The organism is Pontimicrobium sp. MEBiC06410, assembly GCF_053601615.1.
Genome location: NZ_JBSHNT010000128.1, coordinates 1 through 57,671 on the forward strand (window position 1 = coordinate 1; position 57,671 = coordinate 57,671).

Below are 57,671 nucleotides of genomic sequence, written 5' to 3' on the forward strand. Positions count from 1 at the left end.
TTAGCCTTTAACTGCCAAAAAGAAGACGATACTTTACAAGTACAACAAACAGCATTAAAAAGTAATGTTAACATTTCTAGGCTTAACACTAAAGCCATTGAAAACGATAAAAACTTAATGCGCATAATAAATAAAGCCGAAACTAAACGTATAGAAAGCAAAGCCAATAAAACTGTTTACAATGCACAATACGACTTTACTATTAATACCAATTATGCTAAAGTAATAACACATAGTAACGGATTAAAAAACTACACCTTTGGCGTTTACAGAGCAGAGAATAATGGGGTATTAGAAAACCTATTATTACAAGAACAGGAAGACCACAGTTTTAAGGTCTCTTTAGTGCAATATAACATAACAGCAAACGAGCGTAATGCATTAGCAAGCCGAGAGATTGTAGATGTAGAGGATAAAATTACGTATATCACGCTAGAAGATATCTCAGACACTATTTTCGATAAAGTAAACTCCGATGCAGAAACCTGTACCGTGTACTCTTACGAATGGGAAGCAGGAAATTTGTGTGATAGCGGACAACATGATTACGCAGATGGAGCAGCTTGCGATTATTGGAATAACCCAGATAAAGCTGCAACTAGTGGGGGCTGGGTTTTAACCTCTAACGAAACCTCTTGTGGAGATGGTGGTGGTAGTACAGGTAATACAGACACAAACAGTAATTCTACAAACCCTAACCAAACCACTAGTAATGGTGGAGGTATAGAGCCAAGTACGACTCCTGTATTATGCCCAGGGTGTCCAGTTATTAGTGAAGAAGATGAAGTATGCTTAAACTCTTTACAAGAATTAACTAATTTTACACCAGAAATGTCTACTTGGTTACAATCTCAATCACAAAGTCTCGCTAATCAAATTGAATCCTTATTACAGGAAGATAGTTGTAGTGAAGAATCACAGCAACAAGCTATGAATGCTATTAGAGTATTAATTGCAAATCCAGACGCAAACCCTCTTTTAAGAGCAGATTGTAGAAGTTTTGAGTTTGCTAAACCACCAGGAGCACTTCAAAGAAGTTGTGCTGTAGCTAATTTCTATAATACTTATCATACTGCTGGGATTAGACCAAATGGAAGTCCATATTATGGAGAAATAGATGTAAATATAGATTTAATATATTTTACTATGCCTGCTTGGATGACAAATGGTCAAGCAGCTAACATTACAGCACAAGCTGTGAATAATGCAATGGATGCAACAGATTATCATTTTATTCAATACCCAGATATTACAGATATCCAATTAGAAATATATTTTTTTGAAGTGTTAGAATATCAATTATCAATTATTGGTGGGTCGTTTAGTTCTACAGCGCCTTTTAATATCTCTAGTCCTGCTCCATATTTGAGGTTTAAGTGATCCGTATGATTGTTAATTGTTTTATTATTACCTTTAACATAAATACAAATTATTTCATGATTAAATTATTATTAATACTATTAACTTTTAACACAAACAGTAATTTTATGAATAAGATAGAATTTGAAAAATTATTGGGAGAATCTATTTCAGTTTTTGAAAAAACTATAGGGAATGATTTTAAAAAAAATCCAGCAATGGATTTTAATTCTATTGAGGTAGAATTTTATTCTTTAAAAGATTGGAATATTACAAAGGATTTGTATGGTATGCCATACAGATCGTTACAGGTTAAAAAAGATAAAAACAATAAAATAGAAACAATATATATTAGCTTTAATAGTATAATCTCCAGAGATTTCTTCGATTTATTTAATGCACAATACGGGAAACCAAATAGCATACAAATAATAGCAAAAAGAACCCTTGAACAAGAATCTATTAATAAAAATGAAAATGGTGAGATTAGAAGTAACTCAAAAAAATACTCTTTAGATTTAAAAGAAGGAAGTTTCGATGAAAAACCTCTATATATTACATGGAAAAAAGATGACTATGAAATAAAGGCATTATTAATTCATAAAGAGGGTAGAAGTAAAATTATATTTAGTAAAGTTGATTAAAATCATAAGATTATGAAAAAAAGAATTTTAATTATCGGTATAATGCTAATAATTGGTTCTTTATTAAAAGACCAATATTTTACACTAAGTTTTTATGATACTTATGTTGTTGTAAGCTATGTTTACATAGCCTATTTAATATCGTTTATAGTGCTTGTAAATATTATTTATAATAAAGTGAAGAATACTTATATTATGGATTAGTAAACAAAATAAGTGAGTCGTCCTAAAATAGGTTGACAATTTTTAAATATTAAATTCATCCAGCGAAGTTAACTTCGCTGGCTTCTTTTGTTTAAAAGTTAACTACACTATCAAGTGCATTATCTGTAGACTTGTGTGTAAAATGAGTTTCTTGTTTCTTTTCTGCATCAATACTTTACCAATACTGTTTCATATACAAAAAAAACAACACAAGACCTAGCTTTTTAGCGTTAAATCATGCATTTTATCGAAAAATATAAATTTTAAGACTAGCAAATCTGTATATTTGCTAAAGTTTTGTTAAACCCCTCTACAATTTTTTTGTATTAACAGACTATTTTTGTCCATTGAATATTAAGGGTATGTACATGTTTTTTGTGTCTTCCCCTTAATGAATTGTATGTGTTTTTATAAGCACAACTACTTGTGTAAGATCTAATTTTATTAATGAATTAAATCTTTGCGATAACGTTGTGTTCAGTTTTTAGAATTATCAAACCTTAAACTATAAAAAAAACAAACAATTATGAAAACCTTCAAAATTACTTTACTAGGCATTCTAGCCGTAGGCTTATTAACTGCAGTATTACCTACATCAAATACAGAAACGGTAGTAGAAACATCTAACCATGATATAAAAGAAGTTAAAGTAGAATTGTCGAGTGTATTTAACAAAAAGGACAAAGCAAGCGTTCCAGAAAACGGATAATATTTATAACCCTACACCTACCAATTAATTAAAAACAAACAAACATGAAATACATTAAACTTACACTAATAGCGATACTATCAATAGGCTTATTAACCGCAGTATTACCTATATCAAATACAGAAACGGTAGTAAAAACATCAAACCATGATATAAAAGAAGTTAAAGTAGAATTATCGAGTGTATTTAACAAAAAGGACAAAGCAAGCGTTCCAGAAAACGGATAATATTATAAAATAACAACATAAAATAGAATTTATAACTTTATACAGTAATATGCTTGAATATAAATTGATTAGTTAGAAAACAAATTCTCAGTTATTTTCTATATTTAAAACATAAATTCGACATAACACTATAAATACAATTACATTGAGATTAATTTATATCATTTCTATATTATTCTTCTTTCCAAAACTTGTTATTTCTCAAAATCTATCTAAAACCAAAGATAGTATTGCCAAACTAAAAGAATTAACAGATAATAGCGATGATATAAAAGATAAATTTTATTATGCTAGGTTGGCAATAAAACTTTCAAAAGAAACAAAAAACGATAGCATTATTTTAGTAAGTAATAGAACCTTGTCTTCATTATTTTTAAGAAATGGATTTTATGATTCGATAAAAAGAATTAATAAAGAAAATTTAGAAATATCAAGAAAATTAAAGGATACATTGAAAATGGCATATGCATCCCATAATCTAGGGTTTTATTTTGAAAACAAAAACAAATTAGACAGCGCATACTATTTTTATTTTAAAACAAGGAAATTTTATAACTCTATTGGGGAAAAGAAGCTTGAGGCAGATATCCTAAAGAATATGGCAAATATTCAAGAAACAGAAAGAGATTATATAGGTTGTGAGATAAATGCAATTGAAGGGATTAAAATATTAAGTAAATTAAAGAAAACAGATAAAGTTTATAGCTTATTATGGTCGCTTAATAATTTAATAGGAATAGCATCCGAACAGATAGAAGGATACGATAAAGCGATACAATACCATACAAAGGCAATAAGTTTTAGCCGGAAAATTAAGGGGGATTATTTACGTGAAGTATACTCTAACATCAATATAGGGATACTCTACAGAAGAAAGAAAGATTATGAAAAATCTATATCTATTTTAAATCAGACCTTAAATAACGACAAAATAAAAGAAGACGATCCTACAACATATTCCTTAATACTATCTAGTTTGGCTTACAGTAAGTTCTTACACGGGTTATATTCTAATGAAGATATTGAAAAGTTATTTAGAAAATCAATTTCTGTAGCCGAAAAAAATGAAGATTTTTATGAAATAATGATAGCTGCAGATCAATTTTCAGAATATTTTTTTAAAAACAATAATAAAGATTCTGCTCTGTATTATTCAAATAAAAGTCATGACTTAGCAAATTTATTAAATAATAATAATTGGAAACTAAAATCACTTTTATTAAAATCTAAAATTGAAGAAGGAGAAATAGCAAAAAAATATTTATACGAGCATATCAAACTAAATGATAGTCTTGTGCTTGCAGAACGTTCCATTCGTAACAAATTTGCAAGAATAAACTTCGAAACCGATGAAATAAAACAAGAGAATAGACTTTTTGAGGAAGAAAACACTCGAATTTCCAAAAAAAACCAAATGCTTATTATTACCTCAATAGGTTTATTAATAACACTATTCTTTTTATACATAATAAAAACACAACGCGAAAAAAATAAAGAGTTACAATTAGCCCAACAACAGCAGGAGGCTAATGAAGAAATTTATAACCTAATGCTATCACAGCAGGATAAAATGGATGAAGCAAGAGCATTAGAGAAGCAACGTATTTCTCAGGAATTACATGATGGGATATTAGGAAGGCTCTTTGGAGCCCGTTTAAGCTTAGATAGTTTAAATTTAAGTAAAACAGAAGATGCAGTAGCAAACAGAGGAAATTACATTAATGAACTTAAAGTTATAGAGCAAGATATACGTAAGGTATCTCATGACCTAAATACAGATTTTATTGCACATTCGGGCTTTTTAGATATTATAGAAACATTAGTAGAAACACAAACCTTAGCCTACAATTTAGAAAGTACAATTACTGCAGATCAAGATATTAATTGGGATGCCATTTCTAATAAAACTAAAATTCATTTTTACAGAATAGTACAAGAGTCCTTACAAAATATATACAAACATGCAGAAGCAACAAGAGTTGATATCTCATTTAAACAAAAAAATAATTTAATATCTTTAGCCATAAAAGATGATGGATCTGGTTTTGACGAAAACAAGGCTAAAAAAGGAATAGGCCTTAAAAACATGCGTTCTCGAGTAAAAGAGATAAAAGGTGTTTTAAATATAAAAACCAAAGCAAACCTAGGTACAACAATTGAAATAAGAGTCCCAAATTAATTTAATACCCCCTTAAAATGCAACAAAAAAGCATTAAAATATTAATGACAGATGATCACCCTATGATTATAGAGGGCTATCAAAATACACTTTTAGCTACCAAAAAAGAAAATGAAAAACTCATTATAGATATAGCTACTAATTGTGACGAAGCTATAAAGGCAATTAACAAGTCTATAGCTATAGAGCAGCCCTACGATGTGTTCTTTTTTGATGTTAGTATTCCTGCATCTTCCGATAATAAATATAAATCTGGAATAGATTTAGCAGAGTTTGTACGGTTAAATTTACCATACTCTAAGGTTGTATTGCTTACCATGTTCGATGAACCTTATAGAATACACAGTGTTATTAAAAATATTAACCCAGATGGCTTTTTAATAAAAAGCGATTTAACATCAAGTGAATTAGCAAGCGCATTTAAAGCTGTATTAAATAACCCACCATTTTATAGTGGCACAGTAAATAATGTTATTAGAAATATTATTTCTAGTGCTATAGAATTAGATGAAATTAATCATCAAATACTTCATTTATTATCTAAAGGAATTAAAACAAAAGACATTAGAAACCATATAGATCTGTCTTTAAGTATGATTGAAAAGCGTAAAAAGCATTTAAAAGAGGTTTTTGAAATAGAAGACGGAAAAGATGAAACGCTTATACACGAAGCTAGAGATAAAGGTTTTGTAAATTAAAACCTACAAATTATAGTCTTAAATGTTAAAATTTATTTTTTTTAATTTTTTTTCACCTTCTCTTACAAGTAATTATAATTAAATACTACGGGAAAAACCGTAATCCTGTTACGGTAAAAGCCGTAACCGACAAGAGAAATAAGTTTTATCTTTGAATCATCAACAATCATTAACTCAATTCAGTCCCTCGATAGAATTTAGTTGGTAATAGCACATTTACACTAGCCTTATGGTTTTTCTTCTAAAGAAAACCATAAGGTTTCTTCTTTTATATAAGCTTATTAAAAGATAATGCTTTTATAATCCCAAAATATTTTTATAAATAACCCAAAATAAATAACAGCTACTATAAACTTTAAAAAGGTACCTGTAATAAAACCAAGAAAAGAACCAAATGCTGCTTTTAGAGCTGTAGTAGAGTCAGCATTATTAGTTAATTCTCCAATTAAAGCACCTACAAAAGGGCCAATTATAATTCCAAAAGGAATAGGGGCAATAATACCAACAATTAATCCAATAGAAGTGCCAATCATTCCAGCTTTACTACCTCCAAATTTTTTAGTACCAATAGCAGGAATAATATAATCTAGAGCAAAAACAATAAGCGCAATACTTAGCGTAATAGTTAAAAATAACCAATCGTTTGGTATGGCATCTGTTAAGTATAGTAATAAAAGCCCTATCCAACTTAATGGAGGCCCAGGAAGTATAGGAAGAATACTCCCAATTAAACCTAAGCAAACAAATAGGAAGCCAAAAACCGTTAAAAGAATATCCATATAAAAATTTATTAATAAGACGCACAAATAAATAAAATGTTACATTTAAACTAAAAAATTAGTTCAAACTAAATATTTAGTTATATTTGTAAAACACTTGAACTAAAAACTTAGTTGAAAAATGAAGCAATTAACAAAAGCAGAAGAAGATATAATGCATGTTTTATGGCAATTAAAAAAAGCCAATGTAAAACAAATAATAGAAGAATTGCCAGAACCTAAACCAGCCTATAATACCGTATCTACAATTGTTAGAATATTAGAAAGTAAAGGGTTTGTAGATTACGAAAAAAAAGGAAAAGGACATATTTATTTTCCTCTATTAGAAAAACATGAATATAGTAACCAATCTATAAATAAATTGGTAGATAACTACTTTCAAGGCTCGTTTAAAAGTATGGTCTCTTTTTTTATGAAAAAAAACGACATTAATTTAAATGAATTAGAATCTGTATTAAAAGAGATTAATAAAAAAGAATAGATATGCTGCATTATATTATACAAACTGTCGTATTTCAGTTATTCTTTTTAATACTTTACGATTTGTTTTTAAAACGAGAAACCTTTTTTAATTGGAACCGTGCCTATTTATTGGCCTCGGTAATGTTGTCTATTATTTTGCCATTTATAAAAGTAGATGCTTTTAAAACAGTAATTCCTGTAGACTACACTATTATGCTACCAGAAATTGTAATGGGTTATGAAGAAACTGTTACGCATAATACAAATAGACCGCTTATAGAGCTTTTAAACACCAATACAAACACGTTGCCATGGGGCTTTATATTAAGTGTCGGTTGTACTATTGCTGCTCTACTATTTGTGTATAAACTAATAGGCATTTTAATACTAGTATATAAAAATCCAAAAACTAAATATAAGGACTCTTTTTTAATAGAATTATTAAACAGTAAATCAGCCTTTTCATTCTTCAATTACATATTTATAGGAGAACAAATAAAAGAAACAGAGAAAACAGCTATAATAGCACATGAAGAAGTACACGTTAAACAAAAGCATAGTATAGATTTATTGTTATTCGAGGTTTTACGTATTTTATTTTGGTTTAACCCTTTAGTCTACATCTATCAAAGAAAGATTGCAAACTTACATGAGTTTTTAGCAGATTCAGAAGCAGTAAAAATTAATAAAACTGCATATTATGAGAATTTACTAGCTCAAGTTTTTCAAACCCAAAATATATCCTTCATCAATCCATTTTTTAAAAAATCATTAATCAAAAAACGAATCGTTATGTTAAACAAAACAAAATCAAAACAATTTAGTTTAATTAAATATGCTTTACTAATACCTATGGTAGTAGGGATGCTATTTTATACCTCATGCTCTAAGGATGTTATCGATGATAATACAGTAGTGTCTAGTAAAAACATTGCAGAATACACTTTTTCTGTAGAAAAAGAAGAAGATTTATCTACAGAAAAACAGGCCATTAAAGACAAGGGAGAATTATTTTTAAAGGCCAATAGCGAAGCATACGTTAGGTTAATTACCTATAATAAAAACACTAAAAAATCTACATATAACATTGTTGAAGCTACAAATGATTTGACAAAAAAACATGAAATTCATTTTATTGTAGATTTTAAAGATGGGAGTACATTTTCTACCTATGCAGATGAACATGCTGTATTATTAGAGTCAGAGAACATTAAAAGTATGAATGTTATTAAAACAGAAAAACAAAAATGGTCAAGAATAGCTAACAATGTCGTTACGTTTAATGAATTAGACAGAGTACCAGCATTTCCTGGATGCGAAACATTAAGATCTAATGCAGAATTGAAAGACTGTTTTAATAAAGAGTTAAAACAATTAGTGATTGAAAATTTTAACCAAAAGAAACTAGAATCTATAGGAGAAAAAGGACAACATAGAATATCTTTATTCTTTACTATTGGTAAAGATGGAAATGTAGAAACAGTTAAAGTTAGAGCTAAATATAGAGCGTTTGAAGCAGAAGGAGAACGTTTAGTGAGTTTAATACCAACATTAATACCAGGGGAATTTAACGGGAAAACAGCCAGTACAAATTATTATTTACCAATAAAATTTGAGATAAAATAGAAAGATAATATTATAAATGAGGGTGATTTTTTTAATTCTAGTATTACTTTTCTCATGTAAAACCGAGGCACAGTCTTCGGTTTTACATATTGCAGATAGTTTATATGCAAATGGAAACTATACAAAAGCCATAACAACGTATGAAGCACATGATGAGCCAGAAGCTGTTTATGTAAAATTAGCAAAAGCATACATGGCAATAGGTAATTACGATAGAGCCATATTAAATTACAAATTAGCAACAGAAGCTTATCCAGAGCAAACACTCATAAAATATGAATACGCAAAACTTTTAGCAAAAACTAAAAAAAGAAAAGAAGCTACAAAACTATTTAAAGAGTTAATAAATATAAACGCTCTAAACCCTAACTATCATTATGAGTTAGGACTAGTGTTAGAACAATTAAAAGATAGTAATGAAGCAAATAAGTTAGATACTATTACCAAAAAAGTTAAAAATAGAGATAAAGCACAACAACATTATTTAAAAGCCTACAAACTAGATAAAACCCATCAAAAAGCAATATTTAAATTATCTAAATATCAGTTAATAAAAAGAAACTATGAAGCATCTAGGAAATATATAGATGTAGGTTTAAATACTTACAAGAATAATGTTGCATTAATTAGTTTAAAAGCACAAGGCTATTACCTTCAACAAAAATATGAGAAAGCTATAGTGTTATTCGAAAAATTATTAAGCTTAGGCGAATCCTCTAAATTTATTTACGAAAAATTAAGCGATAGCTATAAAGAAGAATACGAATTTGATAAAGCTATAAGTAATCTAAAATTAGCATTAAAGTTTAATACAGAAGATACCAGAAACCTATATCTGTTAGGCTTGTTATATGAAAAAGTAAAAGATTATAAAAAAGCAGAAAAATATATTAATTTATCTATAAAACTAGAAGATTACCCACTAGATAGAGAGTATACAGACCTAGCACGAGTATATAACTATTTAAAACAACCAGAAAAGGCAATAAAAGCTTATAAGAAGGCCTTAAAAGAAAACCCCGACAATATGTATGCTAAATTTTTAATAGTGCATACAAGAGCAGATTATTATAAGGATACAGAGTCTAAAATAAAACTATACGAAGATTTTATTGAGCATAACCCTAAAAGCCCATTTGTACGAATGGCGAAACAAAAAGCATCTAAACTTAAAGAGGAGCAATTTTTAAATGCAGAAGAAAAGAAACAAGATTAAAAATTGAATAAAAAATTGTACTTTTCAATTTCAGATTAAGTTATGCGAAAGGTTGTTTTCTTTTTTATTCTATTAAGCGTTACATCGTGTAACTATTTCGATGCTAAAAAAATAGCAACAGAAGATATTTTAAAAGAAGAGTTAAAAACCTTTAATTGGAATGAAGTAGATGCCTACCCTGTATTTGCTTCTTGCGAAAACTCTATAGAAAAAAAGGATAGAAAGCAGTGTTTTGAAAACACTTTGTCGTCCTATATAACCAATAGTTTGGCTACCGAAACAATAATAGTTACTCAAGATATTAATGATACAATTCTATTAGAACTTCAAATTTCTGAAGTAGGAGCATTACATTTAAAAAGTATAAAAGTAGATTCCATAACTAGAGTAGAAATACCAAATATAGAAACGTTACTATATAATAGCTTACAATCACTTCCAAAAATATATCCAGCATTAAAGAGAGATAAACCCGTAAAAACAGAGTTTAAACTACCAATAGTAATTAATGTAAACTAATACAATTAAGAAGTATTGGGGATCTAGATAATACTGTAGTTTTAAAATCGAATAGAAAGCTTTTTCATTAACCTTAAAATTTCTACATAAAGCCATACAATGGTAACTAAAAGTCCCCATGTAGCTAACCATTCGTTATATTTTGGTGCACGGTTTTTTTGGCGTTCTATATAATCGAAATCCAAAAGCAATGATAAGGCTGCAAAAGTAGCAGCTATAATATTAAAAACAATAGCAATCCAAGAAGTCCCCCAAATAAATGATTTAATACCGAAAAAACTTAAAATCCATGACACAATATAAACAACAAAAATACTTGCACAAACAGTAATGATAACACTCTTTAGTTTTTTTGTAACTACAATAATACGTGTTTGGTATAACGTTAAAACCACAAAAAAAGTAATAATAGTAATGCCAATAGCTTGATAAGGCATATTAGGAAACATATCATGAGCATAAGCAGTTATACCACCTAACATAAACCCTTTAGCTACTGCATAAAGCGGAACTAAAATATGAGCCCAATGACGCCTAACAGAAATAATTATACTAATAATAATGGCACTAAGCATACCGCCAGTAGTATACCATTTTATATTGGTGCCAGTACTGTGTAGTTTCCAAATACCAACAACTATAGAGCTAATAATAATTAATGAAAATAAAGTTTTAATAAAAACACCTCTAACCGTTAATTTACGCTGTATATTTTCTGGATGATCCCAAAAATAACCAGTAAATACTGGGTTAGATGTTTTATTAAGTAAGCGCATTATAAATTAAATTTATAACCAACAGCAAAGTCTGTAGAGAAATTACCTTGATTATCTATAAAAATCGCAAATAACGAATCGTAGACAAAAGTTAAATAACCATTACTCAATTTTATATCTGCACCAACGCCAAAAACAAAAGGAGCATCAAAACTAGTACCAGTAGACTCCTCTGTAACGACATTGTTACTCGCATCTAGATAACTTAGTGTTGACTTAGCAGAGGTAAAAGTAACAGCTTTAGTTTGTGCATAAATATTAAACCCCGTTTTATTAATAAACCTATAACGGTATCCTAATGCAAATTGAGTCGCAGAATAATTAAAATCATCATTGTCTGTACTATGTCTAATATTTAAAAAAGCAGCTTGTTTTGGTAATGTAGCGTCAGAGACTAGCTCTAACTCAGTGCCAAAAAATGGTACAGTTTCATTATTTGGGTTATCAACAAAAGGATTATTAGTTATACCTCCAAAAATACCTAATCTAAATTTTAGCTTTGTTTTAGTTTCGTTACTTGTATAATTAGCATCTACAGAAGTATTATAATTGTTAAGAAAAGACTTTAAACTATATGTCGTTAATTTAACTTTAGAAGCATCTTGTTGCGTTAAATCTGTTAATACTGTTTTGTATTCTTCTTGATATTTATTGTTTGCACCTTTTGTGTTTTTTAACTCGGTAATACGACCATCATTATCTTTAATAAAGTAACGATATTGACCATTAAAAGTATTCCAAAGTAAATCTAAAGTACCATCAACCTCAGTTTTTAATTCAAGAGTTTCGTTATTAACAGAGTAGGTATTTTGCGAAAAAGCAAAGCAGCTAACCGCCATAAAAGTTAGTAAAATGACTAGTTTTTTCATTGTATTTGGGATTTGGATTTATTGTAAAAGTAAAAATTTTAAGCGAATAACTAGAATAGGTTACTTGTTAAACGTTCTTCCTTTCCACTTGTAGGTAGTAAATAAAGATATAAATGCAGTATAAACACTAAAAAAAGGATAGAGAATACTAGAAACAATAAAAGCAACTAAATAACGCTCTTGACTAAAAAAGCGGCTAGTTTTAGAAAGTAACAAAAAATCGATTCCAGATTTTATAATAAAAATGTATAAAAAAGTCCTTAAGTTAAGAGAACCAATTAATGTAAAAGTTAAAGCACAAATTAAAGCACCATTCATTGTTAAAACAATTAAGCCAGTTAACTTTCCAAATAAAGAATTATAACTAGACGTTTTAGCAGCCCAACGTTTACGTTGGGCTATTAAACTAACCCAATTAGGTTGCGGTTTGGTCTTTATAATGGCATGTTTAGACTTTAAATATCCTACTTTACTTTTATCTAATTTAAGTGCCTTTTCTAATAAAAAAATATCATCTCCACTGGCAATAGTGTTATTACCATTAAAACCATTTACAGTTTTAAATAAAGATTTACTGTAGGCTAAATTAGCTCCATTACATAAAAAAGGTTTCTTTATACCAAAACTACCAATAGTAGCGCCAATTAAACTTAAAAAATCAAGTAATTGAAATTGTTTTAAATTAGAGTTAATAGCCGTGTATGTAACAGGAGCAATTATAAAATCAGTATTTTTTTGCTGTATAAAAGCATCAAATGTATCTAACCAGTATTTAGGAAGTAAACAATCGGCATCAGTAGTAACAATCCAGTTGTATTTACTAATCTCTATTGCAGAAGTAATGGCATCTTTTTTAGGAGAATTAGAAGTTCTTATATTTTTAATAATAGAAATTTGAAAGCTTGGATGCTCTTCTAAAAATTTAGTAATTAATGAAACAGAGTTGTCATTGGAAGCATCATCAATACATAATATTTCAAACAAATGCTTCGGATAATTTAAATGCTCTATGGAAGCTAATAATTCAGGAAGATTTTCAGCTTCATTTCTAAATGGAATAATAACTGAAAATTTAGTAATAGGTTTTAAGTCTTTAGTAGTAAAAGATTCAACTTTATCAAAACCAATAAGGAAACTACCAATTAAAATTAAGTATACTAAAGTAGTGCCTATAAAAAGTAAAGTCATACAATATCCTTTTCTGGTAAATTAAAATTAAGTACGTAGTAACTTCCAAAAATACTTGGAATTACAAAATTAAGTAACCACATTAATGTAACAATACATAAAATAGTTAATTCATTAACACCAGCCATAGAAAATAAATAGACCGCCACACTACCTTTTATAATAATATCAAAAATAAATAATGAAGGTATTATAGATGCTAATAAGTACATAGAGGTAATTATTGTCATCGCTTCAAAGTAAGATAATTGTACTCCAAAAAGCTGTAACAAAAAATAAAATTGAAAAGAAAATACGAGATATCTAATTAAAGATAACACAGAAGCCATTCCTTTAATTTTTATAGATAACTTAAATATAAACTGTTTAATTTTTTCAAGAGAAAACCCTTTAATAGTGTATTTACTTTGTTTAATACCAATAATAGCAAAGCCAAAAACAACAACAATAATTATAAGGCCTCTGGATATTTTAAAATAATCAATTGCAATACTATAATTAGTAGAAAATACCCCAACACCAATACACCCAAAAATAATGGTAATACTCATTTGCATGAGATTACTAATTAAATTTAAAAGAAGTATGCGTTTTCTGTGGTTACTAGAAAAATAAATTGCTTTTGCTCCATATTCTCCAATCCTGTTAGGCGTAAAAAGTGATGCAGTTAGCGAACCTAAACTTTGTTCTAAGGCATTTTTAAAACTGATTTTTTTTATAGAAGAGACTAAAATTTTCCATTTTATAATTTCAAAAAACCAATTTAAACTACTTAAAAGTAGTAGTAGAAATACGTTTTTAGCAGAAAACACGTTGTTTTTAGACAAAATAGCAACAAATTCAGGAAAATCTAAAGCCCCATTATTTACCAACTTATTATATATAAAATAAAAAGCACCAACAACAATACTCAATTTAATGAGTATAAAAAAGAATTGTTTAGTTTTGTATGGTAACGTACTATTCATAAATTTAAACAGCAACACAATTTCATCAATTAAAAATGTAACGTGTTATGTGCTGCAAATTAAATCAAATATACTATAATGAAGACCTCAATGAAACACTATTGCCTTTTAGCCTTTTTTTTATTAGGATTAACCACTGCATTTGCTCAAGTAGAAACAAGTATTTGGAAAGCCCAAATAGCAGTTGGGTTAAATAGTCCAGCACAAGATGGATTAGTGAGACCATTTGTAGCAAAATCAACCAATTTCCCTACAATTAATTTAGGTATACAACGTATGTTTAAACCTCAAATAGGAGCTAAATTAGATTTTGGATATAACAGATTTGCAAACGATGATAATACACCAGAATTTAAAGTAAATTATACAAGAATAAATGCCCAGTTGGTATACGATGCAACAAGAGATGTAGGTTTTTTACCTGTAGATATGGCATTGGTAGGACATGTAGGTCCAGGATATTCTATAATTAAACCATTAGGAGACTTTAAAGATAACAACATTTCGTTTTTTAATGTTATGGGAGGTGTAGAGCTACATTATAAAGTAGCAAGAACAGTATCGGTATATTTTGATGCGTCTTATATTTTTGGGTTTGCAAAAGAATTCGATCCATTAACTAAAGGCTTTGGCTCTTTTAATGGAAATTTATTTACTGCAACAGTAGGCGTATCATTTTCTTTAAGCGGCTGTACATATTGTAATGATTAAATGGCAGAAGAAAAAATAATATTAGGCATAGATCCAGGAACAACTATTATGGGGTTTGGACTCATAAAAGTCGTTAATAAAAAAATGCAATTTTTACAATTGAATGAGTTGGACCTAAAAAAATATAATGACCATTACCTAAAATTAAAACTTATTTTTGAACGTACTATAGAATTAATTGATACACATCATCCAGACGAAATAGCCATAGAAGCACCATTTTTTGGTAAAAATGTACAAAGTATGCTAAAACTTGGTCGAGCCCAAGGAGTAGCAATGGCAGCTGGATTATCTAGAGAAGTCCCTATTACAGAATATGCTCCAAAAAAAATTAAAATGGCTATTACAGGAAATGGTAATGCCAGTAAAGAGCAAGTAGCAAAAATGCTACAAAGCATGTTAGGGATTAAAACATTACCTAAAAATCTAGACTCTATGGATGGTTTAGGCGCAGCCGTTTGCCATTTTTATAATCAAGGTCGTGTAGAGGTTGGTAAAAGCTATTCTGGTTGGAGTGCTTTTGTAAAACAAAATGAAAAACGAATAAAGAAGTGAAAAAGTTAATAATTTTTAGTTTATTCTGCTGCGTCATCTTTGCCTGTGGCGGAAAGAATGAGTCAAGTATAAAAGAAAACGCTTATAAAAATATTACGATAAAAACACTATATCGTGATTATAAAAGCAAAAAGAAATCTGCCTTATATAAAAAATATAAGGATAGCACTAACATGGTTTATGAATATAAAACAGAAGATAGTAATAATGCTTTTCATTATATTATAACTAAAAATATGACAAATGATAGCTCTATTTACTTTAGGGGTCTAGTTTGTAAGTTAGTAGACTCTAAAACATTTAGTTTTAAAGGAAAACCTATAAAAGTCTTTAAGTATTTTTATGATGATAAAGAGGCTATGGATGAGGAACATAACTACTTCTTTACTAACGAATATGGTCTTGTGTTTTCAAAAAGTTATGCTTGGAGTTTTCCTTTAGATTATTACAATGTAGAAGAATTAAAGCCTTTACAAGATTCAATTGTGAATAATTTAGAGACCTTTAAAAGGAGTTCCTATTAATAAATTTTAATCTAAAAAAGTGCTTTTAACTTATTGTTATATAAGTTTAATTAAAAAACTAAAACTATCGCAGGAATATACATCCATATCCCGTTTTGTAAACAAGCCTGTCATTATTGCGATTTTCATTTTTCGACATCCTTAAAAAAGAAAAATGAATTAATAATAGCTTTAATAACAGAACTAGAGTTGCGTAAACATGAGTTTAAAACAACAACAGTAGAAACTATTTATTTTGGAGGCGGTACACCAAGTCTATTATCTCTCGAAGAATTACAGCAAATTATTAATGTAGTTTATAATAATTATCAAGTTTCAGAACACCCAGAAATTACGTTAGAAGCTAACCCAGATGATTTAACAGAAACAATTATTCTTCAATTATCTCAAAGCCCTGTAAACCGCTTAAGTATTGGCGTTCAGTCTTTTTTTGAAGCCGATTTAAAACTTATGAATCGGGCGCATGATGCAGTAGAAGCAAAAAAATGCTTAGAAATAGCAACGCAATATTTCAATAACATTTCTTTAGATTTAATTTACGGTATACCAGGAAGTACTAATGCTCAATGGAGGGAAAATATTGAAACCGCTTTGTCTTTTGGTATTAATCATATTTCGAGTTATGCACTAACCGTAGAACCAAAAACAGCATTAGCCTCTTTTATAAAAAAAGGAATTATAGATAATGTAGATGATGATAAAGCAGAAAAGCAATTTCATATTTTAATAGAAACATTAAAAGCATCAAACTTTATTCATTACGAGTTGTCAAACTTCGGTAAAGCAGGTTTTTTTAGTAAAAATAATTCGGCCTATTGGCAAGGAAAACCATACATAGGTATTGGCCCATCGGCACACTCATTTAATGGAGAAGAACGCAGTTGGAATGTGCGGAATAACTCAAAATACATTAAGGCATTAGAAAGTAAAACACTACCATCAGAAATAGAGACATTAACTATAACAGATAAATATAACGAATACGTAATGACGGGACTGCGAACCATATGGGGCGTGTCATTACAAAAAGTTAGGCACGATTTTGGTGAAGAGTACGAAGAATACCTTTTAAAAGTCTCTAAAAAGTATATAACAAAACAATTGTTGTATATTGAAGACAGTAGACTGTTAGTAACAGCAAAAGGAAAATTTTTAAGCGATGGCATCGCATCAGATTTATTTAAAATTAACGACTATTGAATACAGTAATTACCATAGACAATAAAAAATATAGTATAGACTTATCGAAACCATTAGATATTTCCATAACACTAAAAGCCTCAAAAAAAAATGCAAATGCGTGGTATATAGATGAGCCTAAAATAGAACCCGTAAAAATGGGAGAATGGGTTGCTAGCGTAAAAGAAGGCGCTTCAATAAACTTTAATAATATAGCATTTAATCCACATGCCCATGGAACACATACCGAGTGTGTAGGCCATATTACAGAAGATTTTTACAGCATTAACAAATGCTTAAAACAATTTATGTTTCTAGCCGAAGTTGTATCTGTAGCACCAGAATTAATAGGAGAAGATTATGTAATATCTAAAAAACAACTTCAGTTTTTAATTAAAAATAAAACAGCAGAAGCATTAGTAATTCGTACAATGCCTAATACAAAAGATAAAAAATCAAGACAATACTCTAATACAAACTGGCCCTATTTGGCAGAAGATGCAGCTGCGTACATTAGAGATTGTGGAATAAAACACCTACTTATAGATTTACCAAGCGTAGATAAAGAAAAAGATGATGGTAAATTACTAGCACATAACGCCTTTTGGAACACCAAAAGAGAGATAAGAACAGAGGCAACAATAACAGAATTTATATATGTTGCAAATAAAATTAAAGATGGAATTTACATATTAAACTTACAAATTGCCTCTTTTGAAAATGATGCAGCACCAAGTAAACCCATTTTATATAAAGTAGAATAATGGAAACACTATTAGGAACCATATTTGGAGCACTAGCCTCATTAGGAGTGTTTACATACATAAAACATATAAAAGCAAAACAACTTGCAAATTACCAATCTGCAGTTTTGTTAGATAAAATAAAAAAAGTGTGTAAGTTTATTACTGTAGAAGGCGATTTTGCAGAGATTTACCATTACGAAGACGTAAAAGAACGGTTTTTAAAATTAGTATCTAGCCGAAAAAAAGCACTTGTAGTAGTTAATGCAAAAGCGCATGTAGGTTTTGATTTGGCAAAAGTAGATATGAAAGCCAATACGAAATCTAAAATCTTAGTTTTAAATCATTTTCCCCAAGCAGAAATACTATCTATTGAGACTAATATAAACTACTACGATAAAAAAGATGGACTTTTCAATAAGTTTGAAGCTAATGATTTAACAAGCTTACATAACGAAGCAAAGCAGCATATTAGAGATAAAGTTCCAGAAAGTGGTCTATATCAAGTGGCACAAAAAGAAGCTTTGGAATCTATTCTATTAATAGAAAATATAGTAGAAACAATTGGCTGGACTTTAGATTATTCTGCATTAGAGTTGAGCGAAAAAGACTACAAAAAAGAATTGAAAAATTAATTTAAAGTGTAGTACATCTATTTTTAGAGTTTTAATAGGTATCATATTTCTTTTTTTAGTATCTTATTAATCCCTCTCCCTCCGATTATATGTTTTTATTAATAGCGCTAATAAAAAGTTTAAGCCAATAAATCCCTATATATGAATAGAGTGTTACTTTACATTAACGAAGTTTTAGTCAGTTTAGACATTCCTCCAATTGTTAAAACAACAGAGCGTAGATTACATAATTTACCAAGAAGAAAATCTAAATCAACAAAAGAAATTTCTAAGGACAATATTAAATAAATGTATTAAATTTATTTAATGGATATAGAACAAATTAGAACATACTGTTTGAATAAACCTCAAGTAACAGAAACTTTTCCTTTCGATCAGGATACATTAGTTTTTAAAGTAGCAGGTAAAATGTTTCTTTTAGCACCATTAGCAAAATGGGAAAGAGGCTTAGCATCTTTAAATTTAAAATGCGATCCACAATATGCAGTTGAGCTTAGAGAAGAATATGAAAGTATCGAGGCAGGCTGGCACATGAGTAAGAAACATTGGAACTCTGTATACATACACAAAGGCGAACTACAACCCCAATTTATAATACAATTAATAGATCATTCTTATAATATGGTCGTAAAAGGACTCCCTAAAAAGGTTAGAGATACACTTAATAATAATGAATAATAAACTTATCTTTACACCTTAAAATTTAACTATGAGTTTAGAAAGGGAACTTAAAAAAAGAGCAGACAATAAATGCGAATTATGTAGTAACGATGAGCATTTAGAAATCTATACCTTAGCACCGCATAAAGATCAAAACTTAAAAAAATCTATAGTAGCATGTAAAACCTGCGTTAATCAAATAGACGACCCAGAAACAACAGATGCAAACCACTGGAGATGTTTAAATGATAGCATGTGGAGCGAGCATGAGGCAGTACAAGTAGCAGCATGGAGAATGCTATCTAGACTTAGAAAAGAAGGATGGCCTCAAGACTTGTTAGATATGATGTATCTAGAAGAAGACGTTTTAGAATTTGCAAAAGCAACAGGAGAAGGCGAAGCAGATCCAGAAAAATTAATTCATAGAGATGTCAATGGAGTTGTGTTGCAAGCAGGAGACTCTGTAGTTTTAATAAAAGACTTAAAAGTAAAAGGCTCTAGTATGGTTGCAAAACAAGGAACCGCTGTAAGGCGTATATCTTTAGACCATGAAAACGAGAAATATATAGAAGGTAAAGTTGGACCAACTCAAATAGTAATAATTACAGATTACGTTAAAAAAATATAATACTGTAAGTCTCCCTAAAATGGGTAAACAGTTTTATACTAGCTTTTTTTATAATTAGTAGGTGTCATTAATTTAATAGTTTTAAATTGTCTATTAAAATTAGATATGTTTTTAAACCCAGCCTTATAAGCTATTTCTGAAATAGAAAGATCATTGTGAGACTCCATTAACTTACAAGCATACTCAATACGTAATTCACTTAAAAATCTAAAATAAGTTTTATTAGTTCTTTTTTTAAAGTATTTGCAAAAAGCATTTTTGGTCATAGAAGCTACACTGGCAATAGTATCTAAAGAGATGTCTTTATCATAATGCTTCATAGTATATTCAAAAATGTTTTGCATGCGTTTACCTTCAATTGCATTGTATTTTTTGTCGTAAATAAATGAGGATAAACTATTATAATCTCCTTCAGAAGTTAATTTTAAAAGCTTCAATAAAGACATAAATTGTTCTAATTTAGAAGCCTTTTTAAGACGTAGAAATATAGATTTAATGACTTCAGGTTCAGAAATAAATTTAAACCCATAAGTGGCACGTTTAAAAAAAGAATTTAATTCTTTTAATTCTTCGAGGTTAAAAAAATGAGAGCCAAAAGCTGTTTTAGTAAAAAACAAACTTAACATTTGCGATTGCGGTGATGAATGACTATCGCTTTCAAAAACATGTGGCAGATTACTTCCTATTACTAGAAGATCTCCTTTATTATAATCATTTACAGTATCTCCAACAATAAGTGTGCCTTTGCCTTCTACAATAAAACTAATCTGGATTTCTTCATGCTGATGTAGTTTGTTATAAAAAATAGGACCAATGTCTTCTTGATAGACAAGAGCGTCATGTTCAGGTTTAGGTATTTTAAAGGGTAAAACTTTCATTTAAATTGAATCTAAAGTATAAAATTAATCAAATAATATTCATAAATACTAGCTAATTAAATTAAATGGATAATATGGTATTATAATTGGATAAAAAACAAATATTTAAATTACAATAGCAGAAGTACATTTACACCATAAACAATTAGAATTTTATGAGCATACAATGGAATGGCGTAATGCCAGCCGTATTTACATGGTTGAAAGAGTCAAAATCTGGCGCTCTTGAGATTGACCTTGATGCAACACAAAAACAGGCAGCAGGTATTTTAAAAGCTCAAGGAAAGGGTGGAAGTAGAATGAGCGGACTTGTCGGTTCTGGAACTCTGGGTGAGAATAGCTACCTGAGCACCAAGCAACGTCTTTCCTTACTTAAATCCCTTTCTGAGGTTGCTAAAGAATACAATGTCCCGTTGATTAGCGGAGCAGCATCAGAAACTAAGGAAGAACTTGCTAAAATAGTTGAAGGACTTGCAACAGTTGGAGTTGATACAGTCATGGTCATGCCACCAAAAACTAAGGCGGTTCCTTCTGAAAAAGAAATGTATGAGTACTATGCACTTTCTGAAGCAACGGCAAAAGATGTAGGCGTAACAATTATGCCTTATAATAATCCTGATGCAGCCGGTTATCATCCGCTCTCAATAGACCTTCTTAAAAGACTTTCTGTTCTTCCTAAGGTAACTGCTCTTAAAATATCGACTATAGATGTTTCAATTATTGAAACCTTGGTGTTAGAGAACAAAGATTTAAAAGTTTTGGCAGGAGTAGACACAGTCACTGTATATGCAGGACTCGCAGGAGCAAGTGGTGGTATTACAGGTGTAGGTACTATATTCCCAAAAGCAAGTGTTACTATGCAGGAATATGTTTTAAATGGAGAATGGGCTGAGGCAAAGAAAATTTCTCAGGCTTTAAATTCATTATCGTACCTTGATGCTCAGCCGTTGCTTATGGAATACCTTAAGCTTGCTATGGGAATTCATCATAATGATGTTGCTGGAGGGCTTCGTACTTTTGGTAAGAAATTAACTCAACAGCAAATTGATGATGTCCGTGCAAGATATATTCTGGCAAAAGAAAGACTTGAAGTTCTGGACTTAATAGGTTAAGCCTTTCGAATATTAAAAAATAGCTTACAAACCAGTAAGTTTGAAAAAACATTTAAAAAATAATTAAGGATGATTACAGGAAAAAATTATATAGGAAATACCCTTTCAGCAAAAGGAGAGAAAACATACAAAACATTCAATCCTCAGTTAAATAAAGAGAACGATAATATATTCACAGAAGCAACAAAAGAAGAAGTAGATACAGCAACAACTTTAGCCGCAAAAGCTTATATAGAATATCAAAAAAAAACAGGAGAAGAAAAAGCATTGTTTTTAAATACTATTGCAGATGAAATAGAAGCTTTAGGAGAAGAATTACTTGAAGTATATACTTCAGAATCTGGATTGCCAGCAGGAAGAGCAATGGGAGAAAGAGGGAGAACACTAGGCCAATTGCGAACATTTGCAAATCATATAAAAGAAGGCTCTTGGGTAGAAGCTAGCATAGATAAAGCTCAACCAGAACGTAAACCAATACCAAAAGTAGATTTGCGTAAAATGTTAGTACCACTAGGGCCAATTGCCGTTTTTGGAGCCTCGAATTTTCCTTTAGCATTTTCAACAGCAGGAGGAGATACTGCAGCTGCATTGGCAGCAGGGTGCCCAGTAATTGTAAAATCTCATCCAATGCATGCAGGAACAGGAGAAATGGTGGCCTCAGCAGTTATAAAAGCAGCAGAAAAAACAGGAATGCCAAACGGAGTGTTTTCTAATTTAAATAGTAGTGGAATAGAAGTAGGGCAAGAATTAGTTAAACACCCAAACATTAAAGGTGTTGGGTTTACAGGAAGTATTAAAGGTGGTAGAGCAATTTACGATTTAGCAGCCACACGCCCAGAACCTATACCAGTATTTGCAGAGATGGGAAGCATTAACCCTGTTGTTTTATTACCAGAAGCTTTAAACGAAAAAGCTAACGATTGGGCCAAAACTTACGCAGGCTCTATTACATTAGGAGCAGGACAATTCTGTACAAATCCAGGGCTATTATTAGGCGTTAAAGGAGAAGGACTAAATCAATTTACAAATACACTAGCAGAAGAGATTGTAAAAGTAGAACCATCTTGTATGTTACACCCAAACATTATAGGAGCCTATGAAAACAATAAAACAAAAGCATTAGAGCAACCAGAATTAAGTGTCGTAGCAAATTATGATTCAGAAGTTAAATCTAATTATGCAAGGCAAGTTGTTTCTAAAGTAAAAGGAACTACTTTTTTAGAAAATCCAACACTACATAACGAAGTTTTTGGACCATTTTCTTTAATGGTAGAATGTGAAAACAAAACAGAACTTGAAGAAGTAATACATAAATTAGAAGGACAATTAACAGGAACAATAATAGCAAACGAAGCAGAATTACCTAATAATTTAAATATAGTCTCTGCATTACAAAATAGAGTAGGTCGTATTATTTTTAATGGCGTACCAACAGGTGTTGAGGTTTGCCCATCAATGTTACACGGTGGACCATATCCAGCATCAACAGATTCTAGATTTACAGCAGTAGGTGTAGACTCTATTAAAAGATGGGTAAGACCATTTAGCTTTCAATCATGGCCAAACGAATTATTGCCAAACGAGTTAAAAAATGAGAACCCCTTAAATATACTAAGGACAGTAGATAATGTAAAAACTACTGATAAAATTTAAGAATGGCGCGTAAAACTTTTTTTTGTGTAGACGCACACACATGTGGAAACCCTGTAAGAGTAGTTGCAGGAGGAGGGCCAGATTTAGTAGGTGTTAATATGAGTGAAAAACGCCAGCACTTTCTAAGAGAATACGATTGGATTCGTAAAGGGTTAATGTTTGAGCCTCGCGGACATGATATGATGAGTGGAAGTATTTTATTTCCTCCCCATAATCCCGAAAATGATTTTGCAATTCTATTTATAGAAACTTCTGGGTGCTTACCAATGTGCGGACACGGTACCATTGGTACAATTACAATAGCCATAGAGGAAGGTTTAGTAACACCAAAAACACCAGGGGAAATAAAAATGGAAGCCCCAGCAGGATTGGTAAATATAGAATATCAACAAACAGGTAAAAAAGTCGATTGGGTAAAACTAACTAATGTTAAAAGTTTTTTAGCAGCAGAAGACTTAACAGTAAGCTGTCCAGAATTAGGAACATTAACTTTTGATGTGGCTTATGGTGGAAATTACTATGCAATAGTAGACCCACAGCAAAATTTTTCAGGTGTGCATAATTTTACAGCAAGCCAAATCATTCAATACTCTCAAGTAGTAAGAGATCGTATCAATGAAAAATATCCAGACTTATTTATTCATCCAGAAAATGATACAATACGAGATGTAACCCACATGTTATGGACAGGCAATCCTATAGACCCAAAATCCTCGGGACGTAACGCCGTTTTTTATGGAGATAAAGCAATAGACAGAAGCCCATGTGGTACAGGAACGTCTGCTAGAATAGCACAATTATACGCAAAAGGAAAGTTAAAAAAAGGAGAACCATTTATTCATGAAAGCTACATTGGCAGTAAGTTTATAGGCTGCGTAGAAGAAGAAACCACTTTAGATGGTAAAATGGCCATAGTACCTAGCATTAAAGGTTGGGCAAAAGTGTATGGCTATAATACGATTATTATAGATGACGAAGATGATCCGTATGCACATGGCTTTCAAGTAATTTAATAAATAGTAAATAAAACTGTTACGATGCTCTTTGTATAATACTACTGCGTATTTTTTATGAAAAATAGAGCGTTATGTAGAGCATTTAGGAAATAAAATACCAATTGGGAATAAGAAATGAGTAAAAGTGTTATTGTAGTAGGTGGAGGAATTATAGGCTTAAGCACTGCATATTATCTTGAAAAAGAAGGGCACAAAGTTTCGGTAGTAGATAAATCTAATTTAATAAGCGGAGCCTCTTATGTAAATGCAGGTTATATTACACCAAGTCATTTTGTGCCATTTGCAGCCCCAGGAATGATTAATAAAGGATTAAAATGGATGTTTAATCCTACAAGTCCTTTTTATGTAAAACCAAGACTAGATACAGCCTTTATAAAATGGGCATGGGCTTTTAAGAAGTCTTCAACCACTTTGAAAGTAGAAAAAGCTATTCCGGTTATTAAGGACATTAATTTATACAGTAGAGCATTATACGAATCCATAAAAGCAACTCACGATTTTGATTTTCATTATGAAAGAAAAGGGTTGTTAATGTGTTACCAAACAGATAAAGTAGGAGAAGAGGAATGGAAAATAGGACAGAGAGGGCAACAAGAAGGATTAGGAGTGAAACTTTTAACACTTAAAGAAGTAGAAAAAATAGAGCCTAATGCTAATTTAAATATAAAAGGAGCCGTGTATTACGATTCTGATGCGCACATGATACCTGGTGATTTCATGAAAGAAATGCAAACCTATTTAAAATCTAGAGGCGTTACTTTTTATGCTAATGAAGCAGTAAAAGATATAGAATTAAATAAAGAATTTATTTCAGAAGTAATAACTAATAAACAACGACTAAAAGCAGACGAAGTTGTTTTAGCAGCAGGAAGTTGGAGTCCGTTATTAACAAAAAAAATAGGCTTAAAAATTCCTGTGCAAGCAGGAAAAGGCTATCGTATTAATGTAAATCAAGAAACTAACATTACTATTCCTGCCATTCTGTGTGAAGCTAAAGTAGCCGTAACACCAATGGGAAATTTTACACGCTTTGCAGGAACAATGGAAATAGGAGGTATAAATAACAGAATAAATCCAGTAAGAGTAAATGCTATAGCTAATGCTGCAAAAAACTATTATAAACACATAAATATTACTACAGAAGAAAAAACTAATGCAGCATGTGGTTTGCGTCCATGTACACCAGATGGCTTACCATATATAGGGAAATCTTCTAAATGTAAAAATCTAACAATAGCAACAGGCCATGCTATGATGGGATGGAGTTTGGGGCCAGCAACAGGTAAATTAGTTTCTGAAATTATTTCAGACCAAAAAGCGAGTTTAGATTTAAGCCCTTTCCATCCAGATAGAAGGTTTTAAAGAATAACTTAGAGCGAAAACACCAATGATTTATTGATGTTTTATTAATAAAAATAAAACTTATTTATGACCACATTAGGAATAGGAGGTTCTACAATTGAAGCTGAATTAAACGCTATTGTCCCAAGAACCAATACTGTAACGCCAATTAAAAAGGAAGAGTTTCAATGCCGAATAGATAAGGCTGTCGATTTTATGAAACGGTACAGCATTAAAGCAATGTATCTACATGCAGGAACAAATTTGTTTTATTTTACAGGAACCAAATGGCACTCTAGCGAGCGTATGGTAGGAGCCATTTTATTTGATGATGGAAAGTTACACTATATAGCCCCAGAGTTTGAAAAAGGAACTATTTTAGACTTTATGCAAATAGAAGGTATTGTTGAATGCTGGGAAGAACATGAGAGCCCTTATCAATTATTTTGTGATACCCTTGTAAAGAAGGGTATAAAAAATGGAGAAATAGCTATAGACGAAGCGACTCCTTTTTTTATTACAAACGGTATTGTAAATGAGAGTAATGCTTATAAACTTGTAGATGCAAAGTCAATTACTGCAGGTTGTAGAATGGTAAAATCTAAAGCAGAAATAGCTATTATTCAAGAAGCTATGAATATTACTTTAGAAGTACAAAAAGCAGCCGCTAGAATTTTAAGAGTAGGTATAAGTGCAAAAGAAGTGGTAGATTTTATAAATGAAGCACATAAACGATATGGTATTAGCTCTGGGTCTTATTTTTGTATAGTTCTTTTTGGAGTAGATTCATCTTTTCCCCATGGTGTTAAAAACCCAAAAAACTTAGAAGAAAATGAAGTTGTTTTAATAGATACAGGATGTGTATTACATGATTATATATCAGACATTACTAGAACCTATGTTTTTGGTGAGGCTAATGCTTTGCAACGTCGTATTTGGACTATAGAAAAAGAAACTCAGCAAGCAGCATTTAATGCTGCGCAAATAGGGAGTACTTGTGCATCTGTAGATATCGCGTCTAGAAAAGTATTAGAATCTTATAATTTAGGACCAGATTACAAACTACCTGGTTTACCACATAGAACAGGTCATGGTATAGGCTTAGATATACATGAATGGCCATATATAGTACGTAATGATAAAACTATTTTAAAACCTGGAATGTGTTTTAGTAACGAACCAATGATTTGTGTACCTAATACATTTGGTATTAGACACGAAGATCATATTTACATGACGGAAAATGGACCAAAATGGTTTACAAAACCAGCTTTTTCTATAGAAAACCCTTTTGAAATAGGTATATAATCTCTTTTTAATTATAATAACTTTTGTTGCTTTTTATAAAAGGCATCGGCTTGAGCTTGCATTAATTCGCGAGCTTTTTTACGTTTATAGTTATAAAGTTCATCCTCTTCTGCAATAGCACTATAGACTTTGTCGTTAACCTCGAAATCGGTTTTTAGAATAAGTTTACGCTCTTGAGTTTTTTGCTCTACTATTGTTTTTATTGCAGTTTCCTGATCCTCTAATTTAAAATCGTATTCACCTTTAGGAGATAATAATTTTGCGAAAATTGGAGAGGTTTCTATAGCTAAAAACAATAGAAAAATAAAAAAAGAAGGTAACCACGGTAATGTACCTAAAGCATTAACACGAGCCATTAGGCCATCAAACCCATCTATTATAGGTTGCGAATGGGCTATTTTTGTGTCGTATTCGGTTTTTAGAGCTAATATTTCAGCCTCAGTAGCTTCAATTTTTGCTTTATTATCTTGTTTTAATGTTTGCAACTCTGCTAAAGCTGCATCATGTTTTTCTCGTTTTTCTTTATAAACTGGGCCTTTACCTAATAAATTGGTTCCTGCAGTGCCTTCAGCCTCGTTAATATAAATATCGTAAAGTGCATTAACCTCTGCCTCCTTACTTGTTACTTCATTTTGTAATGCAGTTATGTTTTGTTGTAGAGCTTCAGTTTTTGGATTGTACTGTAGTGCTATTTGATCTTTATTAGCTAATGTTAAATCGTTTTTTTGCTCTAAAAGCACTTGATTAATCTCTTTTTCAAAAATCTTTAATTCTAAAGGTTTAGAAATTACAACAGCTATAATTACAGCCAATAGTAAACGAGGCGAAGCTTGAATAAGTTCATCTATAATATTATCTCTTTTTTTTATTGTAGAGACTATAAAACGGTCTAGGTTGAAAATTAATAAGCCCCAGACTATGCCAAAGCCTACTGCTGCAAATAGATTGTCAAAAACGGTATAAAGGGCGTAACTAGATGCTATTGCGGCCATTAATGCCGTAAAAAAAACAGTAGCGCCAATACCTGCATATTTATTTTGTTCCCCTATAGAAGAATCTTTTAAAATATCGGTATCTGCCCCAGAGCAGATAATAAAAAATTGTTTTAACATAACGATTAATTTGATTGATAGAGTAATGATTGATTGCTATAATAACGCTAAAAATTAAAAAATGTTACATAAAAAAGCCTCGAATATCGAGGCTCTTATTAAATGTTATACTCTAATAGGTTGTTTGGAGAGTTTTACTATAGGAGTTTTAGAGTCTATATCTCTAATTAAAATATTTAAATCCTTATTATTGTCTACTAGGTCAATTGCTTTTTTACCTGTTATTTTTTTACCCTCATAATAAAAAATAGCACCTTTATTAGTTAGCTGTAACATACTTGGAACTTCAGGTATGGTTGCTGTAGCTAATTTTTTATCAGTTTTAAATTCACTAACAACTTTATCATTAAAGTATACTTTACTAATGTTAGCATTTGGTATAACATCACTGGCGTTTACTTGCTTATTTGGTATAAGTTCTTTGCCGTTTTTATCGGTTTCTACTCCATAACGATTATAATACCTTGTTTTATTGTTAATGGTTGTATAATAGTGCTTTTTATTATTAATGTCTATAGATCCAGTTTTCATTTCTTTTTCTGGAGCTGGTGGCGGTGGCGGTGGAGGTGGCAGAAGTTCTCCTTTTTTATTTACTGCTTGACCTAACTTGTTATAATAAATAGTTACTCCATTTTTATAAGTAATATAATAATGGCTTTCTCCATTAATCATTTTATACCCTGTTTTTAATCCTTTAGGAGTGTTTTCTATAACTTCATTTAGGGATTTTTTACCTTTCTTTTTAACAACTATAGGAGCTGGCGGTGGTGGAGGCGGTGGTAGATCGGATAACTCACCCTTTTTTACTTTTGGAGATTTAGAGTATTTAGGACTAGCTTTATCTACTAATTGTATCATAACAGGCGTTAAGGTTTCATTTTTAGTTTTAATATCAAAAAGTTGAACCATAGTACCAATAGAAGCATCTGTTAAATAGCTTTTTACTTTTGCATTACCTTTAGTAGTATTATTTTTAATACTTTCAGTTGGTTTTCCCGGAAACTTTATTCTAAATTTTATTATAGATTCTCTTGTTGTAGTTGAAAGTATTAATTCTTCAATTCCTTTTTTAGATAAAAATAAAGTGCAATTATCGCATTTAATACCATTAACAACAGGGATTGTTTTTACATCGTTTTTATCTGTTAGACTTGTATCTATAATATAGCCTCCTTGTGATAATTTAATTTGGTTTACATACTTTTTTAATTTCGATTGTATGTCATTAATAAGAGACATATTTATACCTCCATTAACATTAATTCTTAAATCTGTACGCTTTTCTCCAACGATTGCTTTAAAATCTTTGCTTAATGAATTTAGTGTTGTTACTTTACCATTCAGTTTTAAACGTAATGGCTGCTGCTTGATATTTAAAACAGGAATTTTTTCTTTAGTTGTGTTTATTAATGGTGTCATTTCTTTTTCTACTGTTTTAGTAGTACTAAAACTAAAAAGTAACCCTGCTAGTAGGGGAAGCATTAATAAACTTCTAAGCCAAATGGCTTTTCTTGATGTTTCTGATTTCATAATTGTAAATCGTTTTTTGATTAATGAATAATTGATGGCATTTGCTAATTGTGGGTTTGTTACGTTTGATGAAAACGTTAATAGCATTTGTTGATATGTTGTTGGTTTAATTCCATGATTTAAAACAGCCATGTCTGCTAAAAACTCATGGTTTAGTTTAATAGCCTGCTTACATAGATATATAAGAGGGTTAAACCATAATAATACTTGCAATACTTCTATAAATATAATGTCTATACTATGTTTTTGTTTTGCATGTGCTTGCTCGTGCAGTAATACTTCTTTAGGGATTTGTTGTGTTTCAAATTTGTTTTTATTTAAAAAAATGTAATTGAAAAACGTATGTGGAGTTATCAAATCTTTTAATAAAACATTAGTGTATATATTATTTTTACACTTTGGATTGCATTTTATTTTATAGGTGATTTTAAATAAATTAATACAAAATTTTAACCCAAAAAGAAATACTCCCAATCCGTATATACTCCATAATATTATGGGAAGATAATTAACAGGTTCTCCTATGGTATTACTTTCTGGAGTTGTAATAGCTTCTATAATTGGTTTAAATGTACCAAGTACTGGAGCTGGCTCTACATATTCTATAAAAGTTATAGAAGGAATAATAAATGATAATAATAAAGCACCAATTAAGTAAAAGCGTTTAAAACTATGTATGGTTTCTTTTTCTAGTAAAAACTTATAAAAAGCTAAAAAAATAGCTAAACAGGCACTAAATTTTAATATAAATATTAGCATAACTATTTGTTTTTAATTTCGTCGTCTATAATAGCTTTTAAATTTTCTAACTCCTCCTTAGATAAATTGGTCTCTTTTGTAAAAAAAGAAGCAAATTGTGAGCTGCTATCGTTAAAAAAGTTTTTAATTAAGCTATTAACATGTTTTGAGAAGTAATCTTTCTTTTTTACTAATGGAAAATATTGCCTAGAGTTGCCTATGCGTATATAATCTATAAACCCTTTGTCTGTCATGCGTTTTAGCAAAGTAGCAACAGTGGTAGTAGCAGGTTTAGGCTCAGGGTATGCTTCTAGTAAATCTTTCATAAACCCTTTTTCTAGTTTCCAAAGGTGGTTCATTAAATCTTCTTCAGTTTTAGAAAGGCGCATAAGTTATCAGTTTTTTATATTTAACTCTACAAATGTAGAATATAAAATTGTATTCTACAAATGTAGAAGTGTTTTTTATAAGAAAAAATAATAGTAAAAGTAAAAAAGCATCTACAATAAAATATGGTAGATGCTTTTTTGGAAATTAATTAACTCCTAAAAATAAGAGTTTTAGTGCTTTTTTATTTAAATAACTCTGTAAAGTGTTTATAAAAATAAGGGATGGTTTCTATACCTTTTAGGTAGTTCCAAACCCCAAAATGTTCGTTTGGTGAGTGTATAGCATCACTATCTAAACCGAAGCCCATTAAAATAGTTTTACTTTTTAATTCTTGCTCAAAAAGAGACACTATAGGAATACTACCTCCACTGCGTTGTGGAATAGGTGTTTTGCCAAATGTATCTTTATAAGCTTTTGAGGCCGCTTGGTAACCTATACTATCTATAGGCGTTACATAACCTTGTCCTCCATGATGAGGGGTTACTTTTACAGTAACACTTTTTGGTGCGATGCTTTCAAAATGCGTTTTAAATAATTGTGTAATGTTTTCCCAATCTTGATTTGGAACTAAACGCATAGATATCTTAGCATAGGCCTTACTTGCAATAACGGTTTTTGCACCTTCTCCAATATAACCACCCCAAATACCATTAACATCTAGAGTTGGTCTTATAGAGTTACGCTCATTTGTTGTATAGCCAGCCTCACCATGTACGGCGTTAATATTTAATGCCTTTTTATAATTGTCTAAAGAAAAGGGAGCTTTTGCCATTTCTGCTCGCTCTTCTGTAGAGAGTTCTTCTACATTATCGTAAAACCCAGGAATAGTGATATGGTTGTTTTCATCGTGTAATGAAGCAATCATTTGGGTTAAAATATTAATAGGGTTTGCTACTGCACCGCCATATAACCCAGAGTGTAAATCTCTGTTTGGTCCTGTAACTTCAACTTCAACATAACTTAAACCACGTAAGCCAGTTGTAATAGACGGTACATCTTTAGCAATCATTCCTGTATCACTAATTAAAATAACATCGTTACTTAATTTCTCGTGGTTTTCTTTTACAAAGGAGGAAAGGTTTACACTTCCTACTTCTTCCTCACCTTCTATCATAAACTTAACATTACATGGTAGTTGGTTTGTAGAGGTCATAAATTCTAAAGCCTTTACATGCATGTACATTTGACCTTTATCGTCACAGGCACCACGCGCAAAAATAGCGCCATCTGGGTGTAACGCTGTATTTTTAATGACAGGCTCAAAAGGAGCAGAATCCCAAAGTTCTAATGGGTCTGCTGGTTGCACATCGTAATGACCATAGACTAATACTGTAGGTAAGGCTTTGTCAATTATTTTTTCTCCATAAATAATAGGATAACCTTCGGTCTCACAAATTTCAATAGTGTCGCATCCTGCCTTTTTTAAGCTAGATGCAACTTCGTTTGCCGTTTTTATTACATCGTCTTTATAAGCCGAATCTGCACTAACAGATGGTATTTTTAAAAGATCGATAAGTTCGTTGAGAAATCGATCTTTATGTTGTTTTATATAATCTTGAATGGTTTGCATAATTATGAATATAAATTTTTTCTAAAAGTAAGCAAAGTCATAGAGAATTCATATAAATATAGAATGTTTGGTAGGTTATTGTTTTAATAACAAAGCGAATGATTAAATAAAATAATCTGAAAAAAAAAGTAGGGGTTAACCTTATTTGTTTGTTTATACTATAAAGAAAAAGAATTAGTATTCTACATTAAAAAGTTGCTATTACATTAGGATTACATTTCTTTCTAAAAAAATATTTGTTGCGAGTGTAAACGCTTCGATATAAACATACCTACATTGTGTTTTATAGTGTTAGTGGTTAAATAATGTGCTATTACAAGACTTAACATGCTAAAATGCAATAAATAAAAAATATGAAAAAAAGATATTTGCCTCATTTTATTATAGTGGTACTAGTTACTGCTTCGTTAAGTTTAATAACTTGTAATTTAATAGTTATGTTATACCATTAAATAATTATATGTGTAGCTATCTCTTTTTATAATAATTGAGGTATTTATAATGTTGTTTAAAAAAGTTATTTTTTTTTAAGTGTTAGTTGTTATATTAAAATTCTTAACTATATTTGCATCCTCGTTACAGAAATGTAACTAATCTTTTGCGGGCGTGGTGGAATTGGTAGACACGCTAGACTTAGGATCTAGTGCCGCGAGGTGTGCGAGTTCGAGTCTCGCCGCCCGCACAACAAAAGATAAGCCGACTTTTTTAAGTCGGCTTTTTTATTTGGGGTAACACATAGGTAACACTTTTTAGTGTTATAACTTTTAAGAATAATTATTATAATTGAAGGTTTTGAGTATTTAGTGCCTATTGTTTTTGTTTTGAATTAGCCAAATCTTCCTGAATTTAATTTTTTGTGAAAAAAAGCTAAGAACTATGCCTATAGTTTAGTTTTAGAGATAAAACTAAAATAACTTTCACATACTTTTTTTACTAACTTGCGTCTATATTAATTTTAAATAATATAAAAAGTAATAATCTGATAAATGAGTGATAAAGAAAATAAAACAAAGTGGAAACTTTCTTCACATGCACTGCCATTGGCTTATATTGTTTTAATCTGTATCGGTTATACAGAAAAATCTATATTCTATAGTAAGTTTGATATTGAAATAGCTCCATATTTAAATTTTGAAGAGTACTTATTTATATTTTTACCAATAGGTTCAATCTTAATCGTTATATTTTTTATATTTTCAATATATATGAGTGGATTATTTGGAGCTAGTTACGCTTTGTTTGGAGGGGTAAAGAATATTTTAGAGAATTCTGAAATTCCAAAAAATAAATGCAGAGAAATATATTTTTATAAAAAAACTAAAAAAATACGTAGAGTATTAGCTACAATATTAATAACCATTTTATTCATAGCGCCTCTATCTCTAATTTTTATTTTTGCTATAACTAAAACTTTTTATATGAGGGAATTTACAGTTATAATTTTTATTTGGGGTTTAATAATGTTACTTCTATCAATTTATTTATCATTTAAAAAAGAAAGTCCTGTAAGTTTACTTTTGATTTATGCTTTTGCAATGTCTTTTCTAATACCAATATTGTGGAATCAAAAAACTAAAAAAGCTGATAAAATTTTATCTGGAAAACCAGATATTAAAGTTTCGTTTATAAATGACAATAAATTAATCAAAACAAATGACACTTTAGTATTTATAGGTCAAACAAAAGGATACTTGTTTTTAAGGGATTTAAAATCTAATGGTAATTCAATTTATAAAAAAGATAATATTAGCAACGTTAAAATAATAGCAAATATTGGAGCTATTAATAATGAGTTTTAAGGATATAAAATAGAGTTATTAACTTCTATGTAATCTATCCCTTTCCATACTTTCTAAAAGCAGAAACAGTTTGATATATGCCATAACTAATAAATATTCTAGATAACCATATTATAAGACTAGCTTGCCAAATTCCATTTAGTTCTGCGTATTTATCTAATTGAAGCTTAGGGAAAGATGTAAAGAAGATAATAAACTCTTTTAAGTGTTCATTATAATTAAAAGAAAGGCCTAGAACATAGAGATAAAAATTGAAAAAGATAAAGCCTATTGAAAAAGTAAATAAAACTCCTCTAAACCAACTTCTACCATTATTGTTGGAAATCCAATTTAAAAATAAAAGAAAAGTATCGGAACTAATACGTTTGCTTAAAAGTAATTGTTTGTATTCAAGTGATTGATATTTATTGGCTATGTCTATATCTCCTTTTTTCTTTGCGATTTGTTTTAATTGATTATAAATACTTTTGAGATTACTTTTGTTTTTCGATTTATCAGATAATCCATACCCAACTTTAGGATTAGAACTATAAGATAATATTTTTTTAGGGTATTTGGTGAAATTGGTATTCTCTATATTACTGTCTGCAATTACAATTTCTTTAAAAGTATTAATATTTGTGTTTATAAAATTTAATTTCCCGCTAACAGAATTTTGAATAGTAAAATAATCGCAGTGATTTATATTATTTAAAGTAAGGCTACCTTTATTATCTATATCTAGGATAAATATAGACTCTGCTGTAGAGTCTTTAATGAAAATATCTCCAAAATTAATCCCTCCTAAAGTAATATCTAAATAAGTTCTCTCAATTAGAATAGTTCCTCTATTATTTCCACTAGAGCGAATCATTACAGGTTCTAAATCTAACAAAAAATCATCTTCATTTTTCCAATTATTAAAGTGAAAATGTTGTTTAAAGTTATTATTAGATAATGTTATATATTTAATTAGCCCTATGCTAACACTTACATCTTTATCGAAATTGCATGAGTGTAGCCATAATTCATTTATTGATAAATCTCTTGAGTCTGTTATCTTGATGTTATCAAAATCATTAATGTAGATTAGTCCATTAAAATTACTTCTGTAAAAATATAAATTATTAAAATTACCTTCTTGAAAATCAATACGTTTTTTAAAATATGAAGACTCAAAAAATAAAGAGTTAACTTTTGTTTTCTTTTCAAAAAATATTCTGTTATTAAAAGTGCCTTCAAAAAATATATTCTGATATTTTCCTCCTTTAAATATTATTTGTGAAAAAGTCAAATGAGGTTCTATCTTAAGTTCATCAATATTGTTATCGACCAAAAACTCAATTTTTGAATTTCTATTAGCATAAGCTGTATTAATATCTAGAATATTTAGTTCTTCAATTTTAGATTCAACTATCTGAAGATTTTTGCACTCTCCACTTATTTTTATATTGTTCGCATTTATTTTTCTTATTGTAAAATAGGAAGTGTAAATATTATTATTTATAGTTAATTCTTTTTCAAAGACACAGTCTGTAAATCCCGATGTGAAAAATGAAGAATCAGAGATAATAACATCATTATTAAATTTACAATTGAAAAAACTAAATTCTCTAGCTTTGATATTAGTTAGTGCTAGAGGTTGATTGAAAATACATTCGTGAAATAAAATGTCTTCTTTTGTTGTAAAATTAGCTTCAGAAAAAAACTCATTAAAAGTTAGATTTTTAAATATTTGTTGCTCATTTAGATAATTTGTTTTTTTCATAGGACTTACCATTATATTTTACTCTTCTCATAACACGCTCTCTTAAACTTAGTAAGCTGTTCTACAAACAGTACAGTTGCTTCAATAAGTCTTTTCTTTTCGGCTATAGATATAAAGTTTAAGTTGCTATTAGAGAGTTTAAAAGTAGAAGCTATATAAATAGTGCTTGTGGTTACAAAAGCTTCAAATCTGTTAATATTTAAACTTTGTTTAAAGTCGTTAAAATTTTCAGACTCTAAGCCCGATACTATACCAGTTATGTAAACAATATTACTGCCTTTGTCTACCTCAAAATAATATTGATTATTTACATTAAACTCAATAGACCCGTTTCTCCATCTTGTTTTTACAGTTCTATTAAATTTATTAGATAGGGCATGAGATAGAATAATAGAAAAACGTTCTTTAGCAAAATATCTGTCTTCTTCGCTAGGTTTGGTATTTTCTAGATTAGTTTCTAAATGTTTTTTTACAAACTGTCTTAATTCTATTAGTTCTTCTTCTTTGTCATACACAGAGCCAAACTCCAAAGCATTATTGTTAGAACTTGTTAGTAAATTCATAGAAGTAACTATGCCCGTGGTTTCATTAAAATACAGTTTAGCATGTAAGTTTTTAATTAGTTTGGGTTTTATGCCTAATTGCTCTATAGTTTCCCAACTTTTAAAATTATCGTTATCTAAACGTGTGTAAAACTCAATTTGTACACCTCGTTTTATAGCATTTAAAATATATACTTTTATACTGTCCCAATTTTTAAAATTTACATAAGGAGATACTAAAACAAGATAGTTTTTAGAGTTGTCTATTAAATTTAAAATATCGCTGGTTATTTGGTGCGGTGGTATTATTTTCATGTATTAATTTATAGCTTAATTAAGTAAACACTACTTTACTTATACCTTAAATATAGTAAATAAATAATATTAGTATAGATGAGTTTTTATTGTAGTCGATTACTCTCATTACAGCTACTTTATAACTTATTAACTACATTTTTAAGATTTAGCAATAATAATTTATCAGTTTTATAAATTAAGCTTTTACAGGCTTTTACAAGTACAGTTTTAAAACTTACCTATTTGCAAAACTACAGTAACTACACTACTACATATTATATATTTATAGTATAAACTATTAATATATAATATAATACAGGGTATAAAAGTAAGCCGTAATGTAGTTGCTTGTAGTAGTTTTTAAGAAGTGTAGTTGTGTAGTTGCTTTTATTTTACTCCTACAAGATTTCAAAATATTTTTTTCACTTGTAGTACTTTCTAGTTTTTAGCTACCATTAAGTACCATAATTATACTACAAATTTTCAATTTTTAATAAAATTGTAAAGCGTTGATAATTAGTGTTTTGTTTGAAAAATATGAGTTTTATAAAAAAACGAAAAATTAGCTTACCACAACTACCACTACCACAGCAGTATATAACTATTTAATATATAGTATGTTATAATATAGTAATATATAATATTTGTGGTAGCTGTGGTTTTGTGGTAGCAAGAATATGAAAAAAATAACTTATTATTTTTTAAAAGCCGAAAACATTGACTCCAACAGACAAAAACAAGCTTAATATAACCTGAGAACAGACTAAATCAAGCTTGAATATACTTGTTGTCTAATCCTAAAAGTAGAAACACAGAGACAGCAAAAGCTCCCGCAATGTTTACATTACGAAAGCTTTTTATTTCTTTCTGTATCTACATATATTGTAAATAATAACTCGTCGCAGACGAGAGTCAACAAGTAACTATTCAGGTTTCTTTTTAGTTACAAATTTATAAATTAAATAAACTATAGCCAGAAACCCTAAAATTATTAAAGCTTGCCATGTAAATAACCCCCAACTGAATTCTTCTATTGTTTTTTCCATAATTTAATTTAACGAGTCTTTCTTGATTATAGTAGAATCTATAATAACCTTAGGTTTTGCTTTATTGAAATTCTCTTTAAGTAAATTCATGTTCTCAGTATCTCTTTTTTTAAACTTTTTAAGATCTTCATAAGAATCTATTATAATTGCTTTACTCATATCAATACTGTCTGTTGGTATTGTTTTAAAAGTAGCATTACTTCCTTTAAAAACTCTTAACAATTCTAACAAACTAGTCAACTCTTTTTTATTTTTGTTCTCAAAATAAATAGACAAGGCATCATTAATTTTTTCTGTTTTTACAGAATCTTTAATGGCTAACAATAAACCATTACTAATCTCTTTATCTTTTTTAATAATATTATACTGTTTTTGAGTTAAAGGAATATTTTTTCTAATCACTTTATCTTCCGTAGTTTTACAACTAAAAATAATAAAACTTAAAACCGATACTATAAAAAGTCTACTTTTCATTATTATATATTTAATCCCAACTTTGAGATATTGAGCTACCATCTGTAGCATTAGTAACAAGAGTGAAAGTTATTGGTGTAGTCCACAATCTTCCAACTCCTTGATAAAACAAAGTTACGTTTAAATTTCCATTCACAATAGTTGTAGAATTATAACTATCTGTAGAATTTTGCCAATTAGTTTGCTCCCAATCTTTCATAAAGGTTACTCCAGATATGTCAGATGTAACTTCTACTACCGAATAATCTGTAAAAAACTGATGATCTTCTCCTAATTGTTGCTTTACATAAACGCTATGTATTACGTAAGGCCAACCAATAAACTTAAATTTTGTAGTTACTTGGTTTGGTGAAAGAACATCATCATTTTCTGTAACACTCACTTCAACAGGAGCATTATCTTTAATTTCATTATATCCGTTAATAAAATCTTGTAGTTCTTCTAGAGTATTGAAATGTAATTCAGTTGGAACATCTGAAGCACTTAACTGACAATTAGAAACAATATTTCCTGCTCCAAAAACAGACTCTAACTCAGCTAAAGATTGTAAATTCTCCTCACAATCTTCTTCACTAATTTCTGGACAATCCGTACAAAGTGTTGGGCTTGTAACTGGTGTATTAGCACCGCCGCCGTTAGAAGTGGTTGTATTTGTAGAGGTGTTAGTGTTATTATTTGTGGTATTTGTAGGGTCTGTAGTATCGTTAGTAGTATCGGTATTACCTGTAGAGTTACCATTAGACGAATTGTCGCAATCTCCAACTGTAGCTATAACTTGCTCTGCGTACCCTGGGCATTGACTTCCGTTCTCCTCGTAGCCCTCGCTATGTGCCCCGTTATTGTATTTACAATAACTTATAGCAATTTCTAAACAGGTTATAGTGGTCTCTTTATTAAAAATGCCCGATAATAACCCCGCGTCGTCTAGTGTTACGCTAGATACTTTATTATTTAAGTCTATAACATCGCCTTGCGCTAAGCGCTCTTTTTCTTGCGCGGTAATATTATATGTTACTAAATGCATGGTATAATTATTATTGTCTGTAGAGGAAAGCACTAAGTTTTCTAACACTGGTGTTTCTGTGTCGCGTTGTATGTTAAAAGTATAAGTATGCCCTTCTCCATCTGGGTTTTCTATATAAGTGGCATAATCTGTATTTATATAAAAATTATAGGCGCTAGAGTATACTGTTTTGTGTTGTTTATTATGGGTTTCTATTGCTTTGGTAAGTGTACTTAATTGTTTGCTAAGGGTTTTATTTTTTATAATTTTATCGTGTGTTATTTTATGAATAGTAGATTTAGGCGGTGTTTCTACAACGTTATTGGTTTCGCTTAACTCTTCTGTTTCGCAATTAAAAAGCAGTGCTACTACACTTAAGCTTAATACTAGTTTACTTATGTACTGTTTCATTCTATTATAGTTTTATATATTACTCTACCTACTCTATTTTTAAAAGGCTTTTCGGTTATCGCCTTTGGTTGCTGGCCAGCGTTTCTCTAATTCCTGCGCAGGCAGGAATCTTGTTGTTGTTTCTATTTATATTTTATGTTTGCGTATACATGCGTCATTTATTAATGGTAACTCTCATTGGTTCTCGATACACTGCTCATACTTCGCAGCACTCGAACTGACGATTGGGCTACTTTTTTAATGTCATTTTCCAGATAATTGTTTCAAAACCGTTTTTAGTTTCATTTTAGCAAACAATCCTTTTTCTTGCTGTAAAAAACGCAAACTGCTTAAATTTAAAAGCATCGTTAAATCTTTATGCTCCTTTTGGAATACTACAATTCTAAAATTCATATCACGCTCTACCACTCGCCTACAGTTTTCTATATCTTCTGCTTCTAACGGTTTATTGGGTTTGCGTATTAATAGTTTAAACGGTGGTTTTTCGTCTAGATACATTAAGGCGTCCATTAGTGTATTGGTTAATATTATGGTTACGTTTTCGCCATTAGCCTTTAAAAAGTGTTCTACTTTGGTTTTGTAATTAGCATCTTCGCTAATAACAATGCATTGTATGGTTTCGTTTTTCATGGTGAGCTGGTTATATTCCCACGAAAGTGGGAATCTTATAAAACATTCTCTTTGATTAATAGTTTTTACTATGGTTATCTTTTTTTCTTTAAAATAAGCTTCGCTATTTTGGTAAAACCACCTTCCTTTTTTTAAAGGAAGGAACTCAAACTAACGGTTTCGTTTTATTTTTCATTCAGTATTCAGTATTCAGTATTCAGTATTCAGTATTCAGCATTCGTTATTCGTTATTCGTTAATCTTAAATCACAATATTCTCTATTTTAACTTTTACATTTATCATTTTATATTTTACGGTTTTACATTTTTAACAATCATAAATCGTTAATCTTTTTCTTTTAAAATAAGCTTCGCTATTTTGGTAAAACCATCCGAGTTTTTTTAGTTTAAAAAACCCACCTTCCTTTAAAAAAAAGGAAGGAACTCAAACTAACGGTTTCGTTTTATTTCTCATTCAGTATTCAGTATTCAGCATTCAGCATTCGTTATTCGTTATTCGTTATTCGTTATTCGTTAATCTTAACTCATAATGTTCGCTATTTTAACTTTTACATTTATCATTTTATATTTTACGGTTTTACATTTTTAATAATCATAAATCCTAATTCAAAAAAACGCCTTCTTCCTCCTTGTTAAAGTACTTACAAGCATTACTTTAATAGTCCTTACCCCTTAATTTAGGGGTTTCACCCCTCGCCTAAGTCCTTTTAAGGGTTATTTTAATGCTTACAAGGGTTACTTTTAGGGTTATATGCGTTAATGTTACCCCTGCTAGGCCTTAAAAGCATCCTTATAACGACTTAATTAATCCTTAAAAAGGTTACAGTAAGCCTTGTAGGGCTACTAAACAGGGGCGGCATTAGTGGTTTTACTACTTAAAACCATCGTTACAATCATTAACACCAGTATTATAATGCTTGTAAGCATAGTGTTAAGGGGTAATACTGTTAGTTTTAATGGTGTTAGTTATTAAAAATTATTGTGCATTGTCCATTGGTATATTGGGTTCTGTTTTAGTCGTGTTTTTACTAAACAGCACTTTCATATCGCTATACACGGCTTGGGCTCCTGGCTCGTTTTCGCCAGCTAAAAAGCGCACCATACGGTAAAAGCTTAGCGCATTGGTATAATTATCGTGGTCTAGTAAGGTTTTGGTGTCTATAAGCTGTTGGGCTAGGTTTTCTAGTAACTGTACACGGCTTTCTATTTGTTGGCGTGCGGTATAATCGTTATCGAACTCGGCTTTGTCTAAAAAATTAGGAATCCAGTTTGGGTGCTGCTCCATAAAGTTTTTAGCCTTATCTACTATTAGTTTATTTTGGTTGGCTATACGGCCGTATTGTTGGCGTTGGTCTGTGGTTAGGTTTACGGTTTTACCATTTAGTACCGTTTGTATCCCTGTTAGGTGGGTGTCTAAATCGGTTAATTCTTGTTCTGTAAAGCTTACGCTTATTAAGTTTTCTAATGCCATAAAAGTATTTGTTTTTTTGTGAAGTGTTGTCGGCTTTCGACAGAGGCAAATGTAATGGCGAGGATTAGTGGTTTGCAAGGAAGGTAAGTCGTGATTTATAAAATCAGAGCCTTTATTACACTGATTTTCTATAATCAGTATAAGAAAATAAAGAATCATCTAATATTTCTTAGTACACATCTTAGAATCTATTATTTTTAATGCAGTAGATTTTATTAATTCTAGAAAACACAAAATTGTACATTATAAAAGCTAACCAAATATTCATATTTTTAATTCTTATATCTTATAGTATAGGGCATTCTCAAGATATTGAGAATTTAAAAAAAATAGACTCCCTTTCTTATTTAGAGTACAATGAATTATTTAAACATGTAAATATAGAGGATACTATAAATTCAATCTTATCTATAAAAGCATATTTAAGAAAAGCAAAAAGGGAGAAAGACACTTTAAGGCAAGCCATAGCTTATCGTAATCTTTACATATTTAACAGACTTAAAAGTGATAATTTTTATGCAGACAGTATTATTTCAATAACTAAAAACAAACACTATAAAAATTACCCCAAATATGGCTATTTTTTTAAAGGGATAAAGCTGTACAATGATGGTAATTATAAAAACGCTCTAGATTACTTTATTGAAGCTAGAAAAAGTGCAGAACAAGAAGATATTGATGTTGAAAACTACATAGCTATTTTAAAAAGTAGGCTAGGTTATAACGAAGAAGCTTTAACTATCTATAGAAAAGTAATGAAGTTTTATGAAAAAGATGGTTTAGTCAAAGGGAAACTAGGAGCTTATTATAATATGAGTGATGTTACAAGACTTATAAAACAAACTGACTCATCACTCTATTATTGTGATTTAGGCTTACAATTAGCTACAGAAATTAATAATAAAGCATACCAGGCAGCTTTTTTATTTAACAAAGGAGCTACATTATCAGATATTGGTAAATACCATGAAAGTCAAACTTATCTATTTAAAGCTCTTCCCGTTTTAAAGGAAAGAAAGAATAATCCAAACACAACAATATCACATTTTTTTATAGGAAGAAACTACAAGCACTTACATAATCCAAGTAAAGCTATATATCATTTAAAGAAAATGGACTCTTTGTTTTTAAAAACGAAAGATATTTATCCAGAACTTCGAGAAGGTTATGAAATTCTTGTTAACTATTATAAAGATAAAAATGACTTGCACAATCAATTAGCTTATGTGCAAAGAATGCTTGTTATAGACAGTATTATAAATAAAAATTTTCATTATTTAGACACTAAACTAATTAAGGAATATAATAGAGTACAATTAAAAGCAGAAAGAAAACAAATTAATGCTAAAATAAAATCCATAGAGAATAACTATTTATATAAAATAGTAACAGGAATAATATTTATAATTGTATTGATAATATTATTAATACTGAAACATTTAAAACATAAAAAATATAAGCAAAAATTTAAAATATTGATGAGACAATTAGAATCCTCAGATAATGATTCTCTCTCACAAAAAGAAAAAGAAGACCTTACGAAAAAAAATATGGGTATAAAGCCTGATTTAATTACGGAACTAATATGTAAACTAGAAAACTTTGAAAAAGAGCATGGTTTTTTAGACCCAAATATAAATCGCTCTATACTAGCAAAAAAAATGAATACTAATTTGGTATATCTTTCAAAAATTATTAATTATCATAGAGGAAAAACTTTTGTAAATTACATTAATGATTTAAGAGTTGATTACGCCATACAACAATTAAAATCTAGTGATAAAATATTTATTAATTGGAGCATTGAAGCTATCGCTAAAGAAGTTGGTTTTAAAAATGCAGAACCGTTTTCTAAAGCATTTTTTAGAAAAACAGGTATTAAACCTTCATTCTTTATAAAATCATTAAAAAAAACAGACTGATTATATAAAATCAGACAATCTTTCATATTTACTTGTTGTTTTTAATTTAAGAAAACACAACATTTACAATCACAAATCGAATTATAAACCAATTTACAGCCCCCTCACTTTATCATTAGTTATATATCACATAAATTTACTAACGCTATTAATTAATAAAACCCACTTATGAAATTATTTTTAACACTAACACTTTTTATTCCTTTCATTTCAAATTGTTTTGCTCAAAAAAACATAAAAATTTACTATGAAAACAATGTAGAGAACTCTGTATTTTATGCAGATAATAGAGAAATATGTGAAGTAAGTATAGAGGTTGTTAAAAAAAAAATGGTATACAATGGATATAAAAAAAGATAGTGTTTCTGGAATAAGTTGGTATAATGCAAAAACGAAATTATTAAACAATAAAACGGGGAGTAATATTATTGTAGCTGTCATAGATACTGAAATGGATATTAACCATATTAATTTTAAAAAAAACATTTGGCTGAACGCAGGAGAAGTGCCAAATAATGGCATAGATGATGATAACAATAATTACATAGATGACAATAACGGTTGGAATTTTATAGGTAATTTAAAAAACGAAAATATAACTGAAGCGAATAAAGAATACGTAAGAATTTACCGTTACTACAAAGAGAAATATAACAGAATAGATACAAGTAACCTTGTGAATAACGAAATAAAAGAATATAAAAAATTCTATAAAATATATTTCGATACAAAAAAAAGATTAGAGACAAGTTATAAACGTGTTCATAGTTATTATGAAAAATATATTAAAGCTAGAACAGCTTTAAAAAAGTATTTTCCAAACTATAATTATTCAAATGAAATATTAAATAAAATTGATACAGTTGGTAATGGTTTAAAACAACATGTTGATCTTATTAAAGATTTTTTAGATTATAATGATACAGACAAAAATTTTAATAGAGTATATAATATCTATAAAAACAAATTTGAAAAAAGAGGCAATATAGATTTTAATGAACGAGATATATTAAATGAAGATGAAAATGACATTAATGATATAGGTTATGGTAATAACAACGTTTCAGGGAATCTTAACTTATATAAACATGCAACAGAAGTTGCAGGAGTAATAAAAGAAGATTTTATAAAAATAATGCCTTTAGCTATAGCCCCCTATGGAGATACACATGATAAAGATATAGCCTTAGCTATACGTTATGCTGTAGATAATGGTGCAAAAATAATTAATATGAGTTTTGGTAAAGATTATTCTTTACACAAGGAGTGGGTTTTTGATGCGCTTAAATATGCGGAACAACATAATGTATTAATTGTAAGTTCAGCGGGGAACTCTAGAATAAATTTAGACGAAATTACTACTTATCCTAACGACCATAATGGAAATGGTGTTGAAGTTTCAGATAATTTTTTAATGGTTGGTGGCTCTACAAGAGAACCTAACGAAAATTTATATTATATAAACTCTAATTATGGCAAAACAACTGTAGATGTTTTTGCCCCAGCTGTAGAGATCTATACAACTCTACCTAATAACGAATATATTACGGATACTGGTACATCATTAGCGGCAGCGTTAACCTCTAAAGTAGCCGCGCTAATTTTCTTACATTACCCCAACCTAACCGCAAGCCAAGTAAAACATATTATTATGGATAGCGGTGTAGAATATACATTTCCTGTAAAAACACCTACACGAGAAGATAAAGACAAAATGACACCATTTAATGAGTTGTCTAAATCTGGTAAAATAGTAAATGCTTATAATGCTTTAATAATGGCAGATAGCATTTCTAGAAAACAATAACAATTGCAATAATTAATATAATAACAACCAACCAAAATGTATATAATCTGGAGCATCTTAAACGTTGTACTATACTTGTATTTTCTTTATTTAATAGTGGGCTATATAAGTGTAGGTAGATCTATTTTACCTAAAGATAAGCTTCTTAAAAATTCTGCTGCTATACTTTTAATTATAGGAGTTGCACAATTTTTTATAAGTGTTTCTAAAAAGGAAGACCAAAAAGTAAAACACTTTACCATAAATGAACGCCCTAAAACAATAGAGCAAAAAAATATGGGGTATTATAATGTACCCTCTAAATACATCGTTTTAGAAGATAATATCCCTTTTAATATTAATGCGAACATACGTATTATTTTTGTAGAGGGTAAATATCTAGCATTAAGTAATACCAGTAATTTAACAGGCTTTATAAGCGGGTTTGTATGGGAGCAAACTAATACACCCATAGTTAAATTTAATAATGATGGAATAGGCTTTTATAATATAGATGGAAGTTTAAAATGGAATCTTATGGGAATGAATATATATACAGAATCTAAAACTTTTGAAGGCTCTTTTAAACTAGATAATTATAAAAAGTTAGAAGACTATAGAGAGTATAATTCTCCAACAGATCAATAAGCAACCATGGAAATAATAGCAGCACTACAAATTTTATCAATAGTTTTAACTGTAATACAAGTAGCAGGGGGAATAACTCTAATATATTTAGCCATTAAGCTATACGTTAGGTATATGAAATACTTACAAGTAAAAACAAAGTATTTGGAACAAAAAATAGATTTAAAATAAGTATTGGTTTAAAAGTTAATAACGCTATCTAAAGCTTCATCTGCGTTTTTATGTATAAAGTTACCTTGATACCCAATAGTAGTTGTTAAATTGCTATGTCTGTATAGTTTTTGGACTTGCAACAAAAACTGGACAAAAATAAGAGAACCGTATATTGAAATTTCATAGTAAGTTTTACGTCTAAAGTTAGAATAAGCAAAGTTACTATATAAATTAATGAAGGAAACGAAATAAAGTATTAAGTGCTAATTATTTAATAAATTAAAAACACCCATGTTTATTTTTTAAAAACAGCAAAGCGGTAAATTGTTAATTATAAACCTGCCAATTCAATAATTCGTAAATTTGCTAAAGTAAAGGACAGAAGTATGAACGATATAAATGATAATCTAGAATCCCCTTTTATTTTAAAAGTTAGTTTTAATAAGTTTTTAGAACAATACGAAACGTTAGCAAAAAGTGATGACGAGTTTATAGCAGCAAAAGCCAAACGTATACTAAAAGCTCAAGAATCGCTACCTGTTTTAAGAGAGGGGTTTAGCGATCCTACGTTGTTAGAAACGTATAAAAATGAAATTCGTTTTATACTACAAGATTCGTTTAGTGAAGTGCTTACTAATAATGAGATAAAAACAGCTTCGGTACCGTTTCATAATATTATTTTTAATTCATCAAAACGTTTTCAAAACATTATAAAAAACGCAGGAGACGATTTTGAGTTAACAATAACCAATATGCCAGAAGATGGTAAGTATATTATTGCATGTACCATTATATTAAGCCATTGTTATGGTGCTAACCTAAACTTTAAACGCCCTTTTTTCTATGAAATCCCAGATGCTAACGGAGTAATACATTACTATAAAATTCTATATAATGCAGATTTTATGGAAATTATTCCAACAGAGAAAGCCATAAAAATTACACAAGAAGATATAGATGTATTAATAGATAATTTTGACAATATAGAGTTATGGAAAGAAAAATTTCCACCTAATAGTTATTTATTTAAAGGCTTTGTTATCTCTAATATTTTTGATGTAACAGACGACCAATCGATTTCAAATATTAAATCGAGTTTAATAGGTAAAGGTAAGCGACAAGATGAAAGTTTTATAGAGAGTTTCCATAATATTTTTAGCTCGCTTTTAAACCTTAAAGGATTACGTGTTGGGTTTTCTGTATATAATAAAGAAGAAGGAACTTTTGAGCGCGTTCATGGTCATGGAATGAATAGTTTTCTCTTAAATGATTTGGACGCTAACCAATGTTCAGATGCACTATGTAGTTGGTCGTTTAATCAGTTACTTAAAAAGAATAAAACCATTTCTATTTCAGATGTAGATAAGAAATATAAAAAATCTAAAGGCAATGCAGCCCATATTGCTACCTTACATAAACAAGGCATTAAAAGTGCAATATTAGCACCAATAGCTAACGATAAAGAACTATTAGGTGTTTTAGAATTAGTATCAGATCAACCTAAAGTTTTAAATAGTATCAATGCCAATAAGTTAATAGACGTAATGCCCTATATACTTTCGGCTGTAGAACGCTCTAAAGAAGAAGAAGAGAATCTTGTTGAAGTTATAATACAAAAAGAATGTACATCTATTCACCCAAGTGTACATTGGAAGTTTAAAAAAGAAGCAGAGCGTTTTATAAAACAACAACTTATAGGAAATCATGAAGTAGCCTTTAATCAAATTGTTTTTGAAGATGTTTATCCACTATATGGACAAATAGATATAAAAGGGTCTTCCGAAGCAAGAAATTGGGCCACAAAAGAAGATTTATCCTTACAACTAAATATGGCAAGAGTTATTATAACGAAAGCACTAGCCATAGAAGCATTACCAATTTATGAGCAATATATTTTTCAAATAGACAATTATTTGAGAGCATTAAAATCTAATTTTCAGGTAGACAGTGAGCAACAGATAAATGCATTCTTTGAGACAGACATAACAACCCTATTTAAGCATAAAATAACGTCTGAAGAATTAGAATCGGATATTACAACCTACTTTAGTAGTCTAGATGATAAAGCTAAAATTATCTATAAGCATAGAAAAAATTATGATGATACAGTAAGCCTAATTAACAAGAAAATGGCTAGTCTTCTAGATGACAAACAAGTTGAAGCACAACAAATGTATCCTCACTTTTTTGAACGATTTAAAACAGATGGAGTAGAACATAATATGTATATAGGAGAATCTATCACTAAAGAAGAAAGCTTTAATCCTATTTACCTTTATAATTTAAGATTGTGGCAATTGCAAGTCATGTGCGAAATGGAAAACGCATATTACCTAATGCAATCAGAATTCCCAGTAGCTTTAGATGTCGCATCAATGATTCTAGTCTTTAATCAGCCATTATCTATAAGCTTTAGAATGGACGAGAAACAATTTGATGTAGATGGCACCTATAATGCACGTTACGAGGTGGTTAAGAAAAGAGTTGATAAAGCATATATAAAAGGGACTAAAAAACGCATTACAGAAAAAGGCAAAATAACCATAGTATACTCTCAAAAAGAAGATGAAAGAGAATATTTAAGCTATGTAGAATTCTTGCAGTCTAAAAAATACTTAGATACAGATGTAGAAATTGTTGAGTTAGAAGACTTACAAGCAGTAACAGGATTAAAAGCTATTCGTGTTAGCGTTTTATATAGTAAAGCTAATGGCGAGAAAGAATTTTATACCTATAACGATTTAATGAAAGCAATTAAAGAGTAGATACAGTAGCAGCACCAGAGCTTTTAAAAGCAACGGCAAATGATATAACACTAATAATAATACCTATAATAAATACAGTATAAGTTAAGCGTAATATTTTATATTTTTTATCTAGAACTTTACCTAAAAAGTATAAATCTTTTTTCATGGAAGAGTATAGGTAATCTCTATCTTTCATCATTTCTCCCATAGCCCATTCAAAATCCTGTAAATTCATTTTATGAAAATTGCCAAAGAACAATAAGTTCACTTTTTTATTAGCAACATCATCTTTTGTAAATTTTCCACTAGTTACATTTGGTCTAGTCGCTAATACAGAAAGAATCATAGAAGCTATAGTGAATAAAACAAAAATAACTGTAGGCCAAATTAAGTATTTATTAGAAACATTATCTAATTTTGAGACTAAATTAGATAATACCAAAGAGACAATAATAGCATTTACCGAAAGTAAAATATTTGCTTTAGTATCTGCAATATCACTTAATGTAATATGGTTACGAAGCGTAACGCGAAACATAGTTTCTATACCGCGTTCCGGTAGAGAAGCTTTGTTTTTTTTAAGCGCAAACTCTGCAGCTTTAATTTGCTCTTTTTTATCATCTGCTTTTTGTTTTTTTAATGTTTTTAAAAGCCCAACTAAATTACGGTCTTTTCCTTTTTGCCAATTATTATTAGCATAATCTGTGTAAAAACGATGATGCTTAGTGCAAAACACTATGTTTTTTTCAGTCCATTCACTATCACTAAAAACAGTGTTTTTATCCAATTCCCACTCCGCTCTAAGTAAATCGCTTATTTCTGTATAATTTTTACTTTTAAAATGCACACAATCTGCATCCCTTATAATTTTTTCTAAAAGATCCTGTGGCTCATAATCCATTTTTGTAGCCATAATTAATCTAGAAACTTTAGCAATAGTAGCATCATCCACATTATGGTCTTTTAAAAATAGAGTAGCAATAGTTACGCTTTTAGCTTCATGGTTTTCACTTCCCTCTGTGTATCCAATATCGTGAAACCAAGCAGCTATAATTAAAGCATCTGCATCGTCTTGAGATACTTTTTCAGCCTCTATTAAGGATTTAACAAACTTAACAACGCGTTGCGTGTGTGTTAAATTATGATAAAGGAAAATATGAGATAGTTTATCTCTTAGTAAAGCTGTTACATACTGTTCTGCTTCTATTATAATAGTATCCATAAAATGTTTAATTTTAGTAAAAGTAGTAAACTTTATATTAGTAAAGTTTCAAGTATGAAACTTACATAACATAATCTAAAATAATATAATTATTATATGAATGATATGTTTTATTTGATAACTAAATTGAATAAAAAGTATAATTATTTTTTAGAAATAATTAAAGATAATAGTAACAGCTGTCAATAATAATTAATATCATTGAAAAGCAGTTTCGCTAACCAATGACTAAATGCTTCAGAATAATGAATTTTAAATACACGAAATTTTCAGATCAAGGCAGTCTTTTTTTAACAGACTTTAACTGTGCATCATTCGATAAGCGCTTAGGAGAAGGCGATTTTTATAAAATAGTTTGGGCAAAAGATGAAGATATTATTATTAATGTAGATGGCTATACAGTAGAGTTAAAAAAGAACCAAGTCCTATTTTGTACACCTTATAACAAGTTATATCTAGAACCCTATTTAAAAGGAGCTGTATCTTATATATTTAATAGAGAGTTTTATTGTATTAGAGACCACGATCATGAAGTATCGTGTAATGGGCTTTTGTTTTTAGGAACATCTGAACCCATAAAGATAGAATTAACAGAAAAAGAGCGTAAAAGCTACGAACTACTATATATGTTTTTTGAAGAAGAATTTGAAACCAAAGACCATATACAAGGAGAAATGCTACTAGTACTATTAAAACGTTTACTAATAAAATCTGTAAGATTAGTTAAAAAGAGTTTGGTAGATTCAGAATTAAGTCAAACAAAAATTGATGTAGTAAGACAATTTAACTTGCTAGTCGATAAGCATTTTAAAACCAAACATAAAGTGTCGGATTATGCAGAGCTACTCAATAAATCACCCAAAACGTTAGCCAATGCTTTTGCAAAATTTAACGATAAATCTCCATTGCAAATAATAAATGAGAGAATTATTCTTGAAGCTAGGAGATTATTAACTTTTTCAGAGAAATCATCAAAAGAAATTGCTCACGATTTAGGATTTCACGAAGCATCTCATTTTTCCAAGTTTTTTAAAAATCAAGTAGGAGAATCCCCTACAACTTTTAGAAAAAAATAATACCCTTTTTCTTATAAATAGTCTATTAAAATTAATAGTTGCTAAATAATTATAACGGGTTTTGTAATAGAAAAGTGTTCTTTATAAATAGAGAATGTATATAATTACAACTCCTCTCTACTAAACAATTTTCTTGTATAATTTTATTAGTCTGCAATAAAAAGAACCTAATAAACACCCTTTAACCTAAACCTAATACTTTGTAAAAACAAGGACAATATTTGGTTTAAAATACTTAAACAAGACATAATACAAACTTCTGGGAAAAATGTACAATAACGTGGGCAATGTAGATATTTATAACCGTAGACTTAAGCAATACCTTTGTATAACTAAAAAAAGAAAGGACAAATAAAAATGATGCTTACATGGAAAGATGTTATCCGATTTGCTGTAAAAGGCAATCCAGCTCCAGATAAACGTGTCGAGAAATCAGACAAGGAATGGAGAAAAATACTAACATTAGAACAGTATAGAATTACAAGACAAAAAGGAACCGAACGACCACATAGCGGAGCACTTTGTAGTATTTACGATCAAGGGAAGTATAACTGTGTATGTTGTAATACGCCATTGTTTGACTCTACAATTAAATTTAGTTCGGGAACAGGTTGGCCAAGCTTTACACAGCCAATAAAAGAAAGCGCAATTAAATACGAAAAGGATACAACTTTTGGTATGACAAGAGTAGAGGTAATGTGTAATACTTGCGATGCGCACCTAGGCCATGTTTTTCCAGATGGGCCAGAACCAAGCGGATTACGTTATTGCATAAACTCAGAAGCTATGCAACTAGAAAAGGAGGATAATAATGAACACTAAAAATATACAATTAGCAACATTTGGAGGCGGGTGCTTTTGGTGTACCGAAGCCGTTTTTCAAGAAGTAAAAGGAATAGAAAAAGTAGAGTCAGGATATTCAGGAGGAGATAACTTAAAGCAACCTACTTACAGAGAAGTCTGTTCTGGTGTGTCGGGATATGCAGAAGTTGTACAAATAACATTTAATGCAAATATTATTTCATATAAAGAGCTTGTAATCATTTTTATGACCACGCATGACCCAACAAGCTTAAATAAACAAGGTGCAGATAGAGGAACACAATACCGTTCAGTAATTTATTATAATAATAAGAGACAAAAGGAAATAGCAGACGCTGTTTTAAAAGAAATGACACCTTATTACGATAAACCAATTGTAACAGAAGTCTCACCATTAGGAGTTTTTTATATAGCAGAAAAAGAACATCAAGACTATTATAAAAATAACCCAACGTCTGGATATTGCTCTTTTGTAATAACACCAAAACTAACGAAGCTAAGAAAGCTTCATAGAAATAAATTAAGAACTTAAAGTTGAAAAAAATGGAAAATCAAATAGAAAAAAAACTAAAACATATACATGCCTTATTAGCTAAAGGAGAATTTATAGAAGCCATGGAAACCTATTTACATGACGATGTAGAATTAAGAGAAGCAAACGGAGAACCTAAAAAAGGGAAAGCCCATTGTGTAAAGTTTGAAGAAGACTTTATTAATAATGACTTAGAAGCGTTTATTGGTTACGAAGTAGGAAATTATGCAGTTAATGGAAACCATACTTTTTATGATGCAATAATGACATTAAAATTAAAAGATGGTAGCACAATGGTGTCAGAACAAGTTGTTGCTACAGAATGGAAAGATGGAAAAATTTATAGAGAAAGATATTACCATGCATAATTAAAATAGAGTCTCAAAAACAAACAGTTTGAGACTCTATTTCTTAAATTAAAAAACACTTACAAAACCAAAAAAACGAATGAACGATATAATATTATATGGTGCAGATTGGTGCCCAGATTGTAGAAGAGCTAAAACCTATTTAAAGGAAAATAATATAACATACACATTTGTAGATGTTGATTTAAACAAAGAAGCTACAGCAAAAGTCGAAGCAATAAATAATGGGAAACGAATCATCCCAACATTAATAATTAATAATAAATCGTACACAAACCCAGATAATAGAGCATTAGCCTCAGTATTAGGCTTAAATGAAGTAGGAAGAGTGCAATTGTTTGGAGCAGATTGGTGCCCAGACTGTAGAAGAGCAAAAAGCTTTTTAAGAGATAACAGAATCAATTTTGAGTTTATAGATGTCGATGAGCATGAGTGGGCAACAACTAAAGTAGAAGCAATTAATAATGGAAAACGAATAATTCCAACGGTTTTAATCAATGATGTCCCCTATACAAATCCAGATAATGCAGCGTTAACTCGCTTATTAAGTATAAATGTAGAAAAAGAACATAAAATTTTCGATACAATAATAATTGGAGGAGGAGCAGCAGGGCTAACAACAGCTATATATGCGCAACGCGATCGTTTTGATACATTAATACTAGAAAAGTCAACTATAGGAGGCAATGCTTTTTTTACCGAAAAAATTGAAAACTATCCTGGATTTCAGTCTATCTCAGGACCAAAACTTATGGAGAAAATGGAAGAACAAGCAAAAACCTACGGAGCAGTTATAAAAACAGGAGAAGAAGTAGTAGATATAGAAAAACAAGACGACTTATTTCATGTAAAAACAAAAAGCGGAACGTTTTTAGGAAAAACAGTCGTGCTATCTACAGGATCAACCTACAGAAAATTAGGCATACCTAATGAAGAAGAATTAATAGGTTCAGGAATTCACTTTTGTGCAACATGCGACGGAGCTTTCTATAGAGATAAGGATATTATTGTAGTAGGAGGAGGAAACTCTGCACTAGAAGAAGGTATATTTTTAGCAGGATTTTGTAAAAGTGTAAAAATTGTAAACAGATCAGACAAATTTTCAGCATCAGAAACCTATATAGAAAAACTTAAAACAATAGAGAATATCTCAACCTATACGAATAAAGTATCTCTAGAGTTTGTTGCTGGAGAAAATGAATCCTTCAAAGGATTAAGAATAAAAGATAAGGAAACAAGTGAAGAAACTATTCTAGAAGCAGATGGCGTATTTATATTTATAGGATTAATCCCAAATACAAAATCCTTTAAAAATACGATCGCCTTGGACGATAAAGGCTTTATAAAAACAACAGGATTAGCAGAAACATCTGTAAAAGGAATTTTTGCAGCAGGAGACTGTAGAGAAGGAGCCATTGCGCAAGTTGCAGCAGCCACAGGAGAAGGTGTTTTAGCGAGCTACGGTATTAGAAATTATTTAAAATAATATAACATTTACCATAATACTATGGAACATAAAAAAGAACATAATAGAAGTATTTAAAGCCCCAGAGTTTAATGTTAAAGACTGGGTAGATGCTAATGGTAAAAAAATAGCCCCAATAAAATTATCAAACTATAAAGGGCTATTTAAAATAGTATACTGCTTTCAAAGTTGGTGTCCAGGGTGCCATAGTAAAGGATTGCCAGATTTAAAAAAAATGGTAGAGGCACATAAGGATAATGACAAAGTTATTTTTCTAGCAGTACAAACCGTTTTCGAAGGACACCATGAAAACACCTATGAGAAAATGGTAGAAACCCAAAAAAAGTATGATTTAAAAATCCCTTTCGGGCATGATGCAGGAGAAGATGGTAAGTCGAGATCTAATATTATGACAAATTACCAAACAGGAGGCACACCTTGGTTTTTATTTATAGATAAACACGACCGTATAGTATTTAGCGATTTTCACTTAAATGTAGAAGCGGCAATAGAATTTTTAAACACCTTAAAATAATGATGAGTAAAGTTCCAGAAGTAAAATTATATGGAGCAGCCCGTTGCCATAAAACAAATTACTACAAGGAGTTGTTTGAGGAGATAAAACAACCCTATCAGTTTTTAGATGTTGAAGAAAATGAAGTTTTCGCAGAAGAACTTAGAGGTCTTTATGTAAATAGAAAACTAAACTTTCCTACAATAACAATAGGTGCTAAAAAATTAAGAAACCCATATAAAGAAGAGCTGTTAAATTGGTTAAGCACTATAGAAAAGTAAGAATGTCTATATTAAAACAAATACAAAAATTACAAAAAGGCTACTCGGAAGTTGTTTATAAAAGCAAAAAATATGGAGTAACTAGAAACGATTTTAATCAAGGGAGCAGTTTTAAAATATATGCAGAAGAGCTTGGCGGAAACGATTTTATAAGCTTAAACTATTACATAATATCTAATGGCGAAAAATTGAAACCTTGCGAAATGGAAGCAGAAAAAGTAATACATTTTTTAAATAACTATCATTACTCATGAATTGGTACTTACCCATAACAATTATACCAGGTTTAGGGATGTTAATATTATCAACAACCTCCCAAATGATGACGTTAAGCACGGAGATAGGAAACCTATTGGCAAATAAATGTTCTACATATCAACATGAAATATCTAACCTTAAAATTAAACAATTAGGATTGTTAACAAGAGCAAGCGCTTTATTGTATTTAGCAACAGGAGGTTATGTGTTATCTGGTATTTTGGGTGTAGCTTTCAAAACAGAAGGTGCCTTTAGCGTACCTAGTATAGCCTTATATATAGGAACCGTTTTAGTTTTTATAGCAATTACGGTACTAATTATATATGCTTTTAAAGCTGTAAAAATTAGAAAAGACCAATTTAATAACAACCATAATTTATAATTATTAAAAAGCGATATATTAAACATTGAAAAGTAAATTACAAAAAATAGCATTTGGAGGCGGATGTCATTGGTGTACAGAAGCTGTGTTTCAATCCTTAAAAGGCGTAGAAAAAGTAGAACAAGGTTTTGTCGCCTCAATAGGAAAAAACGACACTTTTTCAGAGGCCGTAATAGTACATTTCAATTCAAACAATATACCATTAAAAGTACTTGTCGAGGTACATTTATACACACATAAAAGCACCTCTAACCATACTATGCGAAAAAAATATAAATCTGCTATTTATGCCTTTAATTCAATACAAGAAAAAGAAGCGATAAAGCTTTTAAGCGATTTTCAAAAAGTATTTAGTAATACATTAATAACACAAGTATTAAAATTTAAAACTTTTAAACCATCTTTAAAACAGTTTCAAAATTATTATTATGCAAATCCTGAAAAACCGTTTTGCAAAACATATATCAACCCCAAATTAAAATTAGTATTAGAACAATTTTCAAGCTATTCAAATGTAAAACAAAGAGATCTTTAGTGTTTTTAATTGTATTTTAAAATGAAAAGCCTAAAACAGATATTTTAATAATTGGTAGATAGCTTTATTATATAAAGGTTATTTTTACTAAACCAGTTAACAACCATCCCTTATGAAACCAACTAAATACTTTTTTTTAAGCATTATAGTGTTTTTAGTAAATGCCTGTGCAACATACAAACAGCAATCCATACCAGTTAATGCCGAAACAATAGTAACAAACAATAAAGATTTTAACCCATACTGTATTTGCTCTTTTTTTTGTTAAAAAATAAAAATCCTTACTAAATGTAAGGAAAATCCTTAGCGATATTAAACTAAAAAATTTTATATTCACGTCCTTACAAATCGCTGTACGTTAATAATTTAGTGAATAAGTAATTAGTTTAACCGACCAAATGCAAATAAATATCAAGTAATTTATTGTTTAATAAAAACCAAACAATTTATTTACTTATGAAAAATTTATTAAGCGCATTTTTAATGCTTGCATTTGTAACCGTAGTATTCACGTCTTGTACAGCTGAAGATTTAAACGATGAACAAAACACAGAACTCGCAACAGGACAGGAAGATAGCACAAGTCCTAACTCAGACCCTGGGGAGTCTGAATATGACAACGATGAAGAATAGTTTTAGAAATAGAAAAAATATTAAATTCTATGCAATTGCGGTAATATGTATTACCGCATTTTTTATGCAGGAAACTATGATTTTTAAAGGGTCTGAGGTAGAAAAAGCAATAGCAGAGAAAGAATGGAAACAAGCCAAAGCAAAAAGAAGTGATAAACTTGCTAAAGTAAAAGAATTAGCCATTGGCACAAAAGAGTATGAA

General features: G+C 29.8%; 62 protein-coding genes, 1 tRNA gene and 1 pseudogene (1 of these 64 running past the window's edge). 45 read left to right on the top strand and 19 right to left on the bottom strand.

Annotated elements, in window-relative coordinates; all coding sequences use genetic code 11:
- The 7 genes from ACVC08_RS01805 to ACVC08_RS01835 all read left to right on the top strand — a co-directional run.
- Positions 1–1,380, top strand: a 1,380-nt coding sequence (locus ACVC08_RS01805) for a hypothetical protein (protein ID WP_452600770.1), incomplete at its 5' end; no start/stop codon positions are given.
- 107 nt (positions 1,381–1,487) lie between these two features.
- A complete protein-coding gene (locus ACVC08_RS01810; RefSeq protein ID WP_452600771.1) occupies positions 1,488–2,003 on the top strand; it encodes a hypothetical protein in 516 nt (171 codons plus the stop codon).
- Positions 2,004–2,015: 12 nt separating this feature from the next.
- The gene (locus ACVC08_RS01815) at positions 2,016–2,207 is read left to right on the top strand and encodes a hypothetical protein (protein WP_452600772.1); all 192 of its coding nucleotides are present in this window, start codon (positions 2,016–2,018) and stop codon (positions 2,205–2,207) included.
- A 526-nt stretch (positions 2,208–2,733) separates the two neighbouring features.
- Positions 2,734–2,916 (top strand): hypothetical protein, encoded by a 183-nt coding sequence (locus ACVC08_RS01820; RefSeq protein WP_452600773.1) that lies wholly within the window; start codon positions 2,734–2,736, stop codon positions 2,914–2,916.
- Positions 2,917–2,960: 44 nt separating this feature from the next.
- Positions 2,961–3,143, top strand: coding sequence for a hypothetical protein (locus ACVC08_RS01825; RefSeq protein WP_452600774.1), 183 nt, complete (start codon positions 2,961–2,963; stop codon positions 3,141–3,143).
- A gap of 145 nt (positions 3,144–3,288) precedes the next feature.
- Positions 3,289–5,322, top strand: a complete 2,034-nt coding sequence (locus tag ACVC08_RS01830; RefSeq protein WP_452600775.1) for an ATP-binding protein — start codon at positions 3,289–3,291, stop codon at positions 5,320–5,322.
- A 17-nt stretch (positions 5,323–5,339) separates the two neighbouring features.
- On the top strand, positions 5,340–6,020 hold the full coding sequence (locus ACVC08_RS01835) for a DNA-binding response regulator (RefSeq protein ID WP_452597929.1): 681 nt from the start codon (positions 5,340–5,342) through the stop codon (positions 6,018–6,020).
- 281 nt (positions 6,021–6,301) lie between these two features.
- Here the strand turns inward: ACVC08_RS01835 and ACVC08_RS01840 are convergent, their stop codons facing one another.
- Positions 6,302–6,799: a DUF456 domain-containing protein gene (locus ACVC08_RS01840; RefSeq protein WP_452597928.1), complete on the bottom strand. Its 498-nt coding sequence runs from the start codon at positions 6,797–6,799 to the stop codon at positions 6,302–6,304.
- A gap of 121 nt (positions 6,800–6,920) precedes the next feature.
- On the opposite strand from ACVC08_RS01840, the gene ACVC08_RS01845 reads away from it, so the two are divergent.
- The 4 genes from ACVC08_RS01845 to ACVC08_RS01860 are packed head-to-tail and all read left to right on the top strand — an operon-like array spanning position 6,921 to position 10,622.
- Positions 6,921–7,280 carry a BlaI/MecI/CopY family transcriptional regulator gene (locus ACVC08_RS01845; RefSeq protein ID WP_452597927.1) on the top strand — a complete coding sequence of 120 codons (360 nt, stop codon included), beginning with the start codon at positions 6,921–6,923 and terminating at the stop codon, positions 7,278–7,280.
- Between the two features lie 2 nt (positions 7,281–7,282).
- Entirely contained in the window at positions 7,283–8,887 is a 1,605-nt protein-coding gene (locus ACVC08_RS01850; RefSeq protein ID WP_452600776.1) for a M56 family metallopeptidase, read from the top strand.
- 16 nt (positions 8,888–8,903) lie between these two features.
- Complete coding sequence (locus tag ACVC08_RS01855; protein ID WP_452600777.1) at positions 8,904–10,103, top strand: tetratricopeptide repeat protein; 1,200 nt, start codon at positions 8,904–8,906, stop codon at positions 10,101–10,103.
- Positions 10,104–10,145: 42 nt separating this feature from the next.
- The gene (locus tag ACVC08_RS01860) at positions 10,146–10,622 is read left to right on the top strand and encodes a hypothetical protein (protein WP_452600778.1); all 477 of its coding nucleotides are present in this window, start codon (positions 10,146–10,148) and stop codon (positions 10,620–10,622) included.
- 41 nt (positions 10,623–10,663) lie between these two features.
- Here ACVC08_RS01860 and ACVC08_RS01865 read toward each other — a convergent pair whose 3' ends face one another.
- Genes ACVC08_RS01865 through ACVC08_RS01880 form a run of 4 tightly spaced genes read right to left on the bottom strand, consistent with a single transcriptional unit; the run spans position 10,664 to position 14,423 of the window.
- A complete protein-coding gene (locus ACVC08_RS01865) occupies positions 10,664–11,398 on the bottom strand; it encodes a Bax inhibitor-1/YccA family protein (RefSeq protein WP_452600779.1) in 735 nt (244 codons plus the stop codon).
- Positions 11,398–12,267 (bottom strand): hypothetical protein, encoded by an 870-nt coding sequence (locus ACVC08_RS01870; RefSeq protein ID WP_452600780.1) that lies wholly within the window; start codon positions 12,265–12,267, stop codon positions 11,398–11,400. Before ACVC08_RS01870 ends, ACVC08_RS01865 begins: the two co-directional genes overlap by 1 nt.
- A 60-nt stretch (positions 12,268–12,327) precedes the next feature.
- Positions 12,328–13,455 carry a glycosyltransferase family 2 protein gene (locus ACVC08_RS01875; protein WP_452600781.1) on the bottom strand — a complete coding sequence of 376 codons (1,128 nt, stop codon included), beginning with the start codon at positions 13,453–13,455 and terminating at the stop codon, positions 12,328–12,330.
- Positions 13,452–14,423 carry a lysylphosphatidylglycerol synthase domain-containing protein gene (locus ACVC08_RS01880; protein ID WP_452600782.1) on the bottom strand — a complete coding sequence of 324 codons (972 nt, stop codon included), beginning with the start codon at positions 14,421–14,423 and terminating at the stop codon, positions 13,452–13,454. The genes ACVC08_RS01875 and ACVC08_RS01880 overlap by 4 nt, the downstream gene beginning before the upstream one ends.
- 90 nt (positions 14,424–14,513) lie before the next feature.
- Here ACVC08_RS01880 and ACVC08_RS01885 point away from each other — a divergent pair, with 90 nt between their 5' ends.
- From ACVC08_RS01885 to ACVC08_RS01925, 9 genes are all read left to right on the top strand, one after another.
- Positions 14,514–15,134: an outer membrane beta-barrel protein gene (locus ACVC08_RS01885; protein WP_452600783.1), complete on the top strand. Its 621-nt coding sequence runs from the start codon at positions 14,514–14,516 to the stop codon at positions 15,132–15,134.
- Entirely contained in the window at positions 15,135–15,689 is a 555-nt protein-coding gene (gene ruvC / locus ACVC08_RS01890; RefSeq protein ID WP_452600784.1) for a crossover junction endodeoxyribonuclease RuvC, read from the top strand.
- Positions 15,686–16,213: a hypothetical protein gene (locus ACVC08_RS01895; protein WP_452597505.1), complete on the top strand. Its 528-nt coding sequence runs from the start codon at positions 15,686–15,688 to the stop codon at positions 16,211–16,213. The genes ruvC and ACVC08_RS01895 overlap by 4 nt, the downstream gene beginning before the upstream one ends.
- Positions 16,214–16,279: 66 nt before the next feature.
- On the top strand, positions 16,280–17,413 hold the full coding sequence (gene hemW / locus ACVC08_RS01900) for a radical SAM family heme chaperone HemW (protein WP_452600824.1): 1,134 nt from the start codon (positions 16,280–16,282) through the stop codon (positions 17,411–17,413).
- Positions 17,410–18,156, top strand: coding sequence for a cyclase family protein (locus tag ACVC08_RS01905; RefSeq protein ID WP_452597506.1), 747 nt, complete (start codon positions 17,410–17,412; stop codon positions 18,154–18,156). The genes hemW and ACVC08_RS01905 overlap by 4 nt, the downstream gene beginning before the upstream one ends.
- Complete coding sequence (locus ACVC08_RS01910; RefSeq protein WP_452600785.1) at positions 18,156–18,770, top strand: DUF4230 domain-containing protein; 615 nt, start codon at positions 18,156–18,158, stop codon at positions 18,768–18,770. Before ACVC08_RS01905 ends, ACVC08_RS01910 begins: the two co-directional genes overlap by 1 nt.
- Before the next feature lie 141 nt (positions 18,771–18,911).
- Positions 18,912–19,058 (top strand): hypothetical protein, encoded by a 147-nt coding sequence (locus ACVC08_RS01915; RefSeq protein WP_452597508.1) that lies wholly within the window; start codon positions 18,912–18,914, stop codon positions 19,056–19,058.
- Between the two features lie 18 nt (positions 19,059–19,076).
- Positions 19,077–19,448, top strand: coding sequence for an MmcQ/YjbR family DNA-binding protein (locus ACVC08_RS01920; protein ID WP_452600786.1), 372 nt, complete (start codon positions 19,077–19,079; stop codon positions 19,446–19,448).
- Positions 19,449–19,479: 31 nt separating this feature from the next.
- Positions 19,480–20,058, top strand: coding sequence for a PhnA domain-containing protein (locus tag ACVC08_RS01925; protein ID WP_452600787.1), 579 nt, complete (start codon positions 19,480–19,482; stop codon positions 20,056–20,058).
- 38 nt (positions 20,059–20,096) lie between these two features.
- Here ACVC08_RS01925 and ACVC08_RS01930 read toward each other — a convergent pair whose 3' ends face one another.
- A complete protein-coding gene (locus ACVC08_RS01930) occupies positions 20,097–20,936 on the bottom strand; it encodes an AraC family transcriptional regulator (RefSeq protein ID WP_452600788.1) in 840 nt (279 codons plus the stop codon).
- Between the two features lie 155 nt (positions 20,937–21,091).
- On the opposite strand from ACVC08_RS01930, the gene ACVC08_RS01935 reads away from it, so the two are divergent.
- The 5 genes from ACVC08_RS01935 to ACVC08_RS01955 all read left to right on the top strand — a co-directional run bounded on the left by ACVC08_RS01935 (position 21,092) and on the right by ACVC08_RS01955 (position 27,366).
- Positions 21,092–22,048, top strand: a complete 957-nt coding sequence (locus tag ACVC08_RS01935; RefSeq protein WP_452600789.1) for a dihydrodipicolinate synthase family protein — start codon at positions 21,092–21,094, stop codon at positions 22,046–22,048.
- A gap of 69 nt (positions 22,049–22,117) precedes the next feature.
- The gene (locus tag ACVC08_RS01940) at positions 22,118–23,701 is read left to right on the top strand and encodes an aldehyde dehydrogenase (NADP(+)) (protein WP_452600790.1); all 1,584 of its coding nucleotides are present in this window, start codon (positions 22,118–22,120) and stop codon (positions 23,699–23,701) included.
- Positions 23,702–23,703: 2 nt separating this feature from the next.
- Complete coding sequence (locus ACVC08_RS01945) at positions 23,704–24,714, top strand: 4-hydroxyproline epimerase (protein ID WP_452600791.1); 1,011 nt, start codon at positions 23,704–23,706, stop codon at positions 24,712–24,714.
- Between the two features lie 117 nt (positions 24,715–24,831).
- Positions 24,832–26,079 (top strand): NAD(P)/FAD-dependent oxidoreductase, encoded by a 1,248-nt coding sequence (locus ACVC08_RS01950; RefSeq protein WP_452600792.1) that lies wholly within the window; start codon positions 24,832–24,834, stop codon positions 26,077–26,079.
- A gap of 66 nt (positions 26,080–26,145) precedes the next feature.
- Positions 26,146–27,366: a M24 family metallopeptidase gene (locus tag ACVC08_RS01955; RefSeq protein WP_452600793.1), complete on the top strand. Its 1,221-nt coding sequence runs from the start codon at positions 26,146–26,148 to the stop codon at positions 27,364–27,366.
- A gap of 11 nt (positions 27,367–27,377) precedes the next feature.
- Here the strand turns inward: ACVC08_RS01955 and ACVC08_RS01960 are convergent, their stop codons facing one another.
- The 4 genes from ACVC08_RS01960 to ACVC08_RS01975 form a co-directional block, all read right to left on the bottom strand.
- Positions 27,378–28,478, bottom strand: coding sequence for a DUF4407 domain-containing protein (locus ACVC08_RS01960; RefSeq protein WP_452600794.1), 1,101 nt, complete (start codon positions 28,476–28,478; stop codon positions 27,378–27,380).
- Between the two features lie 105 nt (positions 28,479–28,583).
- Positions 28,584–30,767, bottom strand: a complete 2,184-nt coding sequence (locus ACVC08_RS01965; RefSeq protein WP_452600795.1) for a M56 family metallopeptidase — start codon at positions 30,765–30,767, stop codon at positions 28,584–28,586.
- Positions 30,768–30,769: 2 nt separating this feature from the next.
- On the bottom strand, positions 30,770–31,135 hold the full coding sequence (locus ACVC08_RS01970) for a BlaI/MecI/CopY family transcriptional regulator (RefSeq protein ID WP_452600796.1): 366 nt from the start codon (positions 31,133–31,135) through the stop codon (positions 30,770–30,772).
- A gap of 182 nt (positions 31,136–31,317) precedes the next feature.
- A complete protein-coding gene (locus ACVC08_RS01975) occupies positions 31,318–32,706 on the bottom strand; it encodes a dipeptidase (RefSeq protein WP_452600797.1) in 1,389 nt (462 codons plus the stop codon).
- A gap of 600 nt (positions 32,707–33,306) precedes the next feature.
- On the opposite strand from ACVC08_RS01975, the gene ACVC08_RS01980 reads away from it, so the two are divergent.
- Positions 33,307–33,388 (top strand) — tRNA-Leu (locus tag ACVC08_RS01980).
- Positions 33,389–33,692: 304 nt separating this feature from the next.
- A complete protein-coding gene (locus ACVC08_RS01985) occupies positions 33,693–34,505 on the top strand; it encodes a hypothetical protein (RefSeq protein ID WP_452600798.1) in 813 nt (270 codons plus the stop codon).
- Between the two features lie 34 nt (positions 34,506–34,539).
- Here the strand turns inward: ACVC08_RS01985 and ACVC08_RS01990 are convergent, their stop codons facing one another.
- The 7 genes from ACVC08_RS01990 to ACVC08_RS02020 form a co-directional block, all read right to left on the bottom strand.
- Positions 34,540–36,252, bottom strand: a complete 1,713-nt coding sequence (locus ACVC08_RS01990; protein WP_452600799.1) for a hypothetical protein — start codon at positions 36,250–36,252, stop codon at positions 34,540–34,542.
- An 11-nt stretch (positions 36,253–36,263) separates the two neighbouring features.
- On the bottom strand, positions 36,264–37,109 hold the full coding sequence (locus tag ACVC08_RS01995) for a phospholipase D-like domain-containing protein (protein ID WP_452600800.1): 846 nt from the start codon (positions 37,107–37,109) through the stop codon (positions 36,264–36,266).
- Positions 37,110–38,014: 905 nt separating this feature from the next.
- Positions 38,015–38,137 (bottom strand): hypothetical protein, encoded by a 123-nt coding sequence (locus tag ACVC08_RS02000; RefSeq protein WP_452600801.1) that lies wholly within the window; start codon positions 38,135–38,137, stop codon positions 38,015–38,017.
- Between the two features lie 3 nt (positions 38,138–38,140).
- Positions 38,141–38,611 carry a hypothetical protein gene (locus ACVC08_RS02005; protein WP_452600802.1) on the bottom strand — a complete coding sequence of 157 codons (471 nt, stop codon included), beginning with the start codon at positions 38,609–38,611 and terminating at the stop codon, positions 38,141–38,143.
- A 10-nt stretch (positions 38,612–38,621) separates the two neighbouring features.
- Positions 38,622–40,025: a hypothetical protein gene (locus ACVC08_RS02010; protein WP_452600803.1), complete on the bottom strand. Its 1,404-nt coding sequence runs from the start codon at positions 40,023–40,025 to the stop codon at positions 38,622–38,624.
- A 243-nt stretch (positions 40,026–40,268) separates the two neighbouring features.
- A complete protein-coding gene (locus tag ACVC08_RS02015; protein ID WP_452600804.1) occupies positions 40,269–40,655 on the bottom strand; it encodes a hypothetical protein in 387 nt (128 codons plus the stop codon).
- Positions 40,656–41,630: 975 nt separating this feature from the next.
- Positions 41,631–42,125, bottom strand: coding sequence for a hypothetical protein (locus tag ACVC08_RS02020; protein ID WP_452600805.1), 495 nt, complete (start codon positions 42,123–42,125; stop codon positions 41,631–41,633).
- A 236-nt stretch (positions 42,126–42,361) separates the two neighbouring features.
- On the opposite strand from ACVC08_RS02020, the gene ACVC08_RS02025 reads away from it, so the two are divergent.
- The 4 genes from ACVC08_RS02025 to ACVC08_RS02040 all read left to right on the top strand — a co-directional run bounded on the left by ACVC08_RS02025 (position 42,362) and on the right by ACVC08_RS02040 (position 46,481).
- Positions 42,362–44,047 carry a helix-turn-helix domain-containing protein gene (locus ACVC08_RS02025; RefSeq protein WP_452600806.1) on the top strand — a complete coding sequence of 562 codons (1,686 nt, stop codon included), beginning with the start codon at positions 42,362–42,364 and terminating at the stop codon, positions 44,045–44,047.
- 168 nt (positions 44,048–44,215) lie between these two features.
- Entirely contained in the window at positions 44,216–44,407 is a 192-nt protein-coding gene (locus ACVC08_RS02030) for a hypothetical protein (protein ID WP_452600807.1), read from the top strand.
- Complete coding sequence (locus ACVC08_RS02035) at positions 44,388–45,854, top strand: S8 family serine peptidase (protein WP_452600808.1); 1,467 nt, start codon at positions 44,388–44,390, stop codon at positions 45,852–45,854. Before ACVC08_RS02030 ends, ACVC08_RS02035 begins: the two co-directional genes overlap by 20 nt.
- A 36-nt stretch (positions 45,855–45,890) precedes the next feature.
- Positions 45,891–46,481: a hypothetical protein gene (locus ACVC08_RS02040; RefSeq protein WP_452600809.1), complete on the top strand. Its 591-nt coding sequence runs from the start codon at positions 45,891–45,893 to the stop codon at positions 46,479–46,481.
- A 179-nt stretch (positions 46,482–46,660) separates the two neighbouring features.
- Here ACVC08_RS02040 and ACVC08_RS02045 read toward each other — a convergent pair.
- Positions 46,661–46,774: pseudogene (locus tag ACVC08_RS02045) on the bottom strand (recombinase); the annotation flags it as partial.
- Between the two features lie 246 nt (positions 46,775–47,020).
- On the opposite strand from ACVC08_RS02045, the gene ACVC08_RS02050 reads away from it, so the two are divergent.
- The gene (locus ACVC08_RS02050; RefSeq protein WP_452600810.1) at positions 47,021–49,399 is read left to right on the top strand and encodes a GAF domain-containing protein; all 2,379 of its coding nucleotides are present in this window, start codon (positions 47,021–47,023) and stop codon (positions 49,397–49,399) included.
- Here the strand turns inward: ACVC08_RS02050 and ACVC08_RS02055 are convergent.
- Complete coding sequence (locus ACVC08_RS02055; RefSeq protein ID WP_452600811.1) at positions 49,389–50,603, bottom strand: Pycsar system effector family protein; 1,215 nt, start codon at positions 50,601–50,603, stop codon at positions 49,389–49,391. The genes ACVC08_RS02050 and ACVC08_RS02055 overlap by 11 nt on opposite strands.
- A gap of 245 nt (positions 50,604–50,848) precedes the next feature.
- Between ACVC08_RS02055 and ACVC08_RS02060 the strand changes: the two genes are divergently transcribed.
- The 13 genes from ACVC08_RS02060 to ACVC08_RS02120 form a co-directional block, all read left to right on the top strand.
- Positions 50,849–51,679: a helix-turn-helix domain-containing protein gene (locus ACVC08_RS02060; protein ID WP_452600812.1), complete on the top strand. Its 831-nt coding sequence runs from the start codon at positions 50,849–50,851 to the stop codon at positions 51,677–51,679.
- A 360-nt stretch (positions 51,680–52,039) separates the two neighbouring features.
- Positions 52,040–52,501, top strand: coding sequence for a peptide-methionine (R)-S-oxide reductase MsrB (msrB, locus tag ACVC08_RS02065; RefSeq protein ID WP_452599628.1), 462 nt, complete (start codon positions 52,040–52,042; stop codon positions 52,499–52,501).
- Positions 52,491–53,033, top strand: coding sequence for a peptide-methionine (S)-S-oxide reductase MsrA (gene msrA, locus ACVC08_RS02070; protein WP_452599621.1), 543 nt, complete (start codon positions 52,491–52,493; stop codon positions 53,031–53,033). Before msrB ends, msrA begins: the two co-directional genes overlap by 11 nt.
- Positions 53,034–53,044: 11 nt before the next feature.
- Positions 53,045–53,401, top strand: coding sequence for a hypothetical protein (locus ACVC08_RS02075; RefSeq protein WP_452600813.1), 357 nt, complete (start codon positions 53,045–53,047; stop codon positions 53,399–53,401).
- A gap of 79 nt (positions 53,402–53,480) precedes the next feature.
- Entirely contained in the window at positions 53,481–54,887 is a 1,407-nt protein-coding gene (locus ACVC08_RS02080) for an FAD-dependent oxidoreductase (RefSeq protein ID WP_452600814.1), read from the top strand.
- 43 nt (positions 54,888–54,930) lie between these two features.
- Positions 54,931–55,401 carry a peroxiredoxin family protein gene (locus tag ACVC08_RS02085; RefSeq protein WP_452600825.1) on the top strand — a complete coding sequence of 157 codons (471 nt, stop codon included), beginning with the start codon at positions 54,931–54,933 and terminating at the stop codon, positions 55,399–55,401.
- Positions 55,401–55,661 carry a glutaredoxin family protein gene (locus ACVC08_RS02090; protein WP_452599617.1) on the top strand — a complete coding sequence of 87 codons (261 nt, stop codon included), beginning with the start codon at positions 55,401–55,403 and terminating at the stop codon, positions 55,659–55,661. Before ACVC08_RS02085 ends, ACVC08_RS02090 begins: the two co-directional genes overlap by 1 nt.
- Positions 55,662–55,663: 2 nt before the next feature.
- Complete coding sequence (locus ACVC08_RS02095; RefSeq protein WP_452600815.1) at positions 55,664–55,915, top strand: peptide methionine sulfoxide reductase; 252 nt, start codon at positions 55,664–55,666, stop codon at positions 55,913–55,915.
- The gene (locus ACVC08_RS02100; RefSeq protein WP_452600816.1) at positions 55,912–56,301 is read left to right on the top strand and encodes a hypothetical protein; all 390 of its coding nucleotides are present in this window, start codon (positions 55,912–55,914) and stop codon (positions 56,299–56,301) included. Before ACVC08_RS02095 ends, ACVC08_RS02100 begins: the two co-directional genes overlap by 4 nt.
- Positions 56,302–56,326: 25 nt before the next feature.
- The gene (locus ACVC08_RS02105; protein ID WP_452600817.1) at positions 56,327–56,836 is read left to right on the top strand and encodes a peptide-methionine (S)-S-oxide reductase; all 510 of its coding nucleotides are present in this window, start codon (positions 56,327–56,329) and stop codon (positions 56,834–56,836) included.
- A gap of 112 nt (positions 56,837–56,948) precedes the next feature.
- A complete protein-coding gene (locus ACVC08_RS02110) occupies positions 56,949–57,104 on the top strand; it encodes a hypothetical protein (RefSeq protein WP_452600818.1) in 156 nt (51 codons plus the stop codon).
- Between the two features lie 188 nt (positions 57,105–57,292).
- Positions 57,293–57,469: a hypothetical protein gene (locus ACVC08_RS02115; RefSeq protein ID WP_452600819.1), complete on the top strand. Its 177-nt coding sequence runs from the start codon at positions 57,293–57,295 to the stop codon at positions 57,467–57,469.
- Positions 57,459–57,671: the start of a hypothetical protein gene (locus tag ACVC08_RS02120; protein ID WP_452600820.1), read on the top strand. It continues 558 nt past the right edge of the window; only the first 213 of its 771 coding nucleotides appear in the window; the start codon lies at positions 57,459–57,461; its stop codon lies off the right edge, out of view. The genes ACVC08_RS02115 and ACVC08_RS02120 overlap by 11 nt, the downstream gene beginning before the upstream one ends.

What these genes read in the sequence shown, in the direction of transcription:
- ACVC08_RS01810 (WP_452600771.1), top strand. Translation starts at nt 1,488, where the DNA reads ATGAATAAGATAGAATTTGAAAAATTATTGGGAGAATCTATTTCAGTT.
- ACVC08_RS01815 (WP_452600772.1), top strand. Translation starts at nt 2,016, where the DNA reads ATGAAAAAAAGAATTTTAATTATCGGTATAATGCTAATAATTGGTTCT.
- ACVC08_RS01820 (WP_452600773.1), top strand. Translation starts at nt 2,734, where the DNA reads ATGAAAACCTTCAAAATTACTTTACTAGGCATTCTAGCCGTAGGCTTA.
- ACVC08_RS01825 (WP_452600774.1), top strand. Translation starts at nt 2,961, where the DNA reads ATGAAATACATTAAACTTACACTAATAGCGATACTATCAATAGGCTTA.
- ACVC08_RS01835 (WP_452597929.1), top strand. Translation starts at nt 5,340, where the DNA reads ATGCAACAAAAAAGCATTAAAATATTAATGACAGATGATCACCCTATG.
- ACVC08_RS01840 (WP_452597928.1), bottom strand. Translation starts at nt 6,799, where the DNA reads ATGGATATTCTTTTAACGGTTTTTGGCTTCCTATTTGTTTGCTTAGGT.
- ACVC08_RS01845 (WP_452597927.1), top strand. Translation starts at nt 6,921, where the DNA reads ATGAAGCAATTAACAAAAGCAGAAGAAGATATAATGCATGTTTTATGG.
- ACVC08_RS01850 (WP_452600776.1), top strand. Translation starts at nt 7,283, where the DNA reads ATGCTGCATTATATTATACAAACTGTCGTATTTCAGTTATTCTTTTTA.
- ACVC08_RS01855 (WP_452600777.1), top strand. Translation starts at nt 8,904, where the DNA reads ATGAGGGTGATTTTTTTAATTCTAGTATTACTTTTCTCATGTAAAACC.
- ACVC08_RS01860 (WP_452600778.1), top strand. Translation starts at nt 10,146, where the DNA reads ATGCGAAAGGTTGTTTTCTTTTTTATTCTATTAAGCGTTACATCGTGT.
- ACVC08_RS01865 (WP_452600779.1), bottom strand. Translation starts at nt 11,398, where the DNA reads ATGCGCTTACTTAATAAAACATCTAACCCAGTATTTACTGGTTATTTT.
- ACVC08_RS01870 (WP_452600780.1), bottom strand. Translation starts at nt 12,267, where the DNA reads ATGAAAAAACTAGTCATTTTACTAACTTTTATGGCGGTTAGCTGCTTT.
- ACVC08_RS01875 (WP_452600781.1), bottom strand. Translation starts at nt 13,455, where the DNA reads ATGACTTTACTTTTTATAGGCACTACTTTAGTATACTTAATTTTAATT.
- ACVC08_RS01880 (WP_452600782.1), bottom strand. Translation starts at nt 14,423, where the DNA reads ATGAATAGTACGTTACCATACAAAACTAAACAATTCTTTTTTATACTC.
- ACVC08_RS01885 (WP_452600783.1), top strand. Translation starts at nt 14,514, where the DNA reads ATGAAACACTATTGCCTTTTAGCCTTTTTTTTATTAGGATTAACCACT.
- ruvC (WP_452600784.1), top strand. Translation starts at nt 15,135, where the DNA reads ATGGCAGAAGAAAAAATAATATTAGGCATAGATCCAGGAACAACTATT.
- ACVC08_RS01910 (WP_452600785.1), top strand. Translation starts at nt 18,156, where the DNA reads ATGGAAACACTATTAGGAACCATATTTGGAGCACTAGCCTCATTAGGA.
- ACVC08_RS01915 (WP_452597508.1), top strand. Translation starts at nt 18,912, where the DNA reads ATGAATAGAGTGTTACTTTACATTAACGAAGTTTTAGTCAGTTTAGAC.
- ACVC08_RS01920 (WP_452600786.1), top strand. Translation starts at nt 19,077, where the DNA reads ATGGATATAGAACAAATTAGAACATACTGTTTGAATAAACCTCAAGTA.
- ACVC08_RS01925 (WP_452600787.1), top strand. Translation starts at nt 19,480, where the DNA reads ATGAGTTTAGAAAGGGAACTTAAAAAAAGAGCAGACAATAAATGCGAA.
- ACVC08_RS01930 (WP_452600788.1), bottom strand. Translation starts at nt 20,936, where the DNA reads ATGAAAGTTTTACCCTTTAAAATACCTAAACCTGAACATGACGCTCTT.
- ACVC08_RS01935 (WP_452600789.1), top strand. Translation starts at nt 21,092, where the DNA reads ATGAGCATACAATGGAATGGCGTAATGCCAGCCGTATTTACATGGTTG.
- ACVC08_RS01940 (WP_452600790.1), top strand. Translation starts at nt 22,118, where the DNA reads ATGATTACAGGAAAAAATTATATAGGAAATACCCTTTCAGCAAAAGGA.
- ACVC08_RS01945 (WP_452600791.1), top strand. Translation starts at nt 23,704, where the DNA reads ATGGCGCGTAAAACTTTTTTTTGTGTAGACGCACACACATGTGGAAAC.
- ACVC08_RS01950 (WP_452600792.1), top strand. Translation starts at nt 24,832, where the DNA reads ATGAGTAAAAGTGTTATTGTAGTAGGTGGAGGAATTATAGGCTTAAGC.
- ACVC08_RS01955 (WP_452600793.1), top strand. Translation starts at nt 26,146, where the DNA reads ATGACCACATTAGGAATAGGAGGTTCTACAATTGAAGCTGAATTAAAC.
- ACVC08_RS01960 (WP_452600794.1), bottom strand. Translation starts at nt 28,478, where the DNA reads ATGTTAAAACAATTTTTTATTATCTGCTCTGGGGCAGATACCGATATT.
- ACVC08_RS01965 (WP_452600795.1), bottom strand. Translation starts at nt 30,767, where the DNA reads ATGCTAATATTTATATTAAAATTTAGTGCCTGTTTAGCTATTTTTTTA.
- ACVC08_RS01970 (WP_452600796.1), bottom strand. Translation starts at nt 31,135, where the DNA reads ATGCGCCTTTCTAAAACTGAAGAAGATTTAATGAACCACCTTTGGAAA.
- ACVC08_RS01975 (WP_452600797.1), bottom strand. Translation starts at nt 32,706, where the DNA reads ATGCAAACCATTCAAGATTATATAAAACAACATAAAGATCGATTTCTC.
- ACVC08_RS01985 (WP_452600798.1), top strand. Translation starts at nt 33,693, where the DNA reads ATGAGTGATAAAGAAAATAAAACAAAGTGGAAACTTTCTTCACATGCA.
- ACVC08_RS01990 (WP_452600799.1), bottom strand. Translation starts at nt 36,252, where the DNA reads ATGAAAAAAACAAATTATCTAAATGAGCAACAAATATTTAAAAATCTA.
- ACVC08_RS01995 (WP_452600800.1), bottom strand. Translation starts at nt 37,109, where the DNA reads ATGAAAATAATACCACCGCACCAAATAACCAGCGATATTTTAAATTTA.
- ACVC08_RS02000 (WP_452600801.1), bottom strand. Translation starts at nt 38,137, where the DNA reads ATGGAAAAAACAATAGAAGAATTCAGTTGGGGGTTATTTACATGGCAA.
- ACVC08_RS02005 (WP_452600802.1), bottom strand. Translation starts at nt 38,611, where the DNA reads ATGAAAAGTAGACTTTTTATAGTATCGGTTTTAAGTTTTATTATTTTT.
- ACVC08_RS02010 (WP_452600803.1), bottom strand. Translation starts at nt 40,025, where the DNA reads ATGAAACAGTACATAAGTAAACTAGTATTAAGCTTAAGTGTAGTAGCA.
- ACVC08_RS02015 (WP_452600804.1), bottom strand. Translation starts at nt 40,655, where the DNA reads ATGAAAAACGAAACCATACAATGCATTGTTATTAGCGAAGATGCTAAT.
- ACVC08_RS02020 (WP_452600805.1), bottom strand. Translation starts at nt 42,125, where the DNA reads ATGGCATTAGAAAACTTAATAAGCGTAAGCTTTACAGAACAAGAATTA.
- ACVC08_RS02030 (WP_452600807.1), top strand. Translation starts at nt 44,216, where the DNA reads ATGAAATTATTTTTAACACTAACACTTTTTATTCCTTTCATTTCAAAT.
- ACVC08_RS02035 (WP_452600808.1), top strand. Translation starts at nt 44,388, where the DNA reads ATGGATATAAAAAAAGATAGTGTTTCTGGAATAAGTTGGTATAATGCA.
- ACVC08_RS02040 (WP_452600809.1), top strand. Translation starts at nt 45,891, where the DNA reads ATGTATATAATCTGGAGCATCTTAAACGTTGTACTATACTTGTATTTT.
- ACVC08_RS02050 (WP_452600810.1), top strand. Translation starts at nt 47,021, where the DNA reads ATGAACGATATAAATGATAATCTAGAATCCCCTTTTATTTTAAAAGTT.
- ACVC08_RS02055 (WP_452600811.1), bottom strand. Translation starts at nt 50,603, where the DNA reads ATGGATACTATTATAATAGAAGCAGAACAGTATGTAACAGCTTTACTA.
- ACVC08_RS02060 (WP_452600812.1), top strand. Translation starts at nt 50,849, where the DNA reads ATGAATTTTAAATACACGAAATTTTCAGATCAAGGCAGTCTTTTTTTA.
- msrB (WP_452599628.1), top strand. Translation starts at nt 52,040, where the DNA reads ATGCTTACATGGAAAGATGTTATCCGATTTGCTGTAAAAGGCAATCCA.
- msrA (WP_452599621.1), top strand. Translation starts at nt 52,491, where the DNA reads ATGAACACTAAAAATATACAATTAGCAACATTTGGAGGCGGGTGCTTT.
- ACVC08_RS02075 (WP_452600813.1), top strand. Translation starts at nt 53,045, where the DNA reads ATGGAAAATCAAATAGAAAAAAAACTAAAACATATACATGCCTTATTA.
- ACVC08_RS02080 (WP_452600814.1), top strand. Translation starts at nt 53,481, where the DNA reads ATGAACGATATAATATTATATGGTGCAGATTGGTGCCCAGATTGTAGA.
- ACVC08_RS02090 (WP_452599617.1), top strand. Translation starts at nt 55,401, where the DNA reads ATGATGAGTAAAGTTCCAGAAGTAAAATTATATGGAGCAGCCCGTTGC.
- ACVC08_RS02095 (WP_452600815.1), top strand. Translation starts at nt 55,664, where the DNA reads ATGTCTATATTAAAACAAATACAAAAATTACAAAAAGGCTACTCGGAA.
- ACVC08_RS02100 (WP_452600816.1), top strand. Translation starts at nt 55,912, where the DNA reads ATGAATTGGTACTTACCCATAACAATTATACCAGGTTTAGGGATGTTA.
- ACVC08_RS02110 (WP_452600818.1), top strand. Translation starts at nt 56,949, where the DNA reads ATGAAACCAACTAAATACTTTTTTTTAAGCATTATAGTGTTTTTAGTA.
- ACVC08_RS02115 (WP_452600819.1), top strand. Translation starts at nt 57,293, where the DNA reads ATGAAAAATTTATTAAGCGCATTTTTAATGCTTGCATTTGTAACCGTA.